The organism is Streptomyces sp. ISL-12 (assembly GCF_018614415.1).
Classification (GTDB): Bacteria; Actinomycetota; Actinomycetes; order Streptomycetales; family Streptomycetaceae; genus Streptomyces.
This window is the reverse complement of sequence record NZ_JAGGOO010000039.1, coordinates 1-42504: the sequence shown is the minus strand read 5'-3', so window position 1 is coordinate 42504 and position 42504 is coordinate 1. Positions and strand designations below refer to the sequence as shown.

The window sequence follows — 42504 nt, the reverse complement described above, 5'->3', positions numbered from 1 at the left end:
AACCCCAACCCCGCACACCCCGGCCAGGAAACACCGACCCCATGAGCCCCAACCCGCACACCACCCCAGCCGGCCACACCGACCCCATGGGCGCCCCACCCCGCACACCCCCCGCGTCGCGCCCAACCCATTGACGCCTTCGCCCACCGCGCCTACCTTCCTCCGTCCGACCGCTTCCGGAGGAGCCGACCATGCCGATCACTCCGTCCGCGCCGGGCGCCGGCTGATGGCCAGGATCACCGACGTGGCGCGGCGCGCCGGGGTCTCCCCCAGCACCGTCTCCTACGCCCTCAGCGGCAAGCGCCCGATCTCCGCGGCGACCCGGCGGCGCGTCGAGGCGGCCGTCCGCGAGCTGGGCTACCGTCCGCACGCCGGTTCCCCGACCGGCGTGCTGGGGCTGCTGCTCCCGCTGCGCGGCGGGACGTGGGAGCCGACGACGACGGGCTGCGCCATGTCGGTGGTCACCGCCGCCCGCGCCCACGGTCACGACGTACTGCTGATCACCGGTGAGGAGGGCGAACGCTCCCCGCACCGCGCGGTGGACGCGCTGATCGTGACGGAGGTGGGGCTGCGCGACCCCCGGCTGCCGTCGTTGCGCGGCCGGCCCGCCGTGCTGATCGGGGTGCCCGCCGAGCCCGAGGGGCTGACCTGCGTCGATCTCGACTTCCGGGCAGCCGGTGAACGGTGTGTCGCACGGCTGGCGGAGCTGGGGCACCGGGTGGTGGCGCTGGTCGGCGGCCCGCCTCAGGTGTACGCCCGGCAGACCGCGTCCGCCCACCGGGTGGTGCGGGGCTTCACGGCCGCCGCCCGCCGTGCCGGGCTGGTCCCGTCCGTGCACCCGAGCGCCGCCGCGCCGGACACCGCCCGGGACACGGCCGAACGGCTGCTGCGCCTGCGCCCGGCGCCCACCGCCGTCGTCGTCCACAACGATCCGCTGCTGGCACCCCTGCTCGACGCCTTCGAACGCCTCGGCCTCCGGGTCCCCGGCGACCTGTCCGTCGTGGCGGTCTGCCCGGACGACGTGGCCCTCGCGGCCCGGCCGCCGGTCACCTCGGTCACCGTCCCGTCCGCCGAACTGGGCACCCGGGCCGTGGAGCTGGCAGTACGGGCCCTCGCCGGTCCCGCCGCTCCCGGCGTACACCTGCTGCCGCCCCGCCTGACCGACCGCGCGAGCACGGCTCCCCCGGCATGACGGCCTCCGGCGTGACCGCATGACAAAGGCCCCGCCGCTCGGGAGCGACGGGGCCTCGGCCCACATGGGAACTGTGGAGATGGCGGGAATCGAACCCGCGTCCAACGGTGCGGAACCAGGGCTTCTCCGTGTGCAGTCCGCTTCGATTTTCTCGGCCCCGGAGATCACGCGGACAAGTCTCCGACGGGCCCAGTCACTGTTTGGTTTCCCTCTTCACCCCGTGACCGGGATCAAGGTTTAGTCCCCTAGCTGATGCCAGGATCCGGGTCGGGAACAGCCCCGGGCTGACACTCCCTTAGTAGGAGGCTCGCTTCGCTACCTGAGATCAGGCAGCGAGGGCGAAGGCCTGCTGGGAGGAATCGCGCTTGGTGTTGGCGATTATTTTTTTCGGCCTGTGGTTTACGAGATCATGGCCGCTTCCTCGACACGCTTCCCCTGCTTCGACAGCCGCTGTCGAAACCGATCATCCCCATGTTGATTTTTCAAACCACTGCACCGGCGAGCGATGCGAGTGCCATCGTACGTGACCAACGCACGACCGTGCCAGCTTATTCCTGGGGCTCAGCCCCGCTCCCGACGCTTGATCGCCGAGATCGTCCGCTCCGCCTCCCGCCGGTCCTGCTTCTCCCGCAGCGTCTGGCGCTTGTCGTACTCCTTCTTGCCGCGCGCGAGCGCGATCTCGGCCTTGGCCCGGCCGTCCTTGAAGTACAGGGCGAGGGGGACGATCGTGTGCCCGGTCTCCTGGGACTTGGCCTCCAGCTTGTCGATCTCCTCCCGGTGCAGCAGCAGCTTGCGCTTGCGGCGCGCGGAGTGGTTGGTCCAGCTGCCCTGGTGGTACTCGGGGATGTGGGCGTTGTGCAGCCACGCCTCGCCCCCGTCGATCTGGACGAACCCGTCGGCCAGCGAGGTCCGGCCCTCGCGCAGCGACTTGACCTCGGTGCCGGTGAGCACCATCCCGGCCTCGTAGGTGTCGATGATCGCGTAGTCGTGCCGGGCCTTCTTGTTCTGGGCGACGATCTTGCGCTTGCCGCCCTTCTCGCCGTCCCGGGCCTTGCCGCCGCCCCCGCCGCCCTGCTTGGGCTGGGACTCCTTCGGTACGTACATTCCCTTGCTCATAGTGCGCCCATTTTCGCACTACGGAGGGGGTCCGCGGGAAGCCGATTACGTGACCGGGCGGCCTGCGGACGCGCTACCGCCCCAGTCCGCCCAGCAGCGTCGCCGCCCGGTCCACGGCGGTGGGCCGGGCCGGGTCGATGTCCAGGTCGGGGGTGATGCCGGTGCCGTCGACGCCGCGGCCGGAGGGGGTGCGGTAGTGGCCGACGGTCAGTTCGGCCACCGAGCCGTCGGGGAGCCGGCTCGGCATCTGGACCGACCCCTTGCCGAAGGTGCGGGAGCCCACGACGACCGCCCGGCCGCGGTCCTGGAGGGCCCCGGCGAGGAGTTCGGCCGCGCTCATCGTGCCGCCGTCGACGAGCGCGACCAGGGGTCTGGAGGTGTCGCCGCCGTCCTCGGCGTGCAGGGCGCGCTGGTCGCCGTCGACGTCGTACGTGGCGACCAGGCCGCCGTCGAGGAAGGCGGAGGCCGCGGTGACCGCCTCGGCGACCAGCCCGCCGGAGTTGCCGCGCAGGTCGAGGACGACGCCGGTGCCGGCCGGGGTGTCGCGGACGGCGGCGCGGACCTGGTCACCGGCGCCCTTGGTGAAGGAGGTGATCCGCACGACGCTCGCGCCGCTCGCGAGCCGGCGCACGGTCACCGGCTGGGTGCTCAGCCTGACCCGGCGTACCGTCTCGGTCCACGCGCGCGTGCCGCGCTCCAGGCCGAGCCGCACGGTGGTGCCGGCGGGCGCGTCGGTGGCGTCGCCGCGCAGCAGGGAGACGACCTCGGTGACGGGACGCCCGTCGACCTCCTCGCCGTCGACGCTGCGCAGCCGGTCGCCCGCGCGGACGCCGGCGCGGGCCGCGGGCGAGCCGGACCGCACCTTCGTCACCTCGATGGCACCGTCGCGCCCGCGCCGCGCGGAGATCCCGACGCCGGTGTACCGGCCGTCCAGGGCCTCCGCCAACTCCTCGTACTCGCCCCGGGAGTAGACCGCGCCCCAGCGGTCGCCGCTGCGGCTGACCGCGCGCTCGGCGGCCTCCACGGGGGACTTGCCGTCGGCCATCGCCTCGGCCGCCGCCCGCGCCACCTCCCGGCGCGAAGCGGCGGAAGCAGCGGAAGCAGCGGAAGCGGCTGACCCGCCGGACCCCGCGGACGTACGGGCCGCCTCGGCCGCCGCGTTCGGATCGGCCTCGGGCAGCGAGCCGGTGGCCGCACCGGCCGCCAGGACACCGGCGAACACCAACGTCAGGGTGGCCCCGCGGCGGAGGCGGCGGGGCGGGCAGAACCGGTCACGACCTGACATGCCGGTGAGTGTAGGACACGGCGAGAGGGCCGCACGGGAGCTTGCCCGTACGGCCCTCTTGGCATGTGTCACACCTTCAGATACTTGCGCAGCGCGAAGAACGCGGCCAACGCCGGCATCAGCACACTGGCCGCGATGATGAGCGGCAGCTTGGTCAGTACGGCGTCCCAGCCCACGAAGTTGATGAGGGTCAGCTTGTTGGACAGGGCCATGCCGTGGTCGATCGTGAAGTACCGGCCCACGACGAGGAACACGCACGCCAGGGCGCCGCCGATGGCGCCGGCGACGGCGGCCTCCATGATGAACGGCGCCTGGATGTAGAAGCCGGAGGCGCCGACCAGCCGCATGATGCCGGTCTCGCGGCGGCGGCTGAAGGCGGAGACGCGCACCGTGTTGACGATCAGCAGCAGGGCCACGACCAGCATGAGCACCATGACGCCGAGCGCCGCCCGGTTCATCAGGTTCAGCAGCTCGAAGAGGTTGTCCAGGATGCCCTTCTGGTCCTGCACGGACTGCACGCCGTCCCGCCCGTCGAAGGCGGTGGCGATCACCTGGTACTTCTCCGGGTCCTTCAGCTTGATGCGGTACGACTCCTGCATCTGGTCCGGCGTCAGGGAGCTGGCCAGCGGGGAGTCGCCGAACTGCTCCTTGTAGTGCTTGTACGCCTCGTCCTGCGACTCGTACGTCACGTCCTGGACGACCGACATCTCGTCGAGGTCGGCGAGGATCTGCTTCTTCTGGTCCTCGGTCACCGCGCCCTTGGCGCAGTTGGGGTCGGACTCGGCGTCGCTCTTGTTGCAGAGGAAGACGGAGACGTTGACCTTGTCGTACCAGTAGCCCTTCATGGTGTTGACCTGGTCGCTCATCAGCAGCGAACCGCCGAACAGGGCCAGTGAGAGGGCGACGGAGACGATGACCGCGAAGGTCATCGTCAGGTTGCGGCGGAGACCTACACCGATCTCCGAGAGGACGAACTGGGCGCGCATGGCGTCTGGTTAAGCCTTTCCGTGGATGCCGGGCGTGCTGCGTGTCTGAGCCCTAGTGCTGGTAGCCGTAGACACCGCGCGCCTGGTCGCGGACGAGGCGCCCCTTCTCCAGCTCGATGACGCGCTTGCGCATCTGGTCCACGATGTTCTGGTCGTGCGTCGCCATGATCACGGTGGTGCCCGTCCGGTTGATGCGGTCGAGCAGCTTCATGATGCCGACGGAGGTCTGCGGGTCGAGGTTGCCGGTCGGCTCGTCGGCGATGAGCAGCTTGGGCCGGTTGACGAACGCCCGCGCGATGGCCACGCGCTGCTGCTCACCACCGGACAGCTCGCCCGGCATGCGGTCCTCCTTGCCGCCGAGCCCGACGAGGTCGAGCACCTGGGGCACGGACTTGCGGATCTCGCCGCGGGACTTGCCGATGACCTCCTGCGCGAAGGCCACGTTCTCGCCGACCGTCTTGTTGGGGAGCAGGCGGAAGTCCTGGAAGACCGTCCCCAGCTGGCGGCGCATGTGCGGCACCTTCCAGTTGGACAGGCGGGCCAGGTCCTTGCCCAGGACGTGTACCTGGCCGTGGCTCGCCCGCTCCTCGCGCAGGACCAGCCGCAGGAAGGTGGACTTACCGGAGCCGGAGGACCCCACCAGGAAGACGAACTCGCCCTTCTCCACTTCCAGGGAGACGTCCCTGAGGGCGGGGCGGTTCTGTTTGGGGTAGGCCTTGGAGACGTTGTCGAATCGGATCACGGATGCACCACGGGTCGCCGGGGGTAGATGAGCGTGACCATACGCGAAGTGGGTATGGGACCGCAGTCACCGGTCGGGGTTGCGTCATGCTTGCGCGTTATGTCCGCGTTACCCGCGCGCGGTGCGGGCGTGATCCGGGCGGGCGTCCGCGCCGGGCCCGTACACCGTCCCCGGCGGGACCGCGCGCAGCGACGCGCGGAACCTGGCACAGTGGAAGGGAACGTCCGCGGTGGCGCGAGCGTTGTGTGTAGGTGGACACCGGTGCGAGGAGGGCGAGCGCATGACGTACGACCGGTTGGTGTGCGCGAACTGCGCGGCGCCCGTGAGCGAGGGCCGCTGCCCGGTGTGCCGGGCGAACCGTGAGCGGCTGCAGCAGGACAGCTTCTTCGGCGGGCTGAACGGCCTGAGCCCGACGGCGCTGATCGCGCTGCTCGTGGTCCTGGTGGCGGCGGTGGCCCTGCTGGCCCACCAGACCACCTGACAGAGCTCGCACAACGGCCGAGGGGCCCGGAGCGCCGTACGTACGCTCCGGGCCCCTCGGCCGTGATGTGTCGCGTACGGCGTCCCGTACGCGGACGGTCACCGTCAGGCAGCGGCGCCCCGGCCGGCCGCCAGACGCGGCAGGAAGCGGAAGCCGATGCCTCCGGCGATCATCGTGGCGGCACCGATGATCAGGAAGGTGGTCTCGGCGGCACCGGTCTCGGCGAGCTCCTCGCCGTTGCCCTGGGCCGAGGTCTGGGCGGTGGTGTCCGCGCCGGTGTCGGTCAGGGAGGAGGTACCGGCGCCCTGGGCGGCATTGTTGTTGCTGCCGCCGTCGGTGTTGGTGTTGTCGGTACCGGTGTTGCCGTTGCCGGCGTTGCCGTTTCCGTTGCCGTTCCCGTTGCCGGGGGCCTCGGTCGGGTCGTCGCTGGGCTCGACCGGGTCGGTGGTGCCCGGGTCGGTCGGGTCCTCGGTCGGGTCCTCGGTCGGAGGCTCCTCCGTGGGCGGCTGCTCCGTCGTGGGGTCCTCGCTGGGAATCTCGGTCGGAGGCGTGTCGCTCGGGGTCGGGGTCGGCTCCGGCGTCTCGTCGCCGCACAGGACGCCGAGGATGCAGTCCTCGGCCTCCGTCGCCGAGGCGGCACCCGCAGCGGTCAGCGAGGCACCGAAGGCGATGACGGCACCGGCCGCGACCCGTGCGACACGGATCCGCGTCTTCTTGGTCATATGGTTGCTACCCCCAGTAGCTGAATCGTCAGTGTGGCGGCGTCTCGGGGCCGTGATCGACGGGAGTAGCTGCTCTGTGAAGCCCCCCGGTTCACATGCGCCCCAGAAACACGCATGCCGCGCATCACCTTTCCCATTTTTAAAGGCAACGTCAAGGCCGTTGCGTACACGATGTCCCTGTACGGGGCCTATGCCGGATACAAAGACTGTGAGTGTGATGTAAAACCCGGACATCGGTCACGAAGAAAAGGCAACTGCCGCCACGAGGGCGGCAGTTGCCTTGTCGACAAAGCGGCGTACGTGCGACGCCGTTACTTCTCCTGCTGCTTGCGCCAGCGAATTCCGGCCTCCAGGAAGCCCTGGATCTCCCCGTTGAACACGGCCTCGGGGTTGCCCACCTCGTACTCGGTGCGCAGGTCCTTGACCATCTGGTAGGGGTGCAGCACGTACGAACGCATCTGGTTGCCCCAGGAGTTGCCGCCGTCGCCCTTGAGGGCGTCCATCTTGGCCTGCTCCTCCTGGCGGCGCCGCTCCAGGAGCTTGGCCTGGAGGACGTTCATCGCGGTCGCCTTGTTCTGGATCTGCGACCGCTCGTTCTGGCAGGAGACCACGATGCCGGTGGGGAGGTGGGTGAGGCGCACCGCCGAGTCGGTGGTGTTGACGCCCTGGCCGCCGGGGCCGGACGAACGGTAGACGTCCACCCGCAGTTCGGACTCGTCGATCTCGATGTGGTCGGTCTGCTCGACCACGGGCAGGATCTCGACGCCCGCGAACGAGGTCTGGCGGCGGCCCTGGTTGTCGAAGGGCGAGATCCGCACCAGCCGGTGCGTGCCCTGCTCGACGGAGAGCGTCCCGTAGGCGTACGGCACCTGCACGGCGAAGGTGGTCGACTTGATGCCGGCCTCCTCCGCGTACGACGTCTCGTAGATCTCGGTCTTGTAGCCGCGCTGCTCGGCCCAGCGCAGGTACATCCGCTGGAGCTTCTCGGCGAAGTCCGCGGCGTCCACGCCGCCCGCCTCGGCGCGGATGTTGACCAGCGCCTCACGGGAGTCGTACTCGCCGGAGAGCAGGGTGCGGACCTCCATCTCGTCGAGGGCCTTGCGGACGGAGGCCAGCTCCGTCTCGGCCTCGGCGCGGGTGTCCGGGTCGTCCTCCTCCTCGGCCATCTCGAAGAGGACCGCGAGGTCGTCGATCCGGCCGCGCAGCGCCTCCGCCTTCCTGACCTCGGCCTGGAGGTGGGAGAGCTTGCTGGTGATCTTCTGCGCCGCCTCCGGGTCGTCCCACAGGGAGGGCGCTGCCGCCTGCTCCTCGAGCACGGCGATGTCTGCCCTCAGCTTGTCGAGGTCCAGGACGGCCTCGATCGACTCCATGGTCGAGGAGAGGGACTTCAGCTCTTCGGATACATCGACGACTGCCACGCCTCCAGCGTAACGGCTCCGCCGGGCGGCCCACGCCGGGCCGTACGGACGCCGTCGCCGGGCGTTGCCGCCAGGCGATACGGCTAGGGAGCCGCCGGCGCCGAGTTCCGGGTGTCCTTCGTGTCCTGGGGGCCCGTGCCGGAGTCGTCGCCGCCGGTGGCCAGCCAGGTACCGACGCCGATGGCCGCCAGCAGCGCCACGGCGCCCGCGCCGACCGCGGCCCGGCGCCGGCGGGCGGCGGCCCGGTTGCGCGCCGAGCCGGGGCGGCGGGCGCCCGGCGCGCGCGGTGCGCGGGCGGTGCCGTGGGCCGGGCCGGCCAGCTCGTCGGGGGCGGGGACGCGCATGGAGGTGTGGGTGTCCCGGTTGGAGTCGGCGGGCTTGGCGCCGGGCACCAGCGGGACCGCGCCGCGCCGCCGGACCTCGTCGCCGTCCCGTCCCGCCCCGGTCCCGGCGGACGGCTCCCGGTCGGCGTCGGCCGCGTCCTCCGGCTGCTCCCCGCCGGACTCGTCCACGTCGAGCGGGGGCATGCCGGCCAGCATCGGCAGCAGCTCGCGCAGCCGGGCGCCCAGCTCGGAGGCGCGCAGCCGGGAGGCCGGCGCCTTGGCCAGGCACTGCACCAGCAGCTGCCACAGCTCGTCGGGGATGCCGGGCAGCGGGACGACGGTCTCGGTGACGTGGCGGCGCAGTACGGCGCCGGGGTGGCCGCCGCCGAACGGCGTGAACCCGGCCAGCAGCTCGTACAGGACCGTGGCCAGGGCGTAGATGTCGACCGAGGCGCGCGGCGGGAGGCCCTCGACGATCTCCGGGGCGAGGTAGTCGGGGGTGCCGATGATCTTCGTGGCGCGGGTGCGGCGCGGGGTGTCGATGAGCTTGGCCACACCGAAGTCGGTGAGCAGCGCGCGGTGCGAGCCGCCGGGGCCGAGCGGGCCCTGCATGTCGAGCAGGACGTTCTCCGGCTTCACGTCGCGGTGCACGACCCCGGCGGCGTGCGCGGCGGCCAGTCCGTCGGCGACGTCGGCGGTGATCGCCACCGCGGCCTCGGGCGGCAGCCGCCGCTCGCGGTCGAGCCGGGTGCGCAGATCGGTGCCGCGGACCAGGTCCATGACGAGGGCGAGGTCGTTGCCGTCGACGACCAGGTCGCGCACGGAGACGACGTGCGGGTGCTCCAGGCCGAGCAGGGCGGTGCGCTCCTGCACGAAGCGGCCGACCAGCTCCTGGTCGGACGCGAGGTCCTCGCGCAGCAGCTTGATCGCGACGGGTCCCTCGGGGCCCTCGCCCAGCCACACCGTGCCGGCGCTGCCCCGACCGAGGATCTGGTGGGCGGTGTACCGGCTGCCGATCTTCCGTGCCAAGACTGCTCCTACCGACGCGTGTTGCCGACAAAGCTACGCGTCCGTGGAGCCGGCCTTCACCTCCGAGGCGGAAAACACCCGTGGGATGTCGACAAATCGCCGAACTCGCCGTACAGCGGGCGGAACGGCGATCAGCCGGTGCCGCCGGAGCCGCTGCCCAGGTCCCCGATCCAGTCGGTGGCGGTGCCGACCCAGTCGGTGAGCTGCTCCCAGTAGCCCTTGCCCGTGCCGATCCACTCCTGGAGCGGGCTCAGCTCCCAGATCAGCCAGCCGGCCACGAACAGCACGACGATCGTGACCAGGCAGCCCTTGAGGCAGCCGAGGCCGGGGATGCGCATCGGGTTGGCGCTGCGCTGCCGGGGCTCGCGCCGGGGGCGCTGCGGCTCGGGCGCGGGCGGCGGGGCGTACCGCTGCGGCGCGGGCTGCGGGGGCGGCGCGGGCTGCTGCGGCTGGGGGGTGGCATACCGCCGCTGCGGCGGCTGCTGCTGCTGGCGGCCGTAGCCCTGCGGGGGCTGCTGGGGCTGCTGGGGCTGGCGGCGGGGTTCCTGCTGGGGGCGGGCGACCTGGCGCTGGGGGCGGCGGCGCAGCGGGTCCTCGTTCGGGTCGAGGTACTGCACCTGCGTCTGCTCGTTGCGGTCGCGGGCGGCGCGCAGCTGGTTCTGCCAGGGGTGCGGGTCGTCGGGGTGCTGTCCCTGGGGGGACTGGCCGGGCTGTCCCGGCGGTACGGGCGGCATGACGGCCGTCGGGTCGGCCGCGCCGGCGGGGCCGCCGGTGTGCGGGAGCACGGCGGTGGGGTCGGCGGCGCCGGCCGGGCCGGTGTGCGGCAGGACGCTGGTGGCGCCGTTGGGGTCGTACACGCCGCCCGGGTTCTGCGGGAGCACCTGCGTCGGGTCGGCGGCGCCGGGGGTGTCCGGGACGGACGCGGGCGCCGGGTCGGGGACGAGGAGCGCGCCGACGTCCTCGGCGGCGCCGATCTGCGCGGAATTGGCGTGCACGCCGATGCCCTCGGCGACGACGCGCAGGCCGCGCGCCAGGTTCTCGGCGCTGGGGCGTTCGTCGGGGTTCTTGCGCAGGCAGCGCTCGATGACCGTCCACAGGGGGTCGGGGACGGTGGACGGGCGGCGCGGCTCGGCGCTCAGGTGCTGGTGCAGCACTTCGAGCGCGGAGCCGCCGGAGAACGGCGGGCGGCCGGTGACCAGCTCGTACAGCAGGATGCCGGCGCCGTAGATGTCGACGGCGGAGGTCTGCGGGCGGCCCTCGGCGGACTCCGGCGCGATGTACGCGGGCGTGCCGACGAACTCGTGGGTGCGGGTGAGGCCGGGCGAGTCCGCGAGGCGGGCGATGCCGAAGTCGGTCAGCATCGGGTGCAGCCGGCCGCCGTCCTGCTTGAGCAGTACGTTGGCCGGCTTCAGGTCGCGGTGGACGACGCCGTCGGCGTGGCTGGCGGCGAGCGCGTCGGCGATCTGGGCGGTGAGCAGGGCCGCGGCCACGGGGCTGAAGGGGCCGTTCTCCCGCAGGTAGCGGTGCAGGTCGGGGCCGTCGACGAGGTCCATGACCAGGGCGAGGAGATCGCCCTCGACGACCAGGTCGCGGACCCGGACGATGTTGGGGTGGGTGAGCCGGAGCAGGACGGAGCGCTCCCGCAGGAAGCGCATCACGACGTCGGCGTCGTTCGCGAGCTCCTCCTTGAGGACCTTGATCGCGACGGTCTCGCCGGGCTGTCCGGGCACGGCCGCCTCGGCGCCCGCGGTCTCCCGCTGGCGGGCTCGCCAGACGGTGCCGGTGGCACCGCGTCCGAGCGGCTCCTCCAGGAGGTACTTGCTGCCTACCGGCCGCACGTCATGCGCTCCCTGTTGCTTGCTGGCTGTTCCGACCCACTGTCCGGACCACTGTAGTGCCGAGGAGTACAGCACCGGGCTGTCGTTCGGCTGTGCTGCTTCCGGAAGCCGTAGCCGTCCCGGAACGTGCCGGAAGATGTTCGAAGGAAAGACGCGGGATCCGCTCCCTCGGTTGCCGGACGCGAACGTGACCGATCTCAAGCGATATTCAAACGATCATCTTGAGATCACTGGTCAGGCATTTTTAAGGGCAGAGCCGACCAATCAAGATCATTTGACAGCCGGGAGCGGGCGCGTTGTCAGTGGCAGGTGCGAGGATGCGTGCAGTACTGGCCGACGTGCGCGTGCGGCGGGTGGGGGAAGTCCGTGGTGACATCCGTGGTGGGGGACCGCGGGGCGGCTTCGTCCCCCCGGCTGCGCGGGCGCCCGCGCAGAAGGGACCGCTGACGGCGATGCAGATCCGGCTGACCGTCGTTGACCCGCTGGGCCCGTCCTCCCCCACGGCGCCCGGCCTCCCCGCGCGCTGCGACGTGCTGGTCACGGCACCCGCCGGCACCGCCCTCGCCACGGTGGCGCCGGCGCTGGCCTCGGCGGTCCCGGGCGGGGACGGCACCGGTTCGTCCGGTGCGGGCTCCGGTTCCGGTTCCGGGCCCGTGGTGCTGTACGCCGGTGAGCGCCGCCTCGACGCCCAGCGCTGCACCCTGGGCGAGCCGCCGCTGGTCGACGGCGCGGTGCTGTTCCTCGGCGCCCCCGGCGATCCCGAGCCGCATCCCGAGTCGGCCGACGCACCGGCGCAGCTCCACGTGGTCGCGGGCCCCGACGCGGGCGGCGTCCACCTGCTGCACGGCGGACAGATCCGCATCGGGCGCTCCGCCGACGCCGACGTGGCGCTCGACGACCCGGACGTCTCCCGGACCCACTGCGCGGTGACCGTCGCGGCCGACGGCCGGGTCGCGGTCGCCGACCTCGGCTCCACCAACGGAACCACCCTGGACGGCACGCGCGTGGGCGACCGCGCGGTGCGCTTCCCGGCGGGGGCGCTGCTGCGGATCGGCGAGTCGGCCCTGCGGCTGGCGCCCGCGCCGGTGGCGGCGGCACGAGTGGAGACGGCACCCGACGGGGAGGGGTGCGTGCGGGTGCGGGTGCGGGTCGGAGGGGCCGGCGGGGGCGGTGAGGCGGGCGGGGGTGCTGGGACTCCTGGCACTCCTGGGGCTTCCGGCGGTGTTCGGCCGGCTCCTGGCGGTACGTACGCGACGGGCGGCGGCACGGGCGCGGGCGGTGGGGACACGGCGGCGGGCGGTGGTGCGGCGGGCGGCAGGCGCGCGTCCGGAGGCGGGGCGACCGGCGGTGGCGTGGCTGGTAGTGGCGTGGCTGGTAGTGGCGTGGCTGGTAGTGGCGTGGCCGGCGGTGGCTCGGCAGGTGGTGCCGCGACCGGAGGCGGCGCGGCCGACGGTGACGTGACCGACGGTGGCGTGACCGGCAGCGGGGTGGCCGACGAGCACCTCGCGGCGCACGCGCGCGTGGCCGACGCGGCGGACGCGGTGGACACGCGCGGGAGCGACGGTACGGCGGGCGGGCCGGGCCGGCCCACCGGGTACACGCACGGCACGCACGGCACGATGAGCGTCGACGGACCCGGACGCCGGGGACCGGGACGAGGACAGGGACCGAACCACCGTGCCGCCGAACCCCTGGTCCCGGAGCAGGGCGGCGCCCCGCGCGCCGAGAGCCACGGCGGCGACGCCCCGGCCCCCGCGACGGTACGGGCCGACACCTCCGGCGTCACCCACGGGGGACGGCCGGGCACCGGCCCCCATGACGCCGCCGCCTTCGGGGGCGAGGCCGGCAGCGGCCGCAAGGGAACGCCGCTGCGCGGCACCGACGTACCGCCGGGCATGCGGCGGCGCGGCGGGCTCACGGCCTGGGCACGGCGGCTGACCGGCGGACGCGGCGAGCCGGCGGCGGCCGGGACCGGACCGCACGACGCACCGCCGGCCGGCCTGCCCGCCGTACCGTCCCCCGCTCCCGCCCTCGCCCCCGCGCCGGAGACCTGGCCGGACCCCGCCGCCCTGCTGCTGACGGCGCTGGGGCCGGGCCCCCGGCTGTGGGAGCGCGGGCCGGGGCACCCGGAGGCGCTCACCGTGCGGCTCGGCACGGCCGACCGGGTGGCCCCGGGCGGCGCGGCCCCGCTGCCCGCGGTGCCGGTGACCGCCGGGCTGCGCGAGGCCGGGGCGCTCGGGCTGGCCGGACCGCGCGAGCGGCTGGCCGGACTCGCCCGCGCGGTGCTGGCCCAGCTCGCCGCGCTGCACTCCCCCGACACGCTGGAGATCGTCCTGATCAGCGCGGACCGCGGGCGTCCGCTGCCGCGGCGCACCGCGGAGTGGGCCTGGCTGGGCTGGCTGCCCCATCTGCGTCCGGGGCACGGCCAGGACTGCCGCCTGCTGCTCGCCCTCGACCACGACCAGGCCGCGGCCCGCGCCCAGGAGCTGGTGCGCCGCCTGGAGGACCACCTGACGGACACCCGGACGGCCACCGGCCCCGTACGGGCGGCGGCGGCCCCGGACCGGCGCCCCGCCTGGGCCCACCCGGACGACACGGGCGAGGCCCCGGCCGCCCCCGGCCCGTTCACCGTGGTCGTCGTGGACGGCGGCCTCCCGAGCGCGGACGTGCACGAGGCGGTGGAGCGGCTCGCCCTGGAGGGACCGCGGGCCGGCATCCATGTGGTGTGCCTGGCGGAGACGCCCGCCGCGTCCCCCGCCTCCCCGGTGACGCGGACGTACGAGGCGGCCTGCGCGGTGTCGCCGGTGTTCCGGCGCTGCGGGGCCGTCGCGCTGCTCAGCGGGGACGTGGCGACGACCCTGCGGCTGCTGCGCGTCGCCCCCGAGGGCGCGGCCCCGGCCGGCCCGGTCGGCCACGGCACCCTCGCCACGGTGGACGCGGTCTCCCTGCCGTGGGCGGAGCGGTTCGCGCGGGCCCTGGCCCCCCTCCGCCCCGAGGGCGGCTCGGGCGAACGGCACGCGCGCGTGTCGGCACCGCTCCCCCAGGCCGCCCGCCTCCTCGACGAACTGGGCCTGGCCCGCGCCACCCCGGCGTCCCTGATGGCCCGCTGGGCCGACGCGGCCGACGACCCCCAGTCCCTCGGCGGCCGGGCGCACGGCGTGCTGGGCGCCGGACCGCGCGGGCCGGTCGGCGTGGACCTCGCGGCCGACGGACCGCACCTGCTGATCGAGGGACCGCCGGGCAGCGGCCGTACTGAGCTGCTGCGGGCGCTGGTCGCCTCGCTGGCCTCCGCCGAGCGCCCCGACCGCCTCGGCGTCGTGCTGATGGACGGCCGGGACGGCACCGGCACGGACCAGGGCCCCGGCGAGGGCCTGCGGGTCTGCACGGACGTGCCCCACGTGACCACCCACCTCACGGCCAACGACCCCATACGGATGCGGGAGTTCGCCCAGTCGTTGAGCGCGGAGCTGAAGCGGCGCGCCGAGCTGCTCGGCCGGTCCCACTTCACGGAGTGGCACACCGGCCGTGAGGTGTCCGGCCGGATGGTCGCCCAGCGGACGGCGGGGACGGCGGTGTCCCGGAGCACGGGTACGTCCGGCGCGGGCGCCGCCGACCTCGACACCCCGCCCAGCACGACGATCCGGCTGCGCCCGGCCGCGTCCCGCCGGCAGGCGGAACCGGCGCCGCCGCTGCCCCGCCTGGTCGTGGTCGTCGACGACCTGGACGCGCTGGTCACGCCCCCGCTGGGGTCGCCCGGCCGGCCCGCGGCGGGGTCGGTGATGCGGGCACTGGAGGCGGTCGCGCGGGACGGCGAGCGGCTCGGCGTCCACCTGGTGGCCGCGACCGGCCCCGGCGGCCGTACGGCCCAGACGGAACCGGCCCTGCGGGCCACGCTCCGGGTGACCCTCGACGCCCCCGTCCCCGGCCCGGACGAACCGGCGCCCGGACGCGGCCACTTGACGGGCCCGGACGGCCGTACCGTCGCCTTCCAGGGCGGCCGGGTCACCGGCCGCATCCCCCGCACGGCGACCCTGCGCCCCACGGTCGTCCCCCTGGACTGGCACCGCATGGGCGACCCCCCGGCCCGCCGCCCGGTCCGCGAGCTGGGCAACGGCCCGACCGACCTGGCCCTGCTGGCCAGCGCGCTGGAGCGGGCGGCACGGGAGGTGTCGGCGGCGGAGGTGCCGTCCTTGCTCTGACGTGCCCCTCGGGCTGGAGCCCGAGGATTCCGGCCTTCTCGGTCGCTGCCGTGCCACTGGGCAGCGCTCCGCGGGTCGGCCCGGCCGGTCCGCGGGACGTCTCACCGCCCCGATCGCCGACGAGGGCCTTACGGACCGCGCCTGACCAGTGAGAGCGGTGGAGCCCCGCCGGATCCCTAGTACCGCGGCCGCATCTTCGTGAGCAGCGCGAGCAGGGTGCGCTGTTCCTCCGCGTCGAGACCGGCGAAGAGGCCGGAGTCGTGAAGTCGCGCCCTGAGCGCCTCCCACAGTTCGTGCCCGCGTTCCGTCAGGGCCAGGGTCCGCTTGCGGCCGTCGGAGGGGTGAGGCCGGCGGGCGATGAGTCCCACGCTCTGGAGTCTGTCGGCGGCGAGACTGACCGTCGAAGGATCGCAGCGGAGGCGGGCCGCCACGTCCCGCATGGTCGGCGGCTCCGTTCCCGGCGCCAGCGCCCACAGCGTACCGGCGACGGAGGCCGGCACCCGGAACTCCCCGAGCACCTGGGCCACGACGGCATCCGCGGAGTGTCCCACTTCCACGAGAGCACGGACGATCTCGGCTTTCCGCTCGGCGTCCGCGTGGTGAGTCGTCGGTGTCGTCGCATCGCGGTCGGCAGTCATGGAACCATGCTACGCTCGAAAATCAATGAAAAACTCAATGATTAGGGGGATGTATATGACTCTCGGTAACGGTAGTGAGACGGTCCTCGTCACGGGCGGAACGGGCTACCTGGCCGGCTGGGTGATCACGGGCTTGGTCCAGCGCGGCTATCGGGTGCGCGCCACCGTGCGCAGCCTCGGCGCAGCGGAGCAGGTGCGTGCGGCCGTCCGCGGGCGCGCGGGCCAGGAGGCGGCCCGGGGTGTCGAGTTCGCTGTCGCCGATCTCCTCGGCGACGAGGGCTGGGACAAGGCCTTCGAGGGCGTCCACTACGTGCTGCACACGGCGTCGCCGATGCCCTTCGACCCGGGCGTGGATCTCGTCAGGACCGCCCGCGAGGGCACCCGCCGTGTCCTGGGCGCCGCCGCCCGCACCGGGGTGCGGCGTGCCGTGCTCACCTCTTCCGGCACCACGGCCGGCGCGGGCGACTCGGGCACGCCCGCGACCGAGACGACGTACGCCGAGCCGTCCGGCACCCCGCAGCGCGCGTACCCGGACTCGAAGATCCTCGCCGAGCGCGACGCATGGGAGCTCGCCGGAGCGACCGGGCTCGAACTCTCCGCCGTCCTGCCGACGTTCATGCAAGGCCCCCCGCTGGGCGCGCGGAACGGGGCAGGGACGACGGACGTCATCCGCCGCCTGCTCACCCGCGAGATCCCCGCTGTCCCGAACATCGGCTGGAACGTCGTCGACGTCCGTGACGTCGCCGAACTGCACATTCTTGCCATGACGAGCCCCGCCGCCGCGGGGCAGCGCTTCCTCGCTTCGGGCAGCTTCCTGTGGTACCGGGACATCGCCCGCATCCTGCGCGACAAGCTCCCGGACGAAGCCACCAAGGTGCCCACGCGCACCATGCCCGACACCATCGTCAAACTGCTGGCCCGGGTGAACCCGCAGATGGCGATGGTGCGCCTCGAACTCGGTCGCGAGAGGCTCGTCGACAGCGGCAAAGCACGCGCGCTCGGCTGGCAGCCCCGCCCCGCCGAACAGACGATCGTCGACACCGCCATCGCGCTCACGGCCAAGGACTCGCCCAGCACGTAGCCGCCACCACGTCCTCGGACGAAACCCGCCAAGGTCCCGCACGGCTGCCCGCCGCCTCAAGGGCGACGGGGACGAGCCCGCCGTGCCCGGCGCCGTCGGACTCCACGCCCTCACCCTCGACGGGCGGACCAGCGCGGCGTGCGCCCACGCGCTGATGACGGGCGGACCAGCGCGGCGTGCGCCCACGCGCTGATGACGCGGCCGGCGGGCGGTGCCCCGGGGGGGCAGTCCGTCCGGAATCGGATGGCGGAAGCCTGCCAAGTGTCATCGACCCGCTCGCGCGAGCGGGCCGCCGCCAGTCCGCCGCACCGTGCTCACCACGAAGACAGCCAGACGTTCCGCACGCCGACCCGGCGCCGACGCGGCTCACGTCCCCTGCCGGGCCGAAACGCCCGGCCCGCCGCCCGCACCCGGCAGGCCGGCCGTCCGCACCGGACGCTCCGCACCGTCACGACGCGGTCACGATCCCCCGCCCCGCGCGGGACGCGCTCTTGCCGCCCTCACCCCCCTGGCGTACACCAGAGCGCACGGGACAGCGCACGACGTTCGACGAACGAGGTCGAAGGACGGGGCAGGGATGCGCACGAGCAGCACCACCGGCACCAACCGGGCACGGACACGGACCCGCAGAACCGTACGAGCCGCCGCGGCCGTCGTCGCGGGAGCCCTCGCCTTCTCGCTCACCGCGTGCGGGGGCGACGACGACAACGACGGGGGCGGCGCGGACAAGAACCCCGAGGAGACGGCGGCCACCGTCACCCTCCCGAAGCTGGACGGCGAGACCCTGGAGGTCGCCGCGGTCTGGACCGGGGACGAGCAGAAGAACTTCAAGCAGGTCCTGGCGGAGTTCGAGAAGCGCACCGGCGCCAAGGTGACCTTCGTGCCCGCCCAGGACCCGATCATCAACTTCCTCGGGTCGAAGATCGCGGGCGGCGCTCCGCCGGACATCGCGATGCTCCCGCAGCCCGGCGCCATCAAGCAGGCCGTCGACAAGGGCTGGGCCAAGCCGCTGGGCGCCGAGGCGCTCAAGGAGCTGGCGGAGAACTACTCCCAGGGCTGGCAGGACATCGGCAAGGTCGGCGACAAGCAGTACGGCGTCTACTACAAGGCCGCCAACAAGTCGCTGATCTGGTACAACGCGCAGGTCTTCGAGAACGCGGGCGCGGCCGAGCCCAAGACCTGGGACGAACTCCTCGACACCGCGCAGATGGTCTACGACTCCGGGGTCACCCCGTTCTCCGTCGGCGGCGCCGAGGGCTGGACCCTCACCGACTGGTTCGAGAACGTCTACCTCTCGCAGGCGGGTCCGGAGAAGTACGACCAGCTGGCGCAGCACGAGATCAAGTGGACGGACCCGTCGGTGAAGGAGGCGCTGACCACCCTCGCCGAGATCTGGGGGAAGAAGGACTACGTCGCGAGCGGCGCCCTCCAGACGGACTTCCCCGCCTCCGTGACGCAGACCTTCACCGGCGGCGACCAGCCCAAGGCCGGCATGGTCTACGAGGGCGACTTCGCGCAGGTCAACATCACGCAGACCAAGGCGGAGGTCGGCACCGACGCCAAGGTGTTCCCGTTCCCGGCCGTGGGCGACAGCGCGCCCGTGGTCTCCGGCGGCGACGCGGCCGTGATCCTGGAGGACTCGGAGGCGGCGCAGGCCCTGGCCACCTTCCTGGCCTCGCCGGACGCGGCGACGGTGCAGGCGAAGCTGGGCGGGTACCTCTCGCCGAACAAGAACGTGGACGCGTCGGCGTACCCCAACGACGTGCAGCGCAAGATGGCCGAGGCGCTGATCGCGGCCGGCGACGACTTCCGCTTCGACATGTCCGACCAGGCCCCGCAGGCGTTCGGCGGCACGCCCGGCAAGGGCGAGTGGAAGGCGCTCCAGGACTTCCTGAGCGATCCGAAGGACGTCGCCGGCACCCAGCGGAAGCTGGAGGCGGACGCGGCGGCCGCCTACGGGGACTGACGCGATGGCGTCGACCGCGGCGGCGGGGGCCCCACCGGGCCCCTCCGCTCCCACCTCGCGCAAGAGCGTGACCGGTACGCGCAGGGCCGTGGCGGTGCTGTTCCTGCTGCCCGCCCTGGTGCTGCTCGGCGCGCTCGTGGTCTACCCGATCGGGTACTCGGTCATCCGCTCCTTCTACGACCAGTCCGGCGACGGCTTCGCCGGATTCGACAACTACCAGGCCCTGTTCACCGACGACGGCATCCGCACGGCGCTGAAGAACAACATCATCTGGGTCGTGTTCGCGCCCACGGTCGCCACCGCGCTCGGACTGGTCTTCGCCGTACTGACCGAACGGGTGCGCTGGGGCACGGCGTTCAAGCTGGTCGTCTTCATGCCGATGGCCATCTCGATGCTCGCCGCGGGCATCATCTTCCGCCTGGTGTACGACCAGGACCCGGAGAAGGGCGTCGCCAACGCGGTGTGGGTCGGGGTGCACGACACCTTCGCGCAGGCGTCGGCGTTCCCGAAGGCGCACCCGGGCCGCGAGTCGCCGCTCGAAGCGGCGGGCGGCGGCGCGTTCGTCACCAAGGAGGCCGTCCGGGCCGGTACGCCGGTCGTGCTGCCGCTCGTCGGGGTCGCGCCCGACCAGATGCCGGACGGCGCCGGGACGGCCGCGGCGCCGAGGACCGACCCGGCGAAGGTCACCGGCACCACCTGGCAGGACTTCACCCGCGGCAAGGGCGTCGGCACCCTCAACGAGGTCGACGGCGGCGAACTCGGGTACGCCGGGATGAAGATCGAGGCCGTGAAGGACGGGAAGGTCGTGGCGTCCACCACCGCCGCCGACGACGGCACCTTCACGCTGCCCGCCGCCGCCGACGGGGCACAACTGCGGCTGCCCGCCGACAACTTCAAGGAGCCGTACAACGGCCTGGACTGGCTCGGCCCGTCCCTGGTCACCCCGGCCATCATCGGCTCCTACGTGTGGATGTGGGCCGGGTTCGCGATGGTGCTGATCGCGGCGGGGCTCGCGGGGGTGCCGCGGGAGCTGCTGGAGGCGGCGCGGGTGGACGGCGCCAACGAGTGGCAGGTGTTCCGCCGGATCACCGTGCCGATGCTGGCGCCGGTCCTCGCCGTCGTCACCGTCACCCTGATGATCAACGTGCTGAAGATCTTCGACCTGGTCTTCATCATCGCGCCCGGGTCCTCGCAGGACGACGCCAACGTCCTCGCGCTGGAGCTGTACCGCAAGGGCTTCTCCGAGGACCAGCCGGGCATCGCGAGCGCGATCTCGGTGTTCCTGCTGCTGCTCGTCATCCCGGTGATGTGGTTCAACGTACGGCGGCTGCGGCGGGAGGTGCGGCGATGAGCGCGGAGTCGTTCACGAAACCCCGGCGGTCGCTGGGCTCCCGGCTCGCCGGAGGCGTCAGCGGCGGTCTGGTGCGGGTGGCCCTGATCGTCGTAGGACTGTTCTGGCTGGTCCCGACCATCGGGCTGCTGCTGTCCTCGCTGCGCAGTCCGGAGGACATGGCGGCCGAGGGCTGGTGGAAGGTGTTCAGCGAGCCGTCGCGGCTCACCTTCTCCGCCTACTCCGACCTGCTGGCCAACGGCGACATCACCGACTCGCTCGTCAACACCGTGCTGATCACGGTGCCGGCGACGGTCCTGGTGGTCGTCATCGGCTCGCTGGCGGGATACGCGTTCGCGTGGATGGAGTTCCCGGGGCGCGACTGGTGGTTCCTCGGCGTGGTCGGGCTGCTGGTGGTGCCGGTACAGGTGGCGCTGATCCCGATCGCCGAACTCTTCGGCGCCATCGGCCTGTTCGGTTCGCTGCTCGGCGTGATCCTGTTCCACGTCGGGTTCGGGCTGCCGTTCGCGGTGTTCCTGCTGCGGAACTTCTTCGCCGAGATCCCCCGGGAGCTGCTGGAGGCAGCCCGGCTCGACGGCGCGGGTGAACTGCGGCTGTTCACGCGGGTGGTGATGCCGCTGGGCGGACCGGCCATCGCGAGCCTGGGCATCTTCCAGTTCCTGTGGGTGTGGAACGACATGCTGGTCGCGCTGATCTTCACCGACTCGGGGAACCAGCCGATCACGGTCGCGTTGCAGACGCAGGTACGGCAGTTCGGCAACAACGTCGACGTGCTGGCGCCCGGCGCGTTCATCTCGATGGTGGTCCCGCTGGTCGTGTTCTTCGCGTTCCAGCGGCAGTTCGTGTCCGGGGTGATGGCGGGCGCGGTCAAGTAACCGAGCGGGCAAGGGTGGTCGGGGGCGGGCCGGTCGCGGTCCGCCCCCGGTCGTGGGTGCGGCCGTGGTCCCCCGAATGCCGCAGGCGGCGTAACCAAGTCACTCCATCGGCCGTTCCCGGGCCGAACGCCCGCGCCGACCCATGGATGTCCCGTGCCCAGGTTCAGTGTCATCGTCCCCGCCTACCAGGTCCAGGCGTACCTGCACGCGTGCCTGGAGTCGGTGCTCTCCCAGTCGTTCCCGGACCTCGAACTGATCGCGGTCGACGACGCCTCACCGGACGCCTGCGGCGACATCATCGACGAGTTCGCCGCCCGCGACCCGCGCGTCCGACCCGTCCACCTGCCCGGCAACCAGGGCCTGGGCCCGGCCCGCAACGCCGGGATGTCCCAGGCCACCGGCGACTACCTGGTCTTCCTAGACGGCGACGACACCCTCACCCCGGGCGCGCTGCGGGCGGTCGCCGACCGGCTGAAGGAGACCGGCGACCCGGACGTCCTCGTCTACGACTACGCGCGCACGTACTGGACCGGCGAGACCGTCCGCAACCAGGCCGCCGCCCGCCTCACCGAGGACGGCCCGGCCCCGTTCCGGCTGACCGACCGCCCCGGCCTGCTGAACCTGCTGATGGTGGCCTGGAACAAGACCTGCCGCCGGGAGTTCGTCGAACGCGCCGGCCTCTCCTTCCCGCCGGGCCTGTACGAGGACACCCCGTGGACGTACCCGGTGCTGATGCGGGCGGAGTCGATCGCGACCCTGGACCTGGTCTGCGTGCACTACCGGCAGCGCCGCCGGGGCTCCATCCTGGGCACGCCCAGCGAACGCCACCTCGACGTCTTCGCCCAGTACGACCGGGTCTTCGCGTTCCTGGAGAGCGACCCGGAGCTGGCGCGCTGGCGGCCGGTGCTGTTCCGCCGGATGGCCGACCATCTGGCGGTGGTGTTCTCCCGGCGCGACCGCCTGCCGCGCGGCGTGCGCGCCGAGTTCCTGCGCCGGGCCCGCGCCCAGCTGCGCCGCTACCGCGTCCCCGGCGCCTCCGCCCCGTTGCCCGTCCGGCTGCGGCACGGCCTGCTCCGGCTGGGCCTGCACCGCACCTACCGGGTGCTGCGGCAGGCCTCGGCGGGATGCCGCCGCGTCCTCCGGATCACCGTCAAGGCGTTGCGCGCCGTGCGCTCCGGCGTACTGCGTCTGCACTACCGGACGCAGCGGCTGCTCCCGCTGCGCGCCGACCGCGCGCTCTTCGCCGCGCACGCCGGGTACGTCGCGTACGCCGGGCAGGCCGGGCAGGCCGGGCACGCCGGGCAGGCGAACGGCGGTCACGGCAGTTACGGCGGTCACGGCGACTACAGCGGTTACGACGGCTACGGCGGGTACGACGGCTATGGCGGCTACGGCTGCAACCCGGGCGCGCTGGAGGAGGCGTTCCGGTCCGTCGTGCCGCGGATCCGCACGGCCTGGGTGGCCGCCCCCGCGCTCCACCACACGGTGCCGCCCGGTCCGCGCCGCGTCTCCCCCGGCACCGCCCGCCATCTCACCGAGCTGGCCCGCGCGAAGTACCTGGTGGACAACGCCCCCTTCGACCCGCGGCTGGTCAAGCGCCGGGGCCAGGTGCTGGTCCAGACACAGGCCGGCACCCCGCTGGGCCACGAGGGCCTGGACCGCCAGGAGCGCCCGGCCGCCGCCGGCGGCACCGACTTCGCGGCACTGCTGCGCGACGTCGACCGCTGGGACCACGTGCTGTCCGCCAACCGCCACTCCACCCTGACCTGGCAGCGCGTCCACCCCGGCGCCTACACGGTCGTGGAGTGCGGCCAGCCCCGTACCGACGTCTTCCACCGGGCGACGGCGGCGGACGTGGCCCGGCTGCGGGACGGGCTCGGCATCCCCGAGGACGCGGTCGCCATCCTGTACGCGCCGGCCCGCCGCGACCACCGGCGCACTCAGCGCTTCCCCCTCGACCTGGAGCGCGTCGTGCGCCGCCTCGGCCCGCGCTTCGTGGTGCTGGCCCGGGGCGAGGCCGGACCGGGCGCCGGGGACGCACCGCCCCCGGTCCCGCGCGCCGCCCGGGTCATCGACGTCACCGCTCACCCCCGGCTGCCGTCGCTCTGCCTGGCCTCGGACGTCCTGGTCACCGACTACGCGCCGCTGATGGTCGACTACGCGGTCCTGGACCGGCCGATCGTGCTGCACACCGAGGACCACCAGGCGTACGAGGCGGCCCGCGGCCTCTACATCGACCTGCGCGCCGTCCCGCCGGGCGTGAGCGCCCGCGACGAGGACGAGCTGATCGACGTCTTCGCCACCGGGCACTGGTGCGGATCGCGCGCCGCCCAGCTGCGGTCGGCGTTCCGCGAGCGGTTCTGCCCCTGGGACGACGGCCGCGCCGCCGAACGCGCCGTGCGCCGGATCGTGCTCGGGGAGCGCGCGCCGCTGCCGGTGGTACCCCTCGGCGCCCGTCACCCCGCGCCCGCCCCGCCCCCGCGCACGCCCCTGGTCACCCTGCCGGGGCCGGCCGGTCCCGGCGACGCCGCCTCCGCCTCCGGCGTCTTCCGGCCGCGCCCGCCCCTCTCCGACCGCCGCTGACCACCCCGAACGCCGCCGACCACCCCCCGAACGCCGCCGACCGTCTCTGACCGCTTTTCCCCGGGAGTCCGTATGCCCCGCAACCCGTCCCGGCCCGCTCCGACCCGCCCGCCCGGGCGGCGGCCGACGGGACGGCCCGGCCGCCGCGGCAGGGGCGGAGGCGGCAACTGAGACCCGCGGCGGTGACAGCGAGACCAACGAAGCCAGAACAGCAGCACAGCACGACGACGGAGAGAGCAGCATGCCGCGCTTCAGCATCATCGTCCCGTCCCACGGGGTCGCGGGACGGCTGTCCCAGGCCCTGGACTCGGTGCTCGCCCAGTCCTTCGGCGACTTCGAGCTGATCCCGGTGTGCCGGACACCGGACTGCTCCGCGGCCGACGTGGCCGCCGCCCTCGCCGGGCGGGACTCCCGGGTGGCGCCCGTGCACTCCCCGCCGGCCGACGGCCTGGCCGGGGCGCGCAACACCGGCGTGCGGGCGGCGACCGGCGCCTACCTGCTGTTCCTCGACGGCGACGACGTCCTCGTCCCCGGCGCGCTCGCGGCGCTCGACGCCCGGCTGGCCCGGACCGGCGACGTCGACGTCCTCTACTTCGAGCACGAGCGCACCCCCTGGTGGGAGGGCGAACCGGCCAACCCGGCCGCCCCGCTGCTGACCGGCACGCCCGACGGCGCCTTCGCTCCCGACGCCGCGCCCCGGCTGACCGGCGTCCAGCTCCCGGCGTGGAGCGCCGCCTACCGCCGCGCCTTCCTCACCGAGCACCGGATCGCCTTCCCCGACGGGCACTTCACCGACGTCGGCTTCGGCGGCCTGGTCGCCGCGGAGGCCGAGCGGATGGCGGTGCTGCGCTCCGTCGTCGTACGGCATCTGGTGCGGCGCCAGGGCAGCCGGCTCAACCGGCCCGGCGACCACCACGCCGAGCTGCTCGACCAGGCGGAACGGGTGCTGGCCCGGGCCGCCGGGCCGGCCCTGTCCGACGTACGGCGCGCGGCACTGTTCGAGCAGCTGTTCGCGGCGGTCCTGAAGACGGCCGCCCATCCGCGCCGGCTGCCGTCCGGCCGGGCCGCGTTCTTCCGCCGGGCGAGCGCGCTGTACGCCGCCCACCGCCCGGCCGGTTTCCAGGTGCCCGGCGGCAGCCTCGGGGTGCAGCACCGGCTGCTGGCCCGGGGGGCGTACGCGGCGTTCCGCGCGCTGCGGGGCGCCAACCGGACGCTGACAGCGGCGCGGGGCGCGCTGCCGTACCCGCGCGGGCTGCGCACCCGCCTGCTGTACCGCGCCCACCTGCTCCGCCCGCTCGACCCGAACCTCGCCGTCTACTGCGCGTACTGGGGCCGCGGCTACACCTGCAACCCGGCCGCGATCCACGCCAAGGCCCGCGAACTCGCCCCGCACATCCGCTCGGTGTTCCTGGTGGAGGCCGGTCAGGAGCACACGCTGCCGCCGGACGTCGACCACGCGGTGATCGGCAGCCGCCGGTACTGGGAGGTGCTGGCCCGGGCGACGTACCTGGTCAACAACGCCAACTTCGCGGAGGGCGTGGTCAAGCGCCCCGGCAGCGTCCACCTCCAGACCCAGCACGGCACCCCGCTGAAGAAGATGGGCGTCGACCAGTCGACGTACCCGGTGGTGGCCGCGGCCACCGGCAGCTTCGGCAAGCTGCTGGGCCGGGTGGACCGCTGGGACTTCAACCTCTCCTCGAACCGGCACTCCACCCAGATGTGGGAGCGCGCCTTCCCCGGCTCCTACGAGCACCTGGAGTACGGCTATCCGCGCAACGACGCCTACTACGCGGCGACCGCCGACGACGTGGCGCGCGTCCGCGCGGAGCTGGGCGTCCCCGAGGGGGCGACGGCCGTGCTGTACGCGCCCACCCACCGCGACTGGGAGACCGGGTTCGGCGCCGGCGGCCTGGACCTGGCGGCGTTCTGCGAGGCGGCCGGCGAGAACGTGGTGGTGCTGCTGCGCGCCCACTACTTCTACGACCGGGGGGAGGCGCTGAGCGGCGGCGGCCGGATCATCGACGTGACCGCGCACCGCAGCGCCGAGGACGTCTGCCTGGCCGCCGACGCGCTGGTCACCGACTACTCGTCGATCATGTTCGACTACGCCAACCTGGACCGGCCCATCGTCATCCACGCCGACGACTGGGAGGTCTACCGGGAGACCCGCGGCGTCTACTTCGACCTGCTGGCCGAGCCGCCGGGGCCGGTCGCCCGCACCCCGGAGGAACTGGCCCGGATCTTCCGCGACGGCACCTGGGCGGACGCCGGGTCGGCCGCGCTGCGGGCCGCCTTCCGGGAGCGGTTCTGCGAGTTCGACGACGGGCGGGCCGCCGAGCGCGTGGTGCGCCGGGTGCTCCTGGGCGAGCCGCCGGAGGCGCTCCCGCCGGTCACCCCGCTCGCGGAGCGCACGCCGGCGCCCGCCGCCACGCCCTCGGCCGCCGGCCTCCCCCACGCCCCTCTCGCGCCCCTCTCGTAAGGAGCTGACGTGCCCCGCTTCAGCGTCATCATCCCCTGCTTCAAGGTGCAGGGCTTCCTGCGCGAGTGCCTCGACTCGGTCCTGGAGCAGTCGTACCGGGACATCGAGGTGATCGCCGTGGACGACTGCTCACCGGACGGCAGCGGCGCGATCCTGGACGCGTACGCGGCCCGCGACGACCGGGTGCGGGTGCTCCACCTGCCGGAGAACGTGGGCCTCGGCCCGGCCCGCAACGCCGGGCTGCCGCACGCCACCGGCGACTACCTCCTCTTCCTCGACAGCGACGACACCCTCACCCCGGGCGCGCTGCGCGCGCTGGCCGACCGGCTGGCCGAGACCGACGACCCGGACGTGCTGGTCTTCGACTACGCCCGCACGTACTGGTGGGGCGGCACACGCCGCAACGTCCTCGCCCACGTCCTCGCGGAATCCGCCGACGGCACCTTCACCGCCGCCGAACGCCCGCAGATCCTCGACCTGCTGATGGTGGTGTGGAACAAGGTCTACCGGCGTTCCTTCGTCGAACGGGAGGGCTTCGCCTTCCCGCCCGGCTACTACGAGGACACGCCCTGGACCTTCCCGGTGCTGCTGAGCGCCGGGCGGATCGCGACGCTGGACCGGATCTGCCTGAACTACCGGCAGCGCCGCCAGGGCAGCATCCTGTCCACCACCAGCCGCAAGCACTTCGACATTCACGCCCAGTACGAGCGGGTGTTCGCGTTCGTCGACGCCCGCCCGGAGCTGGCCCGGTGGCGGCCGTTCCTGCACACCAAGATGGGCGAGCACTGTCTGGACATCCTGGCCAAGCCGGACCGGCTTCCCCCGTCCGACCGCGCCGAGTTCTTCCACCGCACCGCCGAACTGTTCCGCGCCCACCGGCCCGAGGGGGCGCGCACCCCGGCGGACCTGCGCGTACTGGAGCGCGGCTACCCGGCGTACGTGGCGCGCAGCCAGGGCGCGCGGGCCGGGCGGGCGCTGGCGCGACGCGCCGCGCGGGTCCATACGGCGGCGGCCGGGCGCCTGCACCGCGCCGGGTCGGCGCTCCGCACGCGCCGCCCCCTCGACCCGGACCTCGCCGTGTACTCGGCCTTCTCGCACCGGGGCGTCCTCGGCGACCCCGCGGCGATCTACCACGAGGCCCGCCGCATCGCCCCGCACCTGCGCGGGGTGTGGGTGCTGCGGGACGAGGAACTGGTGCCGTCGCTGCCGCCCGGCACCGAACACGTGATCCTCGGCAGCGCGGCCTGGCGCCGGGTGACCGAACGGGCCACGTTCTTCGTCAACAACGTCAACTGGCCGGGCACGGTGCCCAAGCGCCCCGGCACCGTCCACATCCACACCCACCAGGGCACCCCGCTGAAGTACATGGGCGCCGACCTGCTCGGCAAGCCCGGCGCCCGGCACGGGCTCGACGTACCGCAGATGCTGCGCCGCGCCGACCGCTGGGACCACAGCCTGGTCGCCAACCTGCACTCGGAGCTGGTCTGGGAGCGGGCCTACCCCTGCCACTTCGCCTCGGCCCGCACCGGCAGCCCCCGCAACGACGTGCTGGTCCGGGCACGGAACGACAAGGCGGCCGGGGCCGGGTTCCGGCTGCGGCACGGCATTCCCGCCGGGCACACGGTCGTGCTGTACGCGCCGACCCGCCGCGACTACCGGCGCGGCGGACACGTCGACCGGATCGACCTGGCCCGGTTCGCCGCCGACCTCGGCGCGGGGCACACCCTCGTGGTCCGGCTGCACCCGTCCCTCGCCACCGGCCCCGCGCGCGGCATGGGCCTGGCCGACCTGCACCGGCGGGGCGTGCTGGTCGACGCCACCGACGAACCGCACGTCGAGGACGTCCTGCTCGCCGCCGACCTCCTGGTCACCGACTACTCCGCCCTGATGTTCGACTACGCCGTCCTGGACCGGCCGGTCGTCGTCCACGCCGACGACCTGGACGCGTACGCGGCCAGCCGCGGCCTGTACTTCGACATCACCGCCGAGCCGCCGGGCCACGTCTCCCGCTCCTACCGGGAACTGGCGTGGCTGCTGGCGTCGGGGACCTGGCGGGACGAGGAGGCGGCGCGGCTGAGGGCGGCGTTCCGGACGCGGTTCTGCGCGTTCGACGACGGGCGGGCCGCCGAGCGGGTGGTGCGCACGATGATGCTGGGCGAGACGATGCCGGGGCCGGTCACCGTGCCCGGGGCCCGCGCGGTGCCGTCCGGCCGCGACCTGCTGACCCCGTCGTGAGGCGGCGTACCGGGGTACGTACGCGGGTACTGCTGCTGGCGCTGCTCTTCGCCCTCCTCCAGCTCGCCAACGTCACCGGCCGGGACACCCCCGACACCAAGAACTACCTCTCCTACGCCCTGAGCCTGTCCGGCGAGGACAAGCGGGGCGCGGCGGCGGGCGCCATCGAGCACTACTGCGCCAGCCGGGCGTCGAGCGCCAAGCGGGCGCAGAGCGTGCACGTGGTCCGCTTCCACCGGGCCGACCCCACCGCCCGGGTGACGGCCGAGTGCCGGGAGCGGGAGTGGCGGAACGTGGAGCGGCGGCTGCGGGCCGGGCAGACCGGCGGGCACACGGTGCCGTTCATGCCGGAGCGGTTCATGCGGATCTTCGAGGCGCGGCCCGGTTATCCGGCGTTCCTGGTGCCGTTCGTGACCGTGCTCGGCGTGACCTGGGGCGTGTGGACGGCGAGCGTCCTGGTCGCGGCGGCCGGCGGGGTACTGGTCTTCCTGATCCTGCGCACCCTCGCCCTCCCGGTACCGCTCGCGCTGACCGGTCAGGCGCTGTACTACGTGCTGCCGTGCGGGGCGGTGGCGATGCGGCCGATGACCGAGGGGCTGCTGATGGCGCTGACGCTGGCGGCGGTGTGGGGCTGCGCGCTGGTGTCGCGTGCGGCGCCGGAGCGGCGGGGGTACTGGCTGGTCGCCGGGGCGCTGGCGCTGCTGTTCACCGTGAAGCACTCGCAGGCGCTGTTCCTCGGCGGATGCCTGGCGGTGGCGGGCGCGGCGGTCGCGCTCCGGCGGGTGCGCCGGGGCGAGGCGCCGGGCCGGGGCGTACTGCGGCTGGCGGGCGCGGGTCTGTGCGCCGCCCTCGCCACCGTCGCCCTCGCCCGCCTCCTGCACTACCCCTCCGAGTCGGAGAGCCTCCAGGACCTGCTGGCCGACCACTTCGCCCGGCCCGACCGGGAGCGTCCGTGGCCGGAGTTCTTCCAGTTGCAGGGCAACTTCTGGACCGAGTGGTCGCGCCGGCAGCTGCGGGAGCCGTTGTTCGTCGCTGCCCTGGCGGCGGGTGCGTGGGGCGCGCTGCGGCGGCCCGCGTTCGGCGCGTTCCTGATCGCGGCGGCGGCCACCGGCATCCTCACCCAGGCCGGGCACCCGGACATCAACATCTGGGGCGGCCGGCTGATCGTGCTGGCCTGGCTGCTGCCGGTGGTGGGGCTGCCGCTGCTGCTGGAGCCGGTGGTGCGCGGCCGGGTCGCGGTCCCCGCGCAGGGCCAGGTCGGCCGGGCGGCCCCGGCGGCCAACTGACCGTCACTCGATGCGGTGACGGCGGGTCATGCCGTTGACCCGACCGGGAACATACGGCAAATGCCCCAGACGCTCCCCACCCCGTTCCTCCGGTGAGCGCCGGAGTCCTCGTCCGGCGGGCCGCGCACGGTGCCACGGCGCTGCGCGGCGGCCGCGTCTGGCGCCCCACCCCCTACCAGGCGGCCGGTTTCCTGTTCTGGCTGGTGGTGTCGCTGGCGTACTGGCGGGTGCCGCTGTGCTGCGACGCCGGCCAGCACGCGGCGGTGGTCGAACGCCTCAAGGCCGACCTGTTCCACCCCCGCCACCCGATGGCCGACCTGCCCGGCGCGGGCAGCGCGTACTACTCGCCGTACGCGCTGGCGCAGGGCGTCGCCGCCCGGCTCACCGGGCTGGGCGGCTGGGAGGTGGTGCGGCTGGCCGGCCCGCTGAACCTGCTGGTGCTGCTGACCGGCGTCAACCGCTTCGTCCGGACGCTGACCCCCCGCCCCTGGGCGCCGGTGCTGGCCCTGGTGGCGATGACCCTGCTGTGGGGCACCGAGCGGGCCTGGTGGAGCGGCTACCTCGGGCTGATGTCCATGACGGGCAACCTCGGCTATCCCTCCACGTTCGCCATCGGGCTCACCTTCTGGGCCTGGGCCCTGACCGGGGCACGGGCCCGGGACACCCGCCGGGTGCGCTGGGTCGGCCCCGGCGGCCTGCGCGGCCTGCCCGGGTACGCCGCCCTGGGCGTGCTGTACGGGCTGGTCCTGCTGATCCACCCGATCACGTCGGTGGCGGCGGTACTGGGCGCGGTCGCCCTGGTCGCGGGGTGGCAGCCGCGCCGGCCGGGGCCGGGCCGCTCGGCGGTGCCGGTGCTGGGCCGCTGGGCGCTGACCGGCGTGACGGCCGCGCTGACCGGCGCGGTGTGGCCGTACTTCGACGTGTTCGCGCTGGCCGGGAACGACAGCGTGGACGCGGTGCACCGCACGCTGTACGCGCACCTCGCCGGGGAGTTCTGGCTGGCCGTGGTGGTGGGGCTGCCCGCGCTGTGGCGGCGCGGGCGCCGTTCGCCCCGGGACCCGCTGGTCCTGATGTTCGCCCTGGACTGCCTGGTGGTGGCGTACGGCCGGCTCAGCGGCCACTACACCTACGGCCGCGTCCTGGGCCTGACCCTGGTGCCGCTCCAGTTCGCGCTCGCGGTGGAGCTGGCGGCGCCCCGGCCGTGGAGCGCGGCGCGGCGCGTCCTGGGGTGGGCGGCGGCGGCCGGTACCGCCCTCGGCTTCCTCACCGTCCACGCGGGGGCGCTGGTCCCGGCCGGCTTCCCGCAGCCGCCGAGCTGGCCGGCGTACGGCTGGGCGGCCCGGCACATCGGCCCCGGCGAGGTGGTGATCACCGACGGGTACTACGCCGGCCACGCCATCGCCGGGTACGGGCCGAACCTCGCCGCGCCCGCCTGGCCGGACCCCTCCCTGGACGAACGGGAGCGCGAGCGGCGCGAGGCGGACGTGGCGAGGTATCTGGACCGGGACGCGACCCGCGCCGAGCGCGCCGCCGTCGTCCGCCGCTACCGCGTGCGCTGGCTGCTGCTGACCCGCTGGCGGCCGGTGCCCGAGGAGGCGGTGGTGGTGGCGTGGAGCGAGCGGACGGGGGAGGTGCTGGCGCGGGTCGGGTCCCCGGGGCCGGGACCGGGGGCCCGGTAGGCGTTACTCGATGACCAGCTCGACCGGGATGTTGCCGCGGGTGGCGTTGGAGTAGGGGCAGACCTGGTGGGCCTGCTCGACCAGCTTGCGGCCGGTCTCCTGGTCGACGGTGTCGGGCAGCTCCACGCGCAGGGTGACGGCCAGCGCGAAGCCCTCGCCCTCCTTGCCGATGCCGACCTCGGCGGTCACCGCGGCGTCGGTGACGTCGACCTTGGCGGCGCGGCCCACGGCACCGAGGGCGCTGCCGAAACAGGCGGCGTACCCGGCGGCGAAGAGCTGCTCCGGGTTGGTGCCCTTGCCGTCGCCGCCCATCTCGACCGGAAAGCCGAGCGCGAGGTCCAGCTTGCCGTCGGAGCTGACGGCGCGGCCGTCACGACCGTGGGTGGCGGTGGCCACGGCGGTGTAGAGCGGGTTCATGGAGAACATCCCTCCAGGAGAGTCCGGGTCGGGTCCGGGTCTTGTGATCTCGTACGACGAACAGTGAAGCACACAATTAAGTTGGGCACAACCAAATCACGTCTCATGGTTACCCTGGAGACATGACCACGCCCGCACCCCCGGCCGACTGGCTCCGCCTCGACCAGCAGATCTGCTTCTCCCTGAACGCCGCCTCGCGCGCCTTCGGCGGCGTCTACCGGGTGATCCTCAAGGACCTCGGGCTCACCTATCCGCAGTACCTGGTGATGCTGGTGCTGTGGGAGCACGGCGAGCTGCCGGTGAAGCGGCTGGGCGAGCACCTGAGGCTCGACTCGGGCACCCTGTCGCCGCTGCTCAAGCGGCTGGAGTCGGCCGGTCTGGTCCGGCGCGAGCGCAGCGCCCACGACGAACGGTCGGTCCAGGTGCGGCCCACCGAGGAGGGCCTGGCGCTGCGCGAGCGGGCGCTGGAGGTGCCCCGCCGGATCGCCGCGGCCACCGGCTTCGACCTGGCGGAGATCCAGGACCTGCGGTCCCGTCTGGACCGCCTGACGACCGCCCTGGACCGGGCGACGGCCGACGGCGCCTGATCCGGAGCGGCGAGCGGGAAGGCACAGCGGGCGTTTTACTGTGATATGCCCGCATGCTCCCCTCCTCCGTCCCAGCAGGTCGGCGTCGTCGTCATCGGATACCAGGACGCGGCCCATGTGACCGACGCCGTACGCTCCGCGCTGGCGCAGGGCGCCGTGGTCCGCGAGGTCGTCGCGGTGGACGACTGCTCGGCCGACGGCAGCGCGGAACTGCTCGGCCGGCTGGCCGCGGCGGAGCCCCGGCTCCGGGTGCTGCGCCGGCCGGCCAACAGCGGCGGCTGCGGCACCCCGCGCAACACCGGGCTGGCCGCGGTGACCGCGCCGTACGTGATGTTCCTGGACAGCGACGACGTGCTGCCGCCGGGCGCGGTGGACGCGCTGCTCGGCGCGGCCGTCGAGGAGCGCGCGGAGGTGGTGAGCGGGCTGTGTGTGCGCCGGGAGCTGCCCTCGGGGCGCGAGGTGCCGTGGCAGGCGCCGCTGTACGCGACGCGCACCGTGGTCGCGCACCCCGCCCGGCGCCCCCGCCTGGTCCACGACACCCTCTGCGTCAACAAGCTCTACCGCACCGCCTTCCTCCGCCGGCACGGCATCCGCTTCCCCGACGGCCGCTTCCCCTACGAGGACTTCGTCTTCACCGCGCGCGTCCTCGCCGCCGGCCCCCGCGTCGCGCTCGTCCCCGACCCGGTCTACGTCTGGCACGTACGCCGGTCCGCCGAGCGCCTGTCGATCTCCCTGGACCGCGCCGACGTGAGCAACTGGCGGGCCCGCACGCACGCGTGCCGGACGGCGTACGACATCCTGCTCGCCGCCGGGCAGAAGCGGCTGGCACGGGCGGCCCGCGCCAAGTTCCTCGACCACGAGCTGCGGATGTACGTCCGCGAGCTGGAGGTACGGGACGTGCGCTACCGGCGCGCGTGGTGGGCGCACACCCGGGCGTACCTCGCGGAGTACGACGCGGCCGACTGGACCCGCTCCCCGACCGCGCCGGGCCGCCTGATCGGCCGGGTGATCCTGGCCTCCCCCGAGCCGCGCGACCTGCCCCGCCTGCGGGAACTGGCGGCCCGCCCGGCCCGGCTGCTCCCGCCGTACCCGACGGGGTCCGACGGCCTCCCCGTCTGGTCGCAGGACCTCCCCCAGGTCACGCTGGAGCCCCTCCTCACCCGCCCGGTCCGGCTGCTGCCCCTGGCGGCGGACGCGGAACTGCGCCCGTCCGCGCGGGGCACGCGGCTGTCGCTGCGGCTGCACGAGCTGTACGGCCGGGTGGAGCGGGCCGGCGGTCCGGTGGCCGTCGAGGCGCAGTGGCGGCGACGGGAGGACGGGCGGTGCGGGGGGCGGCGTACGGCGGTGTTCGGACCACCGGAACGGTCCGCACCACGGGCCGGCGGTGCGGTCTGGCCGGTCGGCGTCACGGTCGACCCCGCCGCCCTCGGCGCCGGCACCTGGGAGCTGCGGCTGCGCCTGCGCTTCCGGGACGGCACGGCGCGCGAGGTGACGGCGCACGCCCGCGCGGACCTGCCCGGCCATCTGCGCCGTCGCGCCCTGCCCAGCACCCGGCACGGCATCGTGCTCGTCCAGCCGTACGCCACGCACTCCGGCGCACTGGCGCTGCGGGTGGCGCCCGGGGCGCGGGGTGTGGCGACGGTGGTACGCGGCAGGCTCCGGCGCCTGCTTCACTGAGAGGCGACCACTGGAGAGGCGACCACTGCCACTCAGGCAACTGACGAGGGGACGGCCACCATGACCTGGCTGATCACCGGCGGCGCCGGCTACATCGGGGCGCACGTCGTACGGGCGATGACCGAGGCGGGCGAGCGGACCGTGGTGTACGACGACCTGTCCTCCGGCGTCGCCGCCCGGCTGCCCGCCGGCGTGCCCCTCGTCGAGGGCTCGGTCCTGGACGCCGGCCGGGTCCGCCGCACCCTGGCCGACCACGGCGTCACCGGCGTGGTCCACCTGGCGGCGAAGAAGCAGGTCGGCGAGTCGGTGGAGCGTCCGCTGCACTACTACCGGGAGAACGTCGAGGGCCTGCGCGTCCTGCTGGAGGCGGTGACGGAGGCGGGCGTGTCCTCCTTCGTCTTCTCGTCCTCGGCGGCCGTGTACGGGATGCCGGACGTGGACCTGGTCACCGAGCAGACCCCCTGCGTCCCCATGTCGCCGTACGGCGAGACCAAACTCGCGGGCGAGTGGCTGGTCCGGGCGACCGGGCGGGCGACGGGGCTGTCGACGGCGTCCCTGCGCTACTTCAACGTCGCGGGCGCCGGCGCCCCCGAGCTGGCGGACACCGGCGTGCACAACCTCGTCCCGATGGTCTTCGAGAAGCTGACGGAGCACGCGCCCCCGCGCATCTTCGGCGACGACTACGCCACCCCGGACGGCACCTGCGTCCGGGACTACATCCACGTGATGGACGTGGCGGAGGCCCACGTGGCGGCGGCCCGCGCGCTCCAGGCGTCCCCGGGCCGCGACCTCACCCTGAACATCGGCCGGGGCGAGGGCGTCTCCGTCCGCGAGATGATCGACCGGATCAGCACCGTCACCGGCTACGGCCTCCCCCCGACGGTCGACCCGCGCCGCCCCGGCGACCCGGCCAGCGTCGTCGCCTCGGCCGACCGCGCCGCCGCCGAACTGGGCTGGAAGGCCAAGTACGACGTCCAGGACATGATCACCTCGGCGTGGGCGGGCTGGGTGGCACTGCGCCCGGAGGCGGCTCGGGGGGACGGGGCGACCGGAGCGACCGGAGCGACCGGAGCGACCGGGGCGACCGGGGCGACCGGAGTCTGAGAGTCCATCCCGGCCCGCGGCACGTCCGCACGACGAGCCCGCGCTCGCTCCAGCCGGGGCGTTCGCCCGCCCGCCCCGGCTGAAAACCGGGGCGCGCACGCCCCCTCACCCCGCCCCGCTCACAACGCCTTCAGCGCCGCCGCCGTAGCCCGGGTCAGCGCCCCCAGGTACCCCTTCGGCGGCTTGGGCCCCCTGATCACCACCGACCGCCAGTACAGCGGTCCGGAGATCAGGTCCAGCGCCAGGTCGTGGTCGAAGCCCGCGCGGATCTCGCCGCGCCGCCGCGCCGCCGCCAGGATCGAGCTGGCGACCCCGTCCTGCCCCTCCCGCAGCGCCTTCCGCATGGCCTCGGCGATGTCCGGGTTGCGGGCCGCCTCCGCCTGGAGGTCGGGGATGATCTGCGAGGCGACCGGGTGCCGCAGCGCCCTGGACGTCACCTCGTAGAGCAGCCGCAGATCGCCCTCCAGCGTGCCCGTGTCCGGCGCGGGCAGCCCCTGCACGGCCAGCGCCGAGACGATGTCGAGCACCAGGTGCAGCTTGGAGCGCCAGCGCCGGTACACCGCCGTCTTGCCCACCCCCGCGCGGCGCGCGATCCCCTCGATGGACATCCGCGCGTACCCGACGGCCGCGAGTTCCTCGAAGACGGCCGCCCGGATGGCCTCCGTCACGTCCGCCCGCAGTACGGCGGCCCCGGCGGGGGCCCTGCGGCGCGGACGTGGCTGAGGCTCGTCGGCGTTGGTCGTCATACGCCCCAAGCATAGGGGCGTGAGGACGAAACGGTTGCGTTCCGACGTCAATTCGGCCTAGTCTCCCGTTGCGACGATACGGTCCCGTCCCGACGTAGCACCGCGACTACTCACCCCTCCCCCCGAGTGAAAGCAGCGGATGTGAGCCAGGTCCTCCACACACCGCCCCCGCCGACCGCCCCGTCACCGGCCGGCACCGAAGACCTCGCGGCCCTCGCCGTCCGCCACGGCCTGTCGGTCAGCGGCGCCCGCCCCTCCCTGCCCGACTACGTGCGCCGGCTGTGGGCCCGCCGGCACTTCATCGGCGCCTTCTCCACCGCCAAGCTCACCGCCCAGTACAGCCAGGCCAAACTGGGCCAGGTCTGGCAGGTCATGACGCCGCTGCTGAACGCGGCGGTGTACTTCCTCATCTTCGGCGTGCTGCTGCAGACCAAGAAGGGCGTGCCGGACTACGTCCCGTTCCTGGTCACCGGCGTGTTCATCTGGACCTTCACGCAGAGTTCGATCATGGCGGGCACCAAGGCGATCTCCGGCAACCTCGGCCTGGTGCGGGCCCTGCACTTCCCGCGCGCCGCGCTGCCGGTCTCCTTCTGCCTCCAGCAGCTCAAGCAGCTGCTGTACTCGATGGCCGCCCTGGTCGTCATCCTGCTGGCCTTCGGTGTGCCGCCGGCCGCCTCCTGGGTGCTGGCGATCCCGGTCCTGGTGCTCCAGTTCACCTTCAACGCCGGCGTCGCGATGATCATGGCCCGGCTGGGTTCCAAGATCCCCGACATCGCCCAGCTGATGCCGTTCGCGCTGCGCACCTGGATGTACGTCTCCGGTGTGATGTGGAGCATCGACCAGCTCATCGCCAAACACGGCGACCTGCCGTCCTGGGTCGGCCCGGTTCTCCAGGCCAACCCCGCCGCCGTCTACATCGACCTGATGCGCTTCGCCCTGATCGACACCTTCCACGCGAGCCAGCTCCCCTCGCACGTGTGGGCGCTCGCGCTGGGCTGGGCCCTGCTCGCCGGGATCGGCGGCTTCATCTACTTCTGGAAGGCTGAGGAGACCTACGGCCGTGGCTGAGCACACTGACGAGCGCGTTCCCACCGTCATCGCGGACGGCGTCGACATCGTCTACCGGGTCAACGGCACCGGCGCGGGACGGGGCAGCGCCACCGCCGCCCTCAACCGGATCGTCCGCCGCAAGCAGACCGAGAAGGCGTCCGGCGTCCGCAAGGTGCACGCCGTGCGGAACGTGTCCTTCGCCGCGTACCGGGGCGAGGCCATCGGCCTGATCGGCACCAACGGCTCCGGCAAGTCGACGCTGCTCAAGGCCGTCGCCGGCCTGCTGCCGGTGGAGAACGGCAAGATCTACACCGACGGCCAGCCGTCCCTGCTGGGCGTCAACGCCGCCCTGATGAACGACCTCACCGGCGAGCGCAACGTGTACCTCGGCGGCCTCGCGATGGGCATGTCCCGGGAGCAGATCAAGGAGCGCTACCAGGAGATCGTCGACTTCTCCGGCATCAACGAGAAGGGCGACTTCATCACCCTCCCGATGCGCACGTACTCCTCCGGCATGGCCGCCCGCCTGCGCTTCTCCATCGCCGCCGCCAAGGACCACGACGTCCTCCTCATCGACGAGGCCCTCGCCACCGGAGACCGCTCCTTCCAGAAGCGCTCCGAGGCCCGCATCCGCGAGCTGCGCAAGCACGCGGGCACGGTGTTCCTGGTGAGCCACAGCAACAAGTCGATCCGCGACACCTGCGACCGGGTGCTGTGGCTGGAGCGCGGCGAGCTGCGCATGGACGGCCCGACGGACGAGGTGCTCAAGGAGTACGAGGCGTTCACCGGCGGCCCCGACAAGGCACGGCCGAAGCCGAAGCCCAAGCCGAAGCCGAAGACCGCCCCGAAGCCGGCCCCGGAGACCGACGCGACCGCTCCGAAGACGGCCCCGGAGACCGACAGGACCGCCCAGAAGACGGCCCCCGAGACCGACACGACCGCCCAGAAGCCGGATCCCGCCTCCGACTCGAAGCCGGACCCCGCCTCCGCCCCGAAGACGGACCCCACCCCCGACCCCAAGGCGGCCACCTCGGTTCCCTCGTGAGGCGCAGCCCGGCTTAACCCTTCCGTCCGTTCGATGCCACTATGTCCGGACAGGTGTGCCGGGGAGCGTCGCTGACGAAGGAGACCACCGAGATGCCCGAACTCAGTGTCGTCGTCCACGGGCCCGATACCCAGGACCACCTGACCGGGCTCCTCGCCTCCCTGGCCGCCCACCCGCACCCGGACACCGAGGTCGTCGTCGCCGCCGTCGGCGACTGGGCGCGGGAGGCGGCCGAGCGGCACACCCCCGCCGTCGAGGTGGTGCCGCTGCCGGACGGGACGGACGGGGCCGCGTCCCGGGCGGCGGGGGCGGCCCGGGCGACGGGCCGCTGGCTGCACTTCGTCCGCGCCGAGGACGGGCTCCCCGCCGGCGCCCCGCGCACCGTCGCCGAGCACACCGCCGCCCTGCCCGACCAAGCCGACGTCCTCCTCCTCGACCACGTCCGCTCGACCTGGCGGACCTCCGGCCTCCCCTCCCCCGACGGCCCCCTGCTGGCCCGGGCGGGCCGCGCCGGCCGCGCCCCACTCGCCCTCGACGAGCACGCGCCCCTGCTGAGGGCGGCCCCGCTGCTCGGCACCCGGGTGGTCCGGGCCGCGTTCTGGCGGGCGCACGCGCAGTTCCTGACGTCGGGCCGCGACGAGCCGTTCGCCGCCCGCGCCGCGCTGCTCCTCGCCGACCGGGTCGCCACCCTGCCGCACCCCGCGTACGAGCACCGCCCGCCGCGCCCCGAGAGCCTCCCGCCGGTCACCGCCGAGCAGCACTACGCCCTGGTCGACCGCTACGAGGCGCTGCTCGATCTCGCCCGCGGCCGGCCGGCCCCGTACGCCGTGCTCTACGACCTGATGGTCCGCGACTGCCTGCGCACCTTCGTCCGTACCGCGATGCCCGAGCCCGTCGCCCGCGAGTTCTTCCGCCGCGCCTCGCTGGCCGCCCTGCGCCGCCGCCCCGAGGGGTACCTGCGCCCGCCCGGCCCGGAGGGCCTGCGCCGCTCGCTGCTCGAAGAGGGCGCCTACACCAAGTACCGCGCCTTCCAGGCCGCCAACAAGGCCCGCCGCGCCGTCCGCGGGACCGTCCGCACCCGCCGCCGCCAGGCCGCCGCCCTGCTCCGCGACCACCACTACCGCCGCGCGCTCACCGCCCCGGCCGACCCCCGTCTCGCCGTCTTCTCGGCGTACTGGAACCGCGGCGTGGCCTGCAACCCGGCCGCGATCGCCGCCAAGCTCGGCGAACTCGCCCCGTGGATCCGCCCGGTGTGGGTGGTGAACGCCGCCGACGCCGCCCTGCTGCCGCCCGGCACCGACCACGTCGTCCCCGGCACCCGCCGCTGCGCGGAGGTGCTGGCGAGCGCCACGTACCTGGTCAACAACGTCAACTTCCCCAACTCCGTGGTCAAACGCCCGGACGCGGTCCACCTCCAGACCCACCACGGCACGCCGCTCAAGCGCATGGGCCTGGACCAGCTGCCCTACCCGGCCGCCGCCCGGGGCCTCGACTTCCAGGCCCTGCTGGAACGCGTCGACAAATGGGACTTCAGCGTCAGCGCCAACAGCCACTCCACCCGCATGTGGCGGCGGGCGTACCCGTCCCGCTGGGTCTCCCTGGACCACGGCTATCCGCGCAACGACGTCTACTACACCGCCCGCGCCGCCGACATCCGCGCGATCCGCGCCCGCCTGGGCATCGCCCCCGGCCGCCGCGCCGTCCTGTACGCCCCCACCCACCGCGACTACGAGGCCGGCTGGACCCCCCGCCTGGACCTCGCCGCCCTCGCCGGCCACCTTGGCGAGGAAACGGTTCTCCTGGTCCGCGCCCACTACTTCTACGGCTCCGCCCCCTCCCCCCTCACCGGCCTGCGCCGCACCGGACGCGTCATCGACGTCTCCCCCTACGAGCCCGTCGAGGACCTGTGCCTGGCCGCCGACGCCCTGGTCACCGACTACTCGTCGATCATGTTCGACTACGCCAACCTGGACCGCCCGATCGTCATCCACGCCGACGACTGGGAGATCTACCGGGAGACCCGCGGCGTCTACTTCGACCTCCTGGCCGAGCCGCCCGGCCCGGTCGCCCGCACCCAGGCCGACCTGACGGAGATCCTCACCACCGACGCCTGGCGCGACGCGACCGCGACGAAGGCGCGGGCCGCCTTCCGCCGCCGCTTCTGCGAGTACGACGACGGACGCGCCGCCGAACGCGTCGTACGCCGGGTCTTCCTCGGCCAGGACGAGGACGCGCTGCCCCCGGTGCCGCCCCTGGCGGAACGCACCCCGGCGCCGACCCCCGAGGAGGCCGCGTGACCCGCCCCGACGTCACCGTCACCGTCATCGTCCACAACGACGCCGAACGCCTGCCCAGGGCCGTCGCCTCCGTCCGCCGCCAGACCCACGCCGACCTGGAGATCGTCATCAGCGACGACCACTCCACGGACGACACCCCGGCCGTCGCCCGCGCCCTGGCCGCCGAGGACCCCCGGATCCGCTACGTCCGCCTGCCCGGGAACAGCGGCGGCTGCAGCGCCCCGCGCAACCGCGGCATCGAACTCTCCCGCGCCCCGTACCTGATGTTCCTGGACAGCGACGACGAACTCCCCGAACGCGCCGTCGAGACCCTGCTCGCCGCCCACCGCGCCCGCGACCTCGACTTCGCGATGGGCGCGGTGCGCCGGATCCGCGTCGACAACGGCCGCCGCTCCACCTGGATGCCGCACCTGGTCGCCGAACACCGCACCCTCGACGGCATCGAGGCCGACCCGCGCCTCTTCTTCGAACACCTCGCCACCAGCAAGATGTACGCTCGCGCCTTCCTCGACCGACACCACCTCCGCTTCCCCGAGGGCATCCACTACGAGGACCAGCTCTTCTCGGCCCAGGCGTACTGCCTGGCCAAGACGTTCACGATCGTCCCGGAGCCGGTCTACCTCTGGTACATCGCCCCGTACGCCGCCCCCGCCGCCGCCTCCCTCTCCAACCAGCGCGACCGGCTGACCAACGTCGCCGACCGCATCCACGTACAACGCCTGATCGACGCGTTCCTCGCCGAGAGCGGGCACGAGTCGCTGCGGGAGGACAAGGACCACAAGTTCCTCAAGCACGACTTCCGGATGTACGCCGGTGACCTGCCCTACCGCGACGAGGCGTGGCTCGCCTCCTTCGCGGACCTCGTCGTCCCGTACCTGGACACGCTCACGCCGGGGGCGTACGCCCGGCTGCCGCGCGCCGAACGGGTCGTCGTCCAGCTCGTCCGCGACCGGCGGTTCGCCGACGCCCGGCAGGCCGCGCGGGGCCTGGGGCACGACGTGGCACCCCGGCACGTCACGACCGGCCCCGACGGCCGGACGTACTGGGGCGACCGGGTTCCGGAGGGCGCCGCGGCCCGCCGCGAGCTGGACCTCACCGACCTGGAACTGGACACCCGGCCGTTCTTCGACGCCCGGTTCCGGCACGAGATCACGGACGTCGGCCGGGGCCCCGGCGCCTCGGTCGACCTGACCGTCCGCACCTACGACCCGGCCCTGCGCCTCCCGGTCGGCCCCCAGCGCGCCGCCCTCCTCCTCACCCCGGGCAGACACCGGATGACGGTCCCCTTCCGCCTCTCTCCCCTCCGCCCCGGCGTCTTCGAGGGCCGCGTCCGCCTGGACCTGGCGGCGGCCCGCCTGCCCTTGTGGGGCTTCGACGGCGTACGGCATCCTGTGCTCCGCCTCCGCCACGAGGGCCGTGCCCACACGGGCCCCCTCCTGGCCCCGCCGGCCTTCCCGCCCTTCACGGCCCGCGTCCCCTACCGCTCCGGCACCACACCCCACCGGCTCACCGTCGAACCGGAGGGCCACAGCCCGGGCCGCCTCCAGCTCCGCTGGGAGCCGGTGGGCGCGACGGCGGTGCTGCGCCCACTGGTCCACCGCCTGCGCTGACCGGGAGGGTCCACCGTGCCCGGGCCGGGCGGCGCTCGCGCGACGGCCGTCGGTACGAGGGGGCTGGTATTACTGGTGCATGCGTGAAGAGGCCGCACAGTCCGCGATCGACACGTTCATCTCGGCGTTCAACGCCTCCGACGACAGCTATGTGACGGGACTGCTCTCTCAGGCTCTGACCTCGGATGTCATCTTCTGGGGGCCGTTGGGACGCAGTGCGGGGATCGAGGCGGTCGAACGGTTCGTGCTGGACATCCGGCGCCACCCGGCGGGGGCCGGCACGATGGTGCGCTGCTCGGCGGTGGACATGCCGGACGAGTGGGCCCGGTACCGATGGGTCTTCACCACTCCGGACGGAGGCCCCCGCCTGACGGGCACGGACGTCGTCCATCTGCGGCGGAACCTCATCGACCAGGTCATCGTCTTCGCGGGCGAGATCAAGCCGGCGTCCGCCTGAGCCGTCCGAC

30 protein-coding genes, 1 other RNA gene and 1 pseudogene are annotated in these 42504 nt (G+C 73.8%); 20 read left to right on the top strand and 12 right to left on the bottom strand.

All coding sequences use genetic code 11. From position 1 onward, the window contains the following. The first annotated feature begins 226 nt into the window (after window positions 1-226). Window positions 227-1192 (top strand): LacI family DNA-binding transcriptional regulator, encoded by a 966-nt coding sequence (locus J7I94_RS11365; protein WP_215166901.1) that lies wholly within the window; start codon window positions 227-229, stop codon window positions 1190-1192. A 71-nt stretch (window positions 1193-1263) separates the two neighbouring features. Here the strand turns inward: J7I94_RS11365 and ssrA are convergent. From ssrA to ftsE, 5 genes are all read right to left on the bottom strand, one after another. Continuing rightward, window positions 1264-1663, bottom strand: a transfer-messenger RNA (tmRNA) gene (ssrA, locus tag J7I94_RS11360). A 90-nt stretch (window positions 1664-1753) separates the two neighbouring features. Next, window positions 1754-2296 (bottom strand): SsrA-binding protein SmpB, encoded by a 543-nt coding sequence (gene smpB / locus J7I94_RS11355; RefSeq protein ID WP_251074993.1) that lies wholly within the window; start codon window positions 2294-2296, stop codon window positions 1754-1756. An 85-nt stretch (window positions 2297-2381) separates the two neighbouring features. Further along, window positions 2382-3593: a S41 family peptidase gene (locus J7I94_RS11350; RefSeq protein WP_215166900.1), complete on the bottom strand. Its 1212-nt coding sequence runs from the start codon at window positions 3591-3593 to the stop codon at window positions 2382-2384. Window positions 3594-3661: 68 nt separating this feature from the next. After that, window positions 3662-4579, bottom strand: a complete 918-nt coding sequence (gene ftsX / locus J7I94_RS11345) for a permease-like cell division protein FtsX (protein ID WP_215166899.1) — start codon at window positions 4577-4579, stop codon at window positions 3662-3664. Window positions 4580-4631: 52 nt separating this feature from the next. Further along, complete coding sequence (gene ftsE, locus J7I94_RS11340) at window positions 4632-5321, bottom strand: cell division ATP-binding protein FtsE (RefSeq protein WP_215166898.1); 690 nt, start codon at window positions 5319-5321, stop codon at window positions 4632-4634. A gap of 280 nt (window positions 5322-5601) precedes the next feature. Between ftsE and J7I94_RS11335 the strand changes: the two genes are divergently transcribed. Next, a complete protein-coding gene (locus J7I94_RS11335) occupies window positions 5602-5802 on the top strand; it encodes a hypothetical protein (RefSeq protein ID WP_215166897.1) in 201 nt (66 codons plus the stop codon). Between the two features lie 104 nt (window positions 5803-5906). On the opposite strand, the gene J7I94_RS11330 is transcribed toward J7I94_RS11335, so the two are convergent. The 4 genes from J7I94_RS11330 to J7I94_RS11315 all read right to left on the bottom strand — a co-directional run bounded on the left by J7I94_RS11330 (window position 5907) and on the right by J7I94_RS11315 (window position 11132). Further along, entirely contained in the window at window positions 5907-6524 is a 618-nt protein-coding gene (locus J7I94_RS11330; protein WP_215166895.1) for a hypothetical protein, read from the bottom strand. Window positions 6525-6835: 311 nt separating this feature from the next. After that, window positions 6836-7942: a peptide chain release factor 2 gene (gene prfB, locus J7I94_RS11325; protein ID WP_215166894.1), complete on the bottom strand. Its 1107-nt coding sequence runs from the start codon at window positions 7940-7942 to the stop codon at window positions 6836-6838. Between the two features lie 83 nt (window positions 7943-8025). Then, window positions 8026-9294 (bottom strand): serine/threonine-protein kinase, encoded by a 1269-nt coding sequence (locus J7I94_RS11320; RefSeq protein WP_215166892.1) that lies wholly within the window; start codon window positions 9292-9294, stop codon window positions 8026-8028. Window positions 9295-9425: 131 nt separating this feature from the next. Further along, a complete protein-coding gene (locus tag J7I94_RS11315; RefSeq protein ID WP_215166890.1) occupies window positions 9426-11132 on the bottom strand; it encodes a serine/threonine-protein kinase in 1707 nt (568 codons plus the stop codon). Between the two features lie 452 nt (window positions 11133-11584). Between J7I94_RS11315 and J7I94_RS11310 the strand changes: the two genes are divergently transcribed. Beyond that, window positions 11585-15331 (top strand): FHA domain-containing protein, encoded by a 3747-nt coding sequence (locus J7I94_RS11310; RefSeq protein ID WP_215166903.1) that lies wholly within the window; start codon window positions 11585-11587, stop codon window positions 15329-15331. Between the two features lie 176 nt (window positions 15332-15507). Here the strand turns inward: J7I94_RS11310 and J7I94_RS11305 are convergent, their stop codons facing one another. Beyond that, the gene (locus J7I94_RS11305; RefSeq protein ID WP_215166889.1) at window positions 15508-15969 is read right to left on the bottom strand and encodes a MarR family winged helix-turn-helix transcriptional regulator; all 462 of its coding nucleotides are present in this window, start codon (window positions 15967-15969) and stop codon (window positions 15508-15510) included. 55 nt (window positions 15970-16024) lie between these two features. Here J7I94_RS11305 and J7I94_RS11300 point away from each other — a divergent pair, with 55 nt between their 5' ends. The 9 genes from J7I94_RS11300 to J7I94_RS11260 all read left to right on the top strand — a co-directional run bounded on the left by J7I94_RS11300 (window position 16025) and on the right by J7I94_RS11260 (window position 31504). Next, the gene (locus J7I94_RS11300; protein WP_215166887.1) at window positions 16025-17050 is read left to right on the top strand and encodes an NAD-dependent epimerase/dehydratase family protein; all 1026 of its coding nucleotides are present in this window, start codon (window positions 16025-16027) and stop codon (window positions 17048-17050) included. 577 nt (window positions 17051-17627) lie between these two features. After that, window positions 17628-19016, top strand: coding sequence for an ABC transporter substrate-binding protein (locus J7I94_RS11295; RefSeq protein ID WP_215166886.1), 1389 nt, complete (start codon window positions 17628-17630; stop codon window positions 19014-19016). A gap of 4 nt (window positions 19017-19020) precedes the next feature. Next, a complete protein-coding gene (locus J7I94_RS11290; RefSeq protein ID WP_251074985.1) occupies window positions 19021-20367 on the top strand; it encodes a carbohydrate ABC transporter permease in 1347 nt (448 codons plus the stop codon). Further along, a complete protein-coding gene (locus tag J7I94_RS11285) occupies window positions 20364-21242 on the top strand; it encodes a carbohydrate ABC transporter permease (RefSeq protein ID WP_215166885.1) in 879 nt (292 codons plus the stop codon). Before J7I94_RS11290 ends, J7I94_RS11285 begins: the two co-directional genes overlap by 4 nt. Window positions 21243-21395: 153 nt before the next feature. Next, window positions 21396-23825: a bifunctional glycosyltransferase family 2 protein/CDP-glycerol:glycerophosphate glycerophosphotransferase gene (locus J7I94_RS11280; protein ID WP_215166884.1), complete on the top strand. Its 2430-nt coding sequence runs from the start codon at window positions 21396-21398 to the stop codon at window positions 23823-23825. Window positions 23826-24066: 241 nt separating this feature from the next. Beyond that, window positions 24067-26304, top strand: a complete 2238-nt coding sequence (locus J7I94_RS11275) for a CDP-glycerol:glycerophosphate glycerophosphotransferase (RefSeq protein ID WP_215166883.1) — start codon at window positions 24067-24069, stop codon at window positions 26302-26304. 9 nt (window positions 26305-26313) lie between these two features. Beyond that, window positions 26314-28539, top strand: a complete 2226-nt coding sequence (locus J7I94_RS11270; protein WP_215166882.1) for a bifunctional glycosyltransferase family 2 protein/CDP-glycerol:glycerophosphate glycerophosphotransferase — start codon at window positions 26314-26316, stop codon at window positions 28537-28539. Next, complete coding sequence (locus J7I94_RS11265) at window positions 28536-29825, top strand: glycosyltransferase family 39 protein (protein ID WP_215166881.1); 1290 nt, start codon at window positions 28536-28538, stop codon at window positions 29823-29825. Before J7I94_RS11270 ends, J7I94_RS11265 begins: the two co-directional genes overlap by 4 nt. Window positions 29826-29917: 92 nt before the next feature. Beyond that, window positions 29918-31504 (top strand): hypothetical protein, encoded by a 1587-nt coding sequence (locus J7I94_RS11260; RefSeq protein WP_215166880.1) that lies wholly within the window; start codon window positions 29918-29920, stop codon window positions 31502-31504. A gap of 3 nt (window positions 31505-31507) precedes the next feature. Here the strand turns inward: J7I94_RS11260 and J7I94_RS11255 are convergent, their stop codons facing one another. Further along, a complete protein-coding gene (locus J7I94_RS11255) occupies window positions 31508-31921 on the bottom strand; it encodes an organic hydroperoxide resistance protein (RefSeq protein ID WP_215166879.1) in 414 nt (137 codons plus the stop codon). Window positions 31922-32043: 122 nt separating this feature from the next. On the opposite strand from J7I94_RS11255, the gene J7I94_RS11250 reads away from it, so the two are divergent. The 3 genes from J7I94_RS11250 to galE are packed head-to-tail and all read left to right on the top strand — an operon-like array spanning window position 32044 to window position 35289. Further along, entirely contained in the window at window positions 32044-32508 is a 465-nt protein-coding gene (locus tag J7I94_RS11250; protein WP_215166878.1) for a MarR family winged helix-turn-helix transcriptional regulator, read from the top strand. 45 nt (window positions 32509-32553) lie between these two features. Continuing rightward, on the top strand, window positions 32554-34185 hold the full coding sequence (locus tag J7I94_RS11245) for a glycosyltransferase family 2 protein (RefSeq protein ID WP_215166877.1): 1632 nt from the start codon (window positions 32554-32556) through the stop codon (window positions 34183-34185). Between the two features lie 60 nt (window positions 34186-34245). Continuing rightward, complete coding sequence (gene galE, locus J7I94_RS11240; RefSeq protein WP_215166876.1) at window positions 34246-35289, top strand: UDP-glucose 4-epimerase GalE; 1044 nt, start codon at window positions 34246-34248, stop codon at window positions 35287-35289. 119 nt (window positions 35290-35408) lie between these two features. Here galE and J7I94_RS11235 read toward each other — a convergent pair whose 3' ends face one another. Then, entirely contained in the window at window positions 35409-36035 is a 627-nt protein-coding gene (locus tag J7I94_RS11235) for a TetR/AcrR family transcriptional regulator (protein WP_215166875.1), read from the bottom strand. A gap of 141 nt (window positions 36036-36176) precedes the next feature. On the opposite strand from J7I94_RS11235, the gene J7I94_RS11230 reads away from it, so the two are divergent. From J7I94_RS11230 to J7I94_RS11210, 5 genes and pseudogenes are all read left to right on the top strand, one after another. Beyond that, on the top strand, window positions 36177-37103 hold the full coding sequence (locus J7I94_RS11230) for an ABC transporter permease (RefSeq protein ID WP_215166874.1): 927 nt from the start codon (window positions 36177-36179) through the stop codon (window positions 37101-37103). Continuing rightward, window positions 37078-37941, top strand: a pseudogene (locus J7I94_RS11225) (ABC transporter ATP-binding protein); the annotation flags it as partial. The gene J7I94_RS11230 and the pseudogene J7I94_RS11225, both read left to right, overlap by 26 nt. A 281-nt stretch (window positions 37942-38222) precedes the next feature. Further along, on the top strand, window positions 38223-40427 hold the full coding sequence (locus tag J7I94_RS11220) for a CDP-glycerol glycerophosphotransferase family protein (protein WP_215166873.1): 2205 nt from the start codon (window positions 38223-38225) through the stop codon (window positions 40425-40427). Then, window positions 40424-42037: a glycosyltransferase family 2 protein gene (locus tag J7I94_RS11215; protein ID WP_215166872.1), complete on the top strand. Its 1614-nt coding sequence runs from the start codon at window positions 40424-40426 to the stop codon at window positions 42035-42037. The genes J7I94_RS11220 and J7I94_RS11215 overlap by 4 nt, the downstream gene beginning before the upstream one ends. 79 nt (window positions 42038-42116) lie before the next feature. Further along, a complete protein-coding gene (locus J7I94_RS11210) occupies window positions 42117-42494 on the top strand; it encodes a nuclear transport factor 2 family protein (protein WP_215166871.1) in 378 nt (125 codons plus the stop codon). Window positions 42495-42504: the final 10 nt, after the last annotated feature.

Bases quoted from the DNA above. Each gene is read 5' to 3' on its own strand.
- J7I94_RS11365 (WP_215166901.1), top strand. From the start codon at position 227: ATGGCCAGGATCACCGACGTGGCGCGGCGCGCCGGGGTCTCCCCCAGC.
- smpB (WP_251074993.1), bottom strand. From the start codon at position 2,296: ATGTACGTACCGAAGGAGTCCCAGCCCAAGCAGGGCGGCGGGGGCGGC.
- J7I94_RS11350 (WP_215166900.1), bottom strand. From the start codon at position 3,593: ATGTCAGGTCGTGACCGGTTCTGCCCGCCCCGCCGCCTCCGCCGCGGG.
- ftsX (WP_215166899.1), bottom strand. From the start codon at position 4,579: ATGCGCGCCCAGTTCGTCCTCTCGGAGATCGGTGTAGGTCTCCGCCGC.
- J7I94_RS11335 (WP_215166897.1), top strand. From the start codon at position 5,602: ATGACGTACGACCGGTTGGTGTGCGCGAACTGCGCGGCGCCCGTGAGC.
- J7I94_RS11330 (WP_215166895.1), bottom strand. From the start codon at position 6,524: ATGACCAAGAAGACGCGGATCCGTGTCGCACGGGTCGCGGCCGGTGCC.
- J7I94_RS11310 (WP_215166903.1), top strand. From the start codon at position 11,585: ATGCAGATCCGGCTGACCGTCGTTGACCCGCTGGGCCCGTCCTCCCCC.
- J7I94_RS11305 (WP_215166889.1), bottom strand. From the start codon at position 15,969: ATGACTGCCGACCGCGATGCGACGACACCGACGACTCACCACGCGGAC.
- J7I94_RS11300 (WP_215166887.1), top strand. From the start codon at position 16,025: ATGACTCTCGGTAACGGTAGTGAGACGGTCCTCGTCACGGGCGGAACG.
- J7I94_RS11295 (WP_215166886.1), top strand. From the start codon at position 17,628: ATGCGCACGAGCAGCACCACCGGCACCAACCGGGCACGGACACGGACC.
- J7I94_RS11290 (WP_251074985.1), top strand. From the start codon at position 19,021: ATGGCGTCGACCGCGGCGGCGGGGGCCCCACCGGGCCCCTCCGCTCCC.
- J7I94_RS11285 (WP_215166885.1), top strand. From the start codon at position 20,364: ATGAGCGCGGAGTCGTTCACGAAACCCCGGCGGTCGCTGGGCTCCCGG.
- J7I94_RS11275 (WP_215166883.1), top strand. From the start codon at position 24,067: ATGCCGCGCTTCAGCATCATCGTCCCGTCCCACGGGGTCGCGGGACGG.
- J7I94_RS11255 (WP_215166879.1), bottom strand. From the start codon at position 31,921: ATGAACCCGCTCTACACCGCCGTGGCCACCGCCACCCACGGTCGTGAC.
- J7I94_RS11250 (WP_215166878.1), top strand. From the start codon at position 32,044: ATGACCACGCCCGCACCCCCGGCCGACTGGCTCCGCCTCGACCAGCAG.
- J7I94_RS11245 (WP_215166877.1), top strand. From the start codon at position 32,554: ATGCCCGCATGCTCCCCTCCTCCGTCCCAGCAGGTCGGCGTCGTCGTC.
- galE (WP_215166876.1), top strand. From the start codon at position 34,246: ATGACCTGGCTGATCACCGGCGGCGCCGGCTACATCGGGGCGCACGTC.
- J7I94_RS11235 (WP_215166875.1), bottom strand. From the start codon at position 36,035: ATGACGACCAACGCCGACGAGCCTCAGCCACGTCCGCGCCGCAGGGCC.
- J7I94_RS11220 (WP_215166873.1), top strand. From the start codon at position 38,223: ATGCCCGAACTCAGTGTCGTCGTCCACGGGCCCGATACCCAGGACCAC.
- J7I94_RS11210 (WP_215166871.1), top strand. From the start codon at position 42,117: ATGCGTGAAGAGGCCGCACAGTCCGCGATCGACACGTTCATCTCGGCG.